At 69.1% G+C, this 50,527-nt stretch carries 49 protein-coding genes and 1 tRNA gene (1 of these 50 running past the window's edge); 20 read left to right on the forward strand and 30 right to left on the reverse strand.

Annotation, left to right across the window (positions count from 1 at the left end; genetic code table 11):
• On the reverse strand, nucleotides 1-668 hold the 5' portion of the coding sequence (locus ACFX59_RS11230; RefSeq protein WP_387432341.1) for an MATE family efflux transporter. It extends 727 nt beyond the left edge of the window; only the first 668 of its 1,395 coding nucleotides appear in the window; it begins with the start codon at nucleotides 666-668; the stop codon falls past the left edge of the window.
• Between the two features lie 135 nt (nucleotides 669-803).
• Here ACFX59_RS11230 and ACFX59_RS11235 point away from each other — a divergent pair.
• A tRNA-Leu gene (locus tag ACFX59_RS11235) sits at nucleotides 804-890 on the forward strand.
• Nucleotides 891-1,046: 156 nt separating this feature from the next.
• On the opposite strand, the gene ACFX59_RS11240 is transcribed toward ACFX59_RS11235, so the two are convergent.
• Nucleotides 1,047-1,637: a PilZ domain-containing protein gene (locus ACFX59_RS11240; protein WP_309700152.1), complete on the reverse strand. Its 591-nt coding sequence runs from the start codon at nucleotides 1,635-1,637 to the stop codon at nucleotides 1,047-1,049.
• Nucleotides 1,638-1,840: 203 nt separating this feature from the next.
• Here ACFX59_RS11240 and ACFX59_RS11245 point away from each other — a divergent pair, with 203 nt between their 5' ends.
• Nucleotides 1,841-4,051, forward strand: a complete 2,211-nt coding sequence (locus ACFX59_RS11245; RefSeq protein ID WP_387432342.1) for a transglycosylase domain-containing protein — start codon at nucleotides 1,841-1,843, stop codon at nucleotides 4,049-4,051.
• Here ACFX59_RS11245 and ACFX59_RS11250 read toward each other — a convergent pair.
• From ACFX59_RS11250 to ACFX59_RS11260, 3 genes are read right to left on the reverse strand one after another with little or no spacing between them, the layout of a single operon-like run.
• Nucleotides 4,027-4,695, reverse strand: a complete 669-nt coding sequence (locus ACFX59_RS11250) for a SprT family zinc-dependent metalloprotease (protein ID WP_309700147.1) — start codon at nucleotides 4,693-4,695, stop codon at nucleotides 4,027-4,029. The genes ACFX59_RS11245 and ACFX59_RS11250 overlap by 25 nt on opposite strands.
• Nucleotides 4,692-5,120, reverse strand: a complete 429-nt coding sequence (locus ACFX59_RS11255) for a YcgN family cysteine cluster protein (RefSeq protein ID WP_309691131.1) — start codon at nucleotides 5,118-5,120, stop codon at nucleotides 4,692-4,694. Before ACFX59_RS11255 ends, ACFX59_RS11250 begins: the two co-directional genes overlap by 4 nt.
• Complete coding sequence (locus ACFX59_RS11260; protein WP_387432344.1) at nucleotides 5,120-5,710, reverse strand: SCO family protein; 591 nt, start codon at nucleotides 5,708-5,710, stop codon at nucleotides 5,120-5,122. The genes ACFX59_RS11255 and ACFX59_RS11260 overlap by 1 nt, the downstream gene beginning before the upstream one ends.
• Before the next feature lie 69 nt (nucleotides 5,711-5,779).
• On the opposite strand from ACFX59_RS11260, the gene ACFX59_RS11265 reads away from it, so the two are divergent.
• Nucleotides 5,780-6,379, forward strand: coding sequence for an ankyrin repeat domain-containing protein (locus ACFX59_RS11265; RefSeq protein WP_307101643.1), 600 nt, complete (start codon nucleotides 5,780-5,782; stop codon nucleotides 6,377-6,379).
• A 51-nt stretch (nucleotides 6,380-6,430) separates the two neighbouring features.
• Here ACFX59_RS11265 and ACFX59_RS11270 read toward each other — a convergent pair whose 3' ends face one another.
• Entirely contained in the window at nucleotides 6,431-6,835 is a 405-nt protein-coding gene (locus ACFX59_RS11270) for a DUF1489 domain-containing protein (protein WP_309691140.1), read from the reverse strand.
• 175 nt (nucleotides 6,836-7,010) lie between these two features.
• On the opposite strand from ACFX59_RS11270, the gene ACFX59_RS11275 reads away from it, so the two are divergent.
• Nucleotides 7,011-9,158 carry a TonB-dependent siderophore receptor gene (locus tag ACFX59_RS11275; protein ID WP_387432347.1) on the forward strand — a complete coding sequence of 716 codons (2,148 nt, stop codon included), beginning with the start codon at nucleotides 7,011-7,013 and terminating at the stop codon, nucleotides 9,156-9,158.
• A gap of 233 nt (nucleotides 9,159-9,391) precedes the next feature.
• Here ACFX59_RS11275 and rplT read toward each other — a convergent pair whose 3' ends face one another.
• Nucleotides 9,392-9,757 carry a 50S ribosomal protein L20 gene (gene rplT / locus ACFX59_RS11280; RefSeq protein ID WP_307101652.1) on the reverse strand — a complete coding sequence of 122 codons (366 nt, stop codon included), beginning with the start codon at nucleotides 9,755-9,757 and terminating at the stop codon, nucleotides 9,392-9,394.
• A gap of 21 nt (nucleotides 9,758-9,778) precedes the next feature.
• Nucleotides 9,779-9,982, reverse strand: a complete 204-nt coding sequence (gene rpmI / locus ACFX59_RS11285) for a 50S ribosomal protein L35 (RefSeq protein WP_007406658.1) — start codon at nucleotides 9,980-9,982, stop codon at nucleotides 9,779-9,781.
• A 176-nt stretch (nucleotides 9,983-10,158) separates the two neighbouring features.
• On the opposite strand from rpmI, the gene ACFX59_RS11290 reads away from it, so the two are divergent.
• Nucleotides 10,159-12,276: an AsmA family protein gene (locus ACFX59_RS11290; RefSeq protein ID WP_387432349.1), complete on the forward strand. Its 2,118-nt coding sequence runs from the start codon at nucleotides 10,159-10,161 to the stop codon at nucleotides 12,274-12,276.
• 39 nt (nucleotides 12,277-12,315) lie between these two features.
• Here ACFX59_RS11290 and ACFX59_RS11295 read toward each other — a convergent pair whose 3' ends face one another.
• Nucleotides 12,316-13,137 (reverse strand): inositol monophosphatase family protein, encoded by an 822-nt coding sequence (locus ACFX59_RS11295; RefSeq protein WP_387432350.1) that lies wholly within the window; start codon nucleotides 13,135-13,137, stop codon nucleotides 12,316-12,318.
• Nucleotides 13,138-13,231: 94 nt separating this feature from the next.
• On the opposite strand from ACFX59_RS11295, the gene ACFX59_RS11300 reads away from it, so the two are divergent.
• Both ACFX59_RS11300 and ACFX59_RS11305 read left to right on the forward strand, forming a co-directional pair.
• A complete protein-coding gene (locus ACFX59_RS11300) occupies nucleotides 13,232-13,765 on the forward strand; it encodes a peroxiredoxin (protein ID WP_307101657.1) in 534 nt (177 codons plus the stop codon).
• Between the two features lie 144 nt (nucleotides 13,766-13,909).
• Nucleotides 13,910-14,935, forward strand: a complete 1,026-nt coding sequence (locus tag ACFX59_RS11305; RefSeq protein ID WP_387432352.1) for a diguanylate cyclase domain-containing protein — start codon at nucleotides 13,910-13,912, stop codon at nucleotides 14,933-14,935.
• A 392-nt stretch (nucleotides 14,936-15,327) separates the two neighbouring features.
• Here ACFX59_RS11305 and ACFX59_RS11310 read toward each other — a convergent pair whose 3' ends face one another.
• Together ACFX59_RS11310 and ACFX59_RS11315 are read right to left on the reverse strand one after the other, a co-directional pair.
• Nucleotides 15,328-15,948: a YbhB/YbcL family Raf kinase inhibitor-like protein gene (locus ACFX59_RS11310; RefSeq protein WP_387432353.1), complete on the reverse strand. Its 621-nt coding sequence runs from the start codon at nucleotides 15,946-15,948 to the stop codon at nucleotides 15,328-15,330.
• Between the two features lie 18 nt (nucleotides 15,949-15,966).
• A complete protein-coding gene (locus ACFX59_RS11315; protein WP_387432354.1) occupies nucleotides 15,967-16,989 on the reverse strand; it encodes a DUF1176 domain-containing protein in 1,023 nt (340 codons plus the stop codon).
• Between the two features lie 78 nt (nucleotides 16,990-17,067).
• Here ACFX59_RS11315 and ACFX59_RS11320 point away from each other — a divergent pair, with 78 nt between their 5' ends.
• Nucleotides 17,068-17,937, forward strand: coding sequence for a 3-hydroxybutyryl-CoA dehydrogenase (locus ACFX59_RS11320; RefSeq protein WP_387432356.1), 870 nt, complete (start codon nucleotides 17,068-17,070; stop codon nucleotides 17,935-17,937).
• 34 nt (nucleotides 17,938-17,971) lie between these two features.
• Here ACFX59_RS11320 and ACFX59_RS11325 read toward each other — a convergent pair whose 3' ends face one another.
• The 4 genes from ACFX59_RS11325 to mgtE all read right to left on the reverse strand — a co-directional run bounded on the left by ACFX59_RS11325 (nucleotide 17,972) and on the right by mgtE (nucleotide 22,643).
• Nucleotides 17,972-19,300, reverse strand: coding sequence for a carbohydrate porin (locus ACFX59_RS11325; RefSeq protein WP_387432357.1), 1,329 nt, complete (start codon nucleotides 19,298-19,300; stop codon nucleotides 17,972-17,974).
• Between the two features lie 26 nt (nucleotides 19,301-19,326).
• Nucleotides 19,327-19,473, reverse strand: coding sequence for a hypothetical protein (locus ACFX59_RS11330; RefSeq protein ID WP_307101670.1), 147 nt, complete (start codon nucleotides 19,471-19,473; stop codon nucleotides 19,327-19,329).
• Nucleotides 19,474-19,730: 257 nt separating this feature from the next.
• Nucleotides 19,731-20,990, reverse strand: coding sequence for a NupC/NupG family nucleoside CNT transporter (locus ACFX59_RS11335; protein ID WP_387432359.1), 1,260 nt, complete (start codon nucleotides 20,988-20,990; stop codon nucleotides 19,731-19,733).
• Between the two features lie 240 nt (nucleotides 20,991-21,230).
• A complete protein-coding gene (mgtE, locus tag ACFX59_RS11340; RefSeq protein WP_309698037.1) occupies nucleotides 21,231-22,643 on the reverse strand; it encodes a magnesium transporter in 1,413 nt (470 codons plus the stop codon).
• Between the two features lie 116 nt (nucleotides 22,644-22,759).
• Between mgtE and ACFX59_RS11345 the strand changes: the two genes are divergently transcribed.
• Nucleotides 22,760-23,215: a peptidylprolyl isomerase gene (locus ACFX59_RS11345; RefSeq protein WP_042488118.1), complete on the forward strand. Its 456-nt coding sequence runs from the start codon at nucleotides 22,760-22,762 to the stop codon at nucleotides 23,213-23,215.
• 216 nt (nucleotides 23,216-23,431) lie between these two features.
• Here the strand turns inward: ACFX59_RS11345 and ACFX59_RS11350 are convergent, their stop codons facing one another.
• Complete coding sequence (locus ACFX59_RS11350; RefSeq protein ID WP_387432360.1) at nucleotides 23,432-24,214, reverse strand: crotonase/enoyl-CoA hydratase family protein; 783 nt, start codon at nucleotides 24,212-24,214, stop codon at nucleotides 23,432-23,434.
• 42 nt (nucleotides 24,215-24,256) lie between these two features.
• Here ACFX59_RS11350 and ACFX59_RS11355 point away from each other — a divergent pair, with 42 nt between their 5' ends.
• Entirely contained in the window at nucleotides 24,257-24,688 is a 432-nt protein-coding gene (locus tag ACFX59_RS11355; RefSeq protein ID WP_387432362.1) for a PaaI family thioesterase, read from the forward strand.
• Entirely contained in the window at nucleotides 24,685-25,098 is a 414-nt protein-coding gene (locus ACFX59_RS11360) for a PaaI family thioesterase (RefSeq protein ID WP_387432363.1), read from the forward strand. Before ACFX59_RS11355 ends, ACFX59_RS11360 begins: the two co-directional genes overlap by 4 nt.
• On the opposite strand, the gene ACFX59_RS11365 is transcribed toward ACFX59_RS11360, so the two are convergent.
• From ACFX59_RS11365 to ACFX59_RS11395, 7 genes are all read right to left on the reverse strand, one after another.
• Entirely contained in the window at nucleotides 25,077-25,829 is a 753-nt protein-coding gene (locus ACFX59_RS11365) for a GDSL-type esterase/lipase family protein (RefSeq protein ID WP_387432365.1), read from the reverse strand. The two genes, ACFX59_RS11360 and ACFX59_RS11365, sit on opposite strands and share 22 nt — an antisense overlap.
• Complete coding sequence (locus ACFX59_RS11370) at nucleotides 25,826-29,272, reverse strand: LamG-like jellyroll fold domain-containing protein (protein WP_387432367.1); 3,447 nt, start codon at nucleotides 29,270-29,272, stop codon at nucleotides 25,826-25,828. Before ACFX59_RS11370 ends, ACFX59_RS11365 begins: the two co-directional genes overlap by 4 nt.
• 71 nt (nucleotides 29,273-29,343) lie before the next feature.
• Nucleotides 29,344-30,591, reverse strand: coding sequence for an adenosylmethionine--8-amino-7-oxononanoate transaminase (locus ACFX59_RS11375; RefSeq protein ID WP_387432368.1), 1,248 nt, complete (start codon nucleotides 30,589-30,591; stop codon nucleotides 29,344-29,346).
• On the reverse strand, nucleotides 30,588-31,208 hold the full coding sequence (gene bioD / locus ACFX59_RS11380) for a dethiobiotin synthase (protein WP_387432370.1): 621 nt from the start codon (nucleotides 31,206-31,208) through the stop codon (nucleotides 30,588-30,590). The genes ACFX59_RS11375 and bioD overlap by 4 nt, the downstream gene beginning before the upstream one ends.
• Nucleotides 31,205-32,314: an 8-amino-7-oxononanoate synthase gene (locus ACFX59_RS11385; protein ID WP_387432371.1), complete on the reverse strand. Its 1,110-nt coding sequence runs from the start codon at nucleotides 32,312-32,314 to the stop codon at nucleotides 31,205-31,207. Before ACFX59_RS11385 ends, bioD begins: the two co-directional genes overlap by 4 nt.
• 161 nt (nucleotides 32,315-32,475) lie before the next feature.
• Entirely contained in the window at nucleotides 32,476-33,204 is a 729-nt protein-coding gene (locus ACFX59_RS11390; protein ID WP_387432373.1) for a class I SAM-dependent methyltransferase, read from the reverse strand.
• 4 nt (nucleotides 33,205-33,208) lie between these two features.
• On the reverse strand, nucleotides 33,209-33,592 hold the full coding sequence (locus ACFX59_RS11395; RefSeq protein WP_387432398.1) for a GtrA family protein: 384 nt from the start codon (nucleotides 33,590-33,592) through the stop codon (nucleotides 33,209-33,211).
• 119 nt (nucleotides 33,593-33,711) lie between these two features.
• Here ACFX59_RS11395 and ACFX59_RS11400 point away from each other — a divergent pair, with 119 nt between their 5' ends.
• On the forward strand, nucleotides 33,712-35,481 hold the full coding sequence (locus ACFX59_RS11400) for an AcrB/AcrD/AcrF family protein (protein WP_387432375.1): 1,770 nt from the start codon (nucleotides 33,712-33,714) through the stop codon (nucleotides 35,479-35,481).
• A gap of 105 nt (nucleotides 35,482-35,586) precedes the next feature.
• Here the strand turns inward: ACFX59_RS11400 and ACFX59_RS11405 are convergent, their stop codons facing one another.
• Genes ACFX59_RS11405 through ACFX59_RS11420 form a run of 4 tightly spaced genes read right to left on the reverse strand, consistent with a single transcriptional unit; the run spans nucleotide 35,587 to nucleotide 37,703 of the window.
• Nucleotides 35,587-36,210, reverse strand: coding sequence for a MarC family protein (locus tag ACFX59_RS11405; RefSeq protein WP_307101691.1), 624 nt, complete (start codon nucleotides 36,208-36,210; stop codon nucleotides 35,587-35,589).
• A 4-nt stretch (nucleotides 36,211-36,214) separates the two neighbouring features.
• Nucleotides 36,215-37,093 carry a bifunctional methylenetetrahydrofolate dehydrogenase/methenyltetrahydrofolate cyclohydrolase FolD gene (gene folD, locus ACFX59_RS11410; protein ID WP_387432376.1) on the reverse strand — a complete coding sequence of 293 codons (879 nt, stop codon included), beginning with the start codon at nucleotides 37,091-37,093 and terminating at the stop codon, nucleotides 36,215-36,217.
• Entirely contained in the window at nucleotides 37,090-37,392 is a 303-nt protein-coding gene (locus tag ACFX59_RS11415) for a DUF167 family protein (RefSeq protein ID WP_309691228.1), read from the reverse strand. The genes folD and ACFX59_RS11415 overlap by 4 nt, the downstream gene beginning before the upstream one ends.
• On the reverse strand, nucleotides 37,392-37,703 hold the full coding sequence (locus ACFX59_RS11420; RefSeq protein WP_307101698.1) for a YggT family protein: 312 nt from the start codon (nucleotides 37,701-37,703) through the stop codon (nucleotides 37,392-37,394). Before ACFX59_RS11420 ends, ACFX59_RS11415 begins: the two co-directional genes overlap by 1 nt.
• A gap of 121 nt (nucleotides 37,704-37,824) precedes the next feature.
• Here ACFX59_RS11420 and ACFX59_RS11425 point away from each other — a divergent pair, with 121 nt between their 5' ends.
• Nucleotides 37,825-39,684 carry an AsmA family protein gene (locus ACFX59_RS11425; RefSeq protein WP_387432378.1) on the forward strand — a complete coding sequence of 620 codons (1,860 nt, stop codon included), beginning with the start codon at nucleotides 37,825-37,827 and terminating at the stop codon, nucleotides 39,682-39,684.
• 141 nt (nucleotides 39,685-39,825) lie between these two features.
• Here the strand turns inward: ACFX59_RS11425 and ACFX59_RS11430 are convergent, their stop codons facing one another.
• Complete coding sequence (locus ACFX59_RS11430) at nucleotides 39,826-40,803, reverse strand: NAD(P)H-dependent glycerol-3-phosphate dehydrogenase (protein ID WP_387432380.1); 978 nt, start codon at nucleotides 40,801-40,803, stop codon at nucleotides 39,826-39,828.
• Nucleotides 40,800-41,825 carry a tRNA (adenosine(37)-N6)-threonylcarbamoyltransferase complex transferase subunit TsaD gene (gene tsaD / locus ACFX59_RS11435; RefSeq protein ID WP_387432382.1) on the reverse strand — a complete coding sequence of 342 codons (1,026 nt, stop codon included), beginning with the start codon at nucleotides 41,823-41,825 and terminating at the stop codon, nucleotides 40,800-40,802. Before tsaD ends, ACFX59_RS11430 begins: the two co-directional genes overlap by 4 nt.
• 66 nt (nucleotides 41,826-41,891) lie before the next feature.
• Here tsaD and hemC point away from each other — a divergent pair, with 66 nt between their 5' ends.
• From hemC to ACFX59_RS11455, 4 genes are read left to right on the forward strand one after another with little or no spacing between them, the layout of a single operon-like run.
• Nucleotides 41,892-42,803, forward strand: a complete 912-nt coding sequence (hemC, locus tag ACFX59_RS11440; protein ID WP_387432384.1) for a hydroxymethylbilane synthase — start codon at nucleotides 41,892-41,894, stop codon at nucleotides 42,801-42,803.
• 4 nt (nucleotides 42,804-42,807) lie between these two features.
• Nucleotides 42,808-43,491: a uroporphyrinogen-III synthase gene (locus tag ACFX59_RS11445; RefSeq protein ID WP_387432386.1), complete on the forward strand. Its 684-nt coding sequence runs from the start codon at nucleotides 42,808-42,810 to the stop codon at nucleotides 43,489-43,491.
• Nucleotides 43,488-44,441 carry a hypothetical protein gene (locus ACFX59_RS11450; RefSeq protein WP_387432388.1) on the forward strand — a complete coding sequence of 318 codons (954 nt, stop codon included), beginning with the start codon at nucleotides 43,488-43,490 and terminating at the stop codon, nucleotides 44,439-44,441. The genes ACFX59_RS11445 and ACFX59_RS11450 overlap by 4 nt, the downstream gene beginning before the upstream one ends.
• Before the next feature lie 56 nt (nucleotides 44,442-44,497).
• Complete coding sequence (locus ACFX59_RS11455) at nucleotides 44,498-45,247, forward strand: hypothetical protein (RefSeq protein WP_387432389.1); 750 nt, start codon at nucleotides 44,498-44,500, stop codon at nucleotides 45,245-45,247.
• A 433-nt stretch (nucleotides 45,248-45,680) separates the two neighbouring features.
• On the opposite strand, the gene ACFX59_RS11460 is transcribed toward ACFX59_RS11455, so the two are convergent.
• The gene (locus tag ACFX59_RS11460; protein ID WP_307101716.1) at nucleotides 45,681-47,996 is read right to left on the reverse strand and encodes a DNA translocase FtsK; all 2,316 of its coding nucleotides are present in this window, start codon (nucleotides 47,994-47,996) and stop codon (nucleotides 45,681-45,683) included.
• A 125-nt stretch (nucleotides 47,997-48,121) separates the two neighbouring features.
• Here ACFX59_RS11460 and ACFX59_RS11465 point away from each other — a divergent pair, with 125 nt between their 5' ends.
• Genes ACFX59_RS11465 through ACFX59_RS11475 form a run of 3 tightly spaced genes read left to right on the forward strand, consistent with a single transcriptional unit; the run spans nucleotide 48,122 to nucleotide 50,315 of the window.
• Nucleotides 48,122-49,336, forward strand: a complete 1,215-nt coding sequence (locus ACFX59_RS11465; RefSeq protein ID WP_307101718.1) for a UbiH/UbiF/VisC/COQ6 family ubiquinone biosynthesis hydroxylase — start codon at nucleotides 48,122-48,124, stop codon at nucleotides 49,334-49,336.
• Nucleotides 49,337-49,354: 18 nt separating this feature from the next.
• Complete coding sequence (locus ACFX59_RS11470; protein WP_387432391.1) at nucleotides 49,355-49,768, forward strand: VOC family protein; 414 nt, start codon at nucleotides 49,355-49,357, stop codon at nucleotides 49,766-49,768.
• Nucleotides 49,752-50,315, forward strand: coding sequence for an MAPEG family protein (locus ACFX59_RS11475; protein ID WP_387432392.1), 564 nt, complete (start codon nucleotides 49,752-49,754; stop codon nucleotides 50,313-50,315). The genes ACFX59_RS11470 and ACFX59_RS11475 overlap by 17 nt, the downstream gene beginning before the upstream one ends.
• Nucleotides 50,316-50,527 lie beyond the last annotated feature (212 nt).

Consider the following 50,527-nt stretch of genomic DNA (forward strand, 5'->3'; position numbering starts at 1 on the left):
AGCGTCACCGCGCTTGCGACCATCGCGACCGCTCCCAATGCCGAGGCGATCACGGTGGCCAGCGCCGCCCCGACCGCCCCCAGCGCGGGCAGTCCCATCTCACCACCTGCCAGCCCCCAGGCGAGCAGCGCGTTGATCGGCAGGATCGACAGATTGACCATCGTCACCCGGCGCGGACGGCTGATCCCCTCCAGAAAGAAGCTGGCGGCGATCAGCACCATCTGGAACGGATAGCCCAGCGCCATCACCGTCACGACCCGCGCGCCGGGCACGACCAGCCCCGGCGCCACGCCGATCCCGCGCAGCAGCGCCGCACCGCCCAGCCCCAGGATCAGCATCGCCGCGACGCCCAGCACGACACCCAGCACCAGCCCGTCTCGCAGCGCCTGCCCGGTGGCGGGCAGGTCCCCCGCGCCATCCGCCCGCGACGCACGCACCAGCACGCCCGACAGCCAGGCCAGCCCGGTGACGATCGCGACATAGGTCAGCGACCGGCTGGCCGAAAGCGCCGCCACCTCATGCTCGCCGACCCGGCCGACGACGATCACGTCGGTGACGTGCAGGATCGTCCAGTTCAGGCTGGTCAGCATCACCGGCCAGGCCAGCGCCAGCAGGCGACGCACCTCGTCACGGTCGAGGATCGGGGCGCGGCGGGGGAAAAGCGTCATGGCCCCTCCCCTATTCGCGATGAATGACGCGCGATAGCGCCGCATCCCGCCAAAAAGGCCATTGCGCAGTCCCCGGCGCTTTGCTAGGGGCACCCGCCTACCAGCCCTCCGGCTTGCCGGTGGTGACTATCGAGTGCGGTCGTGGCGGAATTGGTAGACGCGCAACGTTGAGGTCGTTGTGGCCGAAAGGCCGTGGAAGTTCGAGTCTTCTCGACCGCACCAGATTTTCCCAGGCGTCCCGATCGGTCGACGCCCTCCCCCCATCCGAAAGCCCCCAGGGTCGATCGCCATTTAGCGATGCCTTTCCTCCCCTCGCAGAGGGGAGAGGGGAAGAAGAAGCAATACCGAATGTCGATCGGCCCGAAGGCCCGACGCGGCTCAGCGCCGCGCGACGATCGCCGCGAGCGTGTCGATGGGCAACGGCGAGACGAAGCGGAAGCCGAAGCGGCCGTCCTTCACCCAGCAGATCGTGCCGAAGATCGGCGTGCCCATCGGCCGCAGGATGATCTGCCCCGCCAGACCCGGCTGGACCGGATGCGCGGCGGCCAGCTTGGCACCCCCCGCCGACACATCGACCATCTCGGCGGCGAACTTGCGGTCGCCCAACCGGACATCGGCGGCCAGCGTCACCGGAAAGCGCGGCGGGCGCGGGATCGTGCCGTCGGCATTCTCGGTCGAGAAAATCTGCTCATAGGGCTGGGGCGAATCGAACTGGACGCCCGCCTTCTTGCCGCGCACCCAGCGGACCGTGCCGCGCGCCGGGGCCAGCCCGCGCACCTCGACACAGATCGAGTCGCCGACCTGCGGCGGATCGACGAACCGCGCCATCAGGCCATGGGCGGAGATATTATGGACCAGGCACACGCCGGGCACGTCGCCGCACAGCTTGCCCAGGAGGAGGACGGCCGAATGCCGCTTGCCCACCCGCCGTTCGGCGGTCGCGCCCTGCTGCTGCTCGACCTGTTCCATCGTCGTCCTTTCCGCCACCTTCTCCCCCGAGGATGGCATCCCGCCCTACTACCGGAACCGGTATAAAAAATTAAGAGCGGCATTTCAGGCCGAACCGCTTCGGCGCGGCGCCTTTGGCCGAGGCGTTCAGCGGCGCGCAAGCCGCCATCGGGCATCGGCGGCTTGTGGTCATGTTCAAAGCCCTGTAATTCGCGATCCGTCCCATGCCTCGCGCGTCGTCTTCCCGGTCCCCCCGGCCCCGCTCGTCCAAGCCCCGCTCTCCCTGGCGGCGCCGGATCGTCGTAACCCTGCAGATCCTGATCGGCCTGGCCGTGCTGGCGGTCGGCGCGCTGGCAATCGCGGTGTTCGTCGCCAAGTCGCAACTGCCCAGCTTCGACGAACTGAAATCCTCGCCCAACGGCCAGATGATCCGCGTCCATGCCGCCGACGGCACGGTGATCGTGTCGCTCGGGCCGAGCTATGGCGAATGGTTGCCCTATGACCGGATTCCCGAGGTCATGCGCGACGCGACGATCGCGGTCGAGGATCGCCGTTTCCGCCAGCATCCCGGCGTCGATCCGATCGGTATCGCCCGCTCGGTCGAGGTCCGGCTGGAAAAGGGACGCTGGAAACAGGGCGGCTCGACCATCACCCAGCAGATCACGCGCACCATCTTCCTGAACAACCAGAAGAAGTTCGGTCGCAAGTTCCGCGAGGCGATCCTGGCGCTGGCGATGGAGCTGAAATTCTCGAAGGACCAGATCCTCGAGCTGTATCTGAACAAGGTCTATTATGGCGGCGGCGCCTATGGCATCGACGCGGCCAGCCGGAAATTCTTCGGGCATGGCGCGGACCATCTAAGCCTGTCCGAAGCGGCGGTGATCGCCGGGCTGGTCAAGGCGCCCTCCAACTATTCGCCGACCGCCGATGCCGCCGCCGCAGTCGGCCGCGCGGGCGTGGTGATCGACCAGATGAAGCGCAACGGCTTCATCACCGCCGACCAGGCGGCGAATGCCGACCCGCAGACGCTGAAGCTGGCGCCCGAGCCCAGGCAGAATTCGGTCCGCTACTTCACCGACTGGGCGCTGCCCCAGCTCGACCTGCTGATCGACGAGCAGACCGCGCCGCTCGACGTGTGGACCACGCTCGACCTCAACATGCAGCGGGCGGCCGACGCGGCGATCCGCGCCAATGCGCCCGAGGGGACGCAAGGCGCGCTGGTCAGCCTGGACCGCGACGGCGCGGTGCGCGCGATGGTGGGGGGCAAGGATTATGTCTCCACCAACTATAACCGCGCGGTGACGGCGGTCCGCCAGCCGGGTTCGGCGTTCAAGCTGTTCGTCTATCTCGCCGCGCTGGAGGCGGGTCACAAGCCCGAGGACCAGGTGGTCGACGAACCGGTCACCATCGACGGCTGGTCCCCGCGCAACGATTCGCGCCGCAATTCGGGCAGCGTCAGCCTGCGCACCGCCTTTGCCTATTCGCTCAACACCGTCGCGGCGAAGCTGGGCCAGGAAGTGGGCTTCCAGACGGTCGCCGACATGGCGCGCCGCTTCGGCATCACCACCCCGGTCAACACCCACCCCTCGATGGTGCTCGGCACTTCAGAAGTGCGGGTAATCGACATGACCAGCGCCTTTGCCAGCATCGCGAACAAGGGGGTGAAGGTGACGCCCTATGGCATCACCAAGGTCGTGGCCAATGGCCAGACCATCTATACCCATGAGGTCGATCGCAGCCATGTGCTGGTCGCCCCCTATATCGCCGCCGAGATGACCGACCTGCTCCAGACCACGGTCAACACCGGCACCGGCCGCGCCGCGCAGATCGGGCGGCCGGTCGCGGGCAAGACGGGCACGACGACCAGCCTGAAGGACGGCTGGTTCCTGGGCTTCTCCAGCGGGATCACCACCGGCGTGTGGATGGGCCGCGACAATGCCAAGCCGGTGGCGGGCCTGCATGGCGGCGCCGCGCCCGCCAAGGCCTTTGCCGACTATATGAAGGTCGCGGTCGCCGACCGCCCGATCGAGCAGTTCGACACCCAGGTCACGCTGCCCGAATGGCAGCTGGAGCCCGACGAGGAGAGCTATTTCGGCCAGCCCGACAATGGCACGGCCGGGGTCGATGCCGACGGCAATCCGCTGCCCGCCCCCGTTCCGGGCGAGACGCAGCCGGGTGACGAGACGATGGAGATCCCCACCCGTCGCGATCCCGCCACGCCGCCGCAGCCGCTCCAGCAACCCGTGCCCGGCACGACCACGCCACAGGCGCCCGCACCGGTGGTGCCGCAGCAGCGGCTGGATCAGGCGTGGATCGACCGGGTGACCGGACGGGGCGGCGCAGGCGCAGCGCGCGATCCCCGCGCCGCCGCCCCCCCGCCGCGTCCGTCAGCGCGCGACCGTCAGGACCGTCAGGACGACCGGCCGTACCAGTGAAGCCCCGCGCCATGCTGCCGCAACCAGGCGGTGGCGGGCGCGGGATCGGCCCCCAGCAGCTCGGCGACCAGCGCGTGGAAGGCGGGGGCGTGGTTCATATGGACCCGGTGCGCGACCTCATGCGCCACCGTCGCGCGGCGGACAAAGGCCGGGGCCAGGATCAACCGCCAGCTATAGCGGATCGCCCCCGACGAGGCGCAGCTCCCCCAGCGCGCCTTGGGATCGGCGACGCTGACCCGCGATACCGCGACGCCCGCGGTCCGCGCGATCTCCGCCGTCTCGCGCGACAGGGTTTCCAACGCCTGCCGCTTCAGCCAGGTCTCGACCCGGCGGTTCAGCGTCTCGATCGGGCCGGAGGCGGACAGGCGATCATGCTCGCACTGGATCACCCGGCGGCTGCCAGGCTCCCAGACCAATGTCAGCACCGTGTCGCCGAACGGGATCAGCGCGCCGGGGACGAAGGGGCGCGGTTCGGGCAGGCGCGCGCGCTGGTCGGCGATCCAGTCCTTCTTCTCCTCGGCCCAGGCCAGCGCGGTCTTCAGCGGCGCACGCTTGGGCACCACCAGCCGTGCGGTGCCGGTGGCGGGATCGACGCTCAGCCGGATGCGCTTGGCAGTCGGGTGACGCACCACCTCGTCGATCACAATTCCCGCTCCACGATATGATTCTCGAAATCGCCCGCATCGTCCTCGCTGATCGTCCAGCCGCGGACCGATTGCCCGGCGCGGTGCACCGCCTCGCGGTCGCCGCAGACCAGATAATGCCATTCGGGCAGCGCCTCGCCCGCCGCGCGCAGGCGATAGGCGCAGGTCGAGGGCAGCCAGTCGATCGAGCGGACATTGCCCATGGTCAGCCGCACGCACTCGCTGACGAAGGCGCGGCGGTGGCGATAGTTGGAGCATTGCCCGCTGCGCCGGTCGAGCAGGCGGCAGGCGACGTTGGTCGGCACCAGCTCGCCCGTCTCCTCGTCCTCCAGCTTGTGGATGCAGCATTTGCCGCACCCGTCGCACAGCGCCTCCCATTGGGCGCGGTCAAGGCTTTCGATCGGCTTTTCCCAGAAACGCTCCATCAGCGCACCCACTGGTCGAGCGTCGCGGCCACCGCCTGCGGCCCCTGGTCCGACGGCAGCAGCGCCATCGGCTTGCCGTCGGGGTCCATCAGATAGGCCTGGTTGCTATGGTTGACGAGATAGCCGCCGCCCGGCGATGGCGCGCCCTTCTGCGCCCAGACGGCATAGGCCTTGCGCGCCGCATCGACCTGCGCCGGGGTGCCGGTCAGCCCGACGAAGCGCGGGTGGAAGGTCGTGGCGAAGCGGCCGACGATGGCGGGCGTGTCGCGCTCGGGATCGACCGTGACGAAGATCGGCACGATCTTCGCGGCCTTGGCGGGCGCACTCGCCTCCAGCGCCTTCAACCCCGCGCCGATCGCCTGCATGTCGGTCGGGCAGATGTCGGGGCAGAAGGTATAGCCGAAATAGACGATGCGGTAGCGCCCGGCAAAGTCGCGATCGGTGACGGTCTTGCCGGTGGCATCGACCAGCCGGAACGGGCCGCCGATCTTCGCTCCCGCCAGCGGGGGTTGCGCCTGGGGATCGGACGCGCCGCACCCGGCCAGCGCGACCGCCAGCGGAACCAGCAGGGACAGATATAATCGGGTCATGACGCCGACAGCCTTGCTGTGATAAATCGCCGGTTGCAAGCCATGCTCCATTGCTCAGGATCGATCCCCATGTCCCTTCGCCCCCTGCTCGCCGCCGCGCTTCTGGGCGCCATCGCCACGCCGGTCGCGGCGCAGATGATGCAGTCGGAAAGCTACAAGTTTCTCCAGGCGGTGCGCGAGGCCAAGGGCAATGACGTCACCAACATGCTCGACCGTCCGGGCGCCAGCATCATCAACACCCGCGACGTGACCAGCGGCGAGGGCGCGCTGCACATCGTCATCAAGCGCGGCGACGAGACGTATCTGCGCTTCCTGCTGCAAAAGGGTGCCGATCCGAACCTGCGCGACGGGCGCGGCAACACGCCGCTGCTGCTGGCGGTGGCGGGAGGACAGCCCGAGATGATCCGCATCCTGACCGCGGCCAAGGCCAATCCCAACCTGCCCAATGCGGCGGGCGAGACCCCGCTGATCCGCGCGGTGCAGCGCCACGACATGGCGATGGTGCGCGAGCTGATGAATGCGGGCGCCGATCCCGACCAGCCCGACAATATCGCCGGCCTGTCGGCGCGCGACTATGCGACGCAGGACAGCCGCAACGTCGCGATCGCCAAGCTGTTCGCCGAAACCCCCAAAAAGGCGCGCGCGGCGGTGGCCGGGCCGAAACTTTAAGCACTGGGCACGTATCCTCCCCCGCAAGGGGAGGAAGATCATGAGCGACCCCTAGATCAGCCCCAGCTCGACCAGCTTGCCGACCAGCACCGGCGGCATCGTCTCGATCCCCGTCGCGGCCCCGCTCAGGTCGGGCGGGGCATCCCCCGCCTCCAGATAGCGCCAGCCCTGATGCGCGCGGCGCGGTAGCGCCTGGACCAGCACCAGCGCGGGGTCGATATGGATGGCGCAGCGTCCGCCCTCGGCCTCGCCGAACGACAGGATCGGCGAGCGCGCGACCAGCTGGTGCTTCAGGATCCAGAACAGCGAGCCCTGCCCCGCCACCTCCTCGTGCCGCTTGGGCAGATAGCGGGTGGTGAGGAAGACCGGCCCGTCCTGCGCCCGCATCGCCAGTCGTTCGGCCAGGTGATCGATACTGGCCGCCCCGAACGCGACCTTGGTCAGATGAAGCGCCATGTCGGGGGCCCATGTGGGGGCGCGCGGGCGGCATGGCTAGGGCGGAGAGCCTCGAATTGCGCCGCGTCGTCGATGGGCGAAGTCGCTGATCGCAAAAGCCTTTCCTGCTTTCGATACTGACTTGCAATAACAGACCGCCACTCCTAGGACGCGCCGCATCACAGGGAGTCCCCGAATGCCGTTCTTGATGACGCTGGTCGCCAATGCCGCCGCCATGGCCGCCCCCTTGCCGTCCACCGTGCCGGTGGCGACCGATCCCCAGACCGCGCGCGACGATATCGTGGTCACCGGCCAGCGGACCGAGGGCTCCGACGACTATACGATCGGGGGCCAGACGACCGCGACGCGCATCCCGCTGACGCTGCGCGAGACGCCGCAGTCGGTGAGCATCGTCACCCGCCAGCAGATCCAGGACTTCCAGCTCAACGACGTCAACCAGCTGCTGACGACGGTGCCGGGCATCAACGTCCAGGCGAACGAGACCGACCGCGTCTATTATTCGGCGCGCGGCTTCGACATCCAGACCTTCCAGATCGACGGGATCGGCATTCCCTTCGCCTTCGGAATCCAGACCGGGTCGATCGACACCGCCATTTACGATCATATCGAGGTGGTGCGCGGCGCGCCCGGCCTGTTGTCGCCGACGGGCAATCCTTCGGCCGTCATCAACTTCGTCCGCAAGCGCCCGACCAAGGATCTTCAGGCGAGCGCCAGCGCGCAATATGGCTCGTTCAACAGCCTGCGCCTGGATGCGGATGTCAGCACGCCGCTGACGAGGGATGGCCATGTCCGCGCCCGCGTCGTGGGTGTCCTTTCCGATGCCGACAGCTATCTCGACCGCTACAGCCTGCGCCGCTGGACCGGGTATGGCGTGGTCGAGGCCGATCTGGGCCCCGACACGGTGCTGAGCGGCGGCTATGGCCATCAGGATCACCAGAGCCACGGCGCGATGTGGGGCGCACTGCCGCTGACCTATACCGACGGCACGCGTATCGACATGCCGCGATCGACCAATGTCGCACCCGAATGGGCAGGCTGGAACGTGATCGACCGGCAGATCTTTGGCGACCTGACCCATCATTTCGGCAATGACTGGGTCGCGCGGATCAGCGCGGTGCGCCGCGCGACCAGCGAGGCGGACGAGCTGTTCTACGTCTATGACAATCCGGTGCGCGGCGCGACCAACGGCATCGCCCCCGATCCCACCAAGCCCGGCCAGTTCCTGGGTATTAAAAGCTATCCCGGCGCCTTCCGCGCGCAGACGCGCAACCTGACCATGGAGGCCTATGCCACCGGTCCCTTCTCGCTGTTCGGGCGCGAGCATCAGCTGATGTTCGGCGTCAACCGCAGCGCGCAGGATTACAAGCAGCAATCCTCTTACGACTATTCGCAGGTCGGCCTGACCCTGCCCTTCCCGGACCTGTTCCAGGGGACCTTCCCCAAGGTCAATTTCCCGACCACCTTCTCGACCGACTATGCATCGAGCCAGAATACCCAGACCCGGCGCGAAACCGCCTATGGCCTGGTCCGCTTCAGCCTGGCCGATCCGTTGAAGCTGATGCTGGGCGGCAACGTCACCCATGCGCGCAGCGTCGGCTTTTCCTACGGCGTCGACACCAATTTCGACAATACGCGCTTCTCGCCGTTTGCGGGCGTCACCTATGACCTGAACCGCGCGCTCAGCCTCTATGCCAGCTATACGACGATCTTCAATCCGCAGGACGCGATCGGCCAGGACGGGCGCATCCTGGCCCCCATCAGCGGCAAGAATATCGAGGCGGGGATCAAGGGCGACTGGTTCGGCGGACGGCTGAACGCCAGCGCCGCGATCTTCCGCGTCCATCAGAACAACACGGCCGAGAGCATCGGCTTCTTCAACGGCCGCACCCTCTATCGCGGGGTGAACGCCCGGTCGGAGGGGATCGAGCTGGAGATCGGCGGACGCCTGGCCGAAGGGATGCAGGTCACCGGCGGCTATACGCTGATGCGGATCGAGGATCAGAAGGGCGACCCCGCGCGGCTGTTCGTGCCGCGCAACACCGGGCGCCTGAACATCGTCTATGCCCCGCCCGCCCTGCCCGCGCTGAAGCTGGGTGCGTCGGCCCAGTATCAGAGCGTGATCTATACCCAGACCCGCTCGGTGCGACAGGACGGCTATGCGCTGGTCGACCTGATGGCGAAATACGACATTACGCCGCGCGTCGCGGTGTCGGCCAATCTGCGCAACCTGACCAACGCGAAGTATCTGACCGCGCTGACCTTCGACGGCGGCTATTATGGCGCGCCGCGCTCGATCCTGGGGACGATCACGGTCCGGTATTGAAGACGCCCCATTCCTCCCCTGCAAGGGGAGGTGGCAGGCCGAAGGCCTGACGGAGGGGTGTCCCGGTCGGCGAGGATCAGCGTCCTCACCACGGGTGACACCCCTCCACCACCGCTTCGCGGCGGTCCCCCTCCCCTTGCAGGGGAGGAATAGAACAGCCCAAAGGAAAAGGGCGCCGGTGGAACCCACCGACGCCCTTTCCTGATTTCCGGCGCTAGTCCGTCAGTCGCGAATTACGCGGCCTGCGGCAGAGCGGCCTTCGCCTGCGCGACGATCGCCGCAAAGGCTTCGCCCTCGTGCATCGCGATGTCGGCCAGGACCTTCCGGTCCAGTTCGACGCCCGCCAGCTTCAGGCCGTGCATGAACTGCGAATAGGTCAGGCCCTCGGCCCGGACACCGGCGTTGATACGCTGGATCCACAGACCACGGAAGGTCCGCTTCTTGACCTTGCGGTCGCGATACGCATATTGACCGGCCTTTTCGACGGCCTGGCGCGCGATGCGGATGGTGTTCTTGCGACGGCCATAATAGCCCTTCGCCTGATCCAAAATCCGCTTATGCTTCGCCTTGGTGGTCGTGCCCCGCTTGACGCGTGCCATATCTCTCTATCCTTCCAGAAATCAGTTCAGGCCGTAAGGCGCCCAGGCCTTCACGGTCTTGGTGTCGGCATCGGACAGGACCGAGGTGCCGCGGTTCTGGCGGATATACTTGCCGTTATGGCTGATCAGGCGGTGGCGCTTGCCGGCGACGCCGTGCTTGAGCTTGCCGGTCGCGGTGAGCTTGAAGCGCTTCTTGACGCCGCTCTTGGTCTTGAGCTTGGGCATTTTGGTCCTTTCGCTGTGAGCAAGGCAGAAACGGCCGCGGCAGCCCTGATGGCCGGGCCGTTCGTGACACCTCGCTCGGGAAGCGGGCCGCTTAGACGAACCGGGCGCGGATTGCAACCGAAGAGGGCGGACCGCCGCAAAGGAACAAGCGCCTCGCTCGGGCGATTGGGGATGCCATGGATCAGGCGCCAGCGGCCGACACCTCCGCCAGCCCGACCGCCGCCCGTACGGGCTGGCGGCGATGGGCGTTGCGCGTCGCGATCGGGCTGCTGCTCGCCATCGCCGCGATCTGGCTGGTGCTGTTCGTCACCAAGGGGCGATTCCTGCGCCACCCCTTCGAATCGATCGCGGGCAGGCTGACCCACCGGACGGTGACGGTGGGCGGCGATTTCCAGCTCTATTTCGCGCCATGGCGGATCAAGTTCGTCGCCGAGCGGATCGCCATCTCCAACCCCGGCTGGGCCAGCCGCCCCTATCTGTTCACCGCCGACCGGATCGATTCGCGGATCGCGCCGCTGTCGCTGTTGTTCGGCAAGCGGCGCTTCACCTGGCTGGCGCTGACCAACGGCGCGGTCGATCTGGAATGGACGCCCGACCACCGCACGAACAGCTGGACCTTCAGCGAGAAGAAGGGCGGCAAGCCGCTGCAGTTTCCGCGTATCGACACGGCCGAGATCAACGGCACGACGCTGCGCTATCGCGATCCCCGGATGCGCGTGACCGCCGACCTGGCGCTGGAGGATTTCCGGTCGCAGGATGCCCGGATCGGCAAGGCGGTCGGGCTGCGCGGCAAGGGCGTGATCCGCGCGACGCCCTTCACCCTGACCGCGCAGTTGCTGTCGCCCGACGCCACCGCCAATCGGGGCAGGAACGAACTGATCGCGCGGATGCGCGCGGCGGGCAATGTGGTCGATGTCGCGGGCACCCTGCCCTCGATCGCCGATATCGAGGATGTGCCGCTGCGCACCCGCGCGCGGGGCAAGGACCTGTCGACGCTGCTCGACGTCATCGGCGTCGTCATCCCGCGCACCCGCACCTATGACCTGCGCGCGCAGCTGGTGAAGGACGGCGACGTCTATCGCTTCACCCGCATGAAGGGGACGTTCGGCGACAGCGACCTGACGGGGACGCTGACCGTCACTCATGGCGAGCGGCTGCATCTCGATTCGCAGCTGACCACCGGCAAGCTCGACATCGTCGATGCCGCCCCCTTTATCGGCTATAACCCCGACATCGTCGCGACCAGGGGCGCGCAGGCCGCCGCCGCCGCGACCGGGGCGGGGGCGCAAAGGCTGTTGCCCGATGCCGCGCTGCCGGTGGCGACGATGCAGCGGTTCGACGCCGACCTGAAATGGACGATCCGTACCGTCCGCTCGCGCCGCGTGCCCATCTCCGATGTCGACCTGACGCTGGCGCTGGATCGCGGCAAGCTGACCCTGTCGCCGCTCCGCTTCGCGATGGCGCGCGGCGACGTCGCGTCCGACCTGCTGTTCGACACGCGCCAGCGGCCCAGCCTCGTGCGCTACGACATACGCCTGTCGCCGACGCCGCTCGGGCGGCTGCTGGCGGGATGGGGCGTGGCGGAGGCGGGGACGACCGGCACGGTCAAGGGCCGCATCCAGCTCCAGGGGCGCGGCGACACCATCCATGATTCGCTGGCCAGCGCGAACGGGCGGATGGCCTTCATCCTGCCCGCCGGCTCGCTATGGACCCGCAACGCGCAGCTGGCCGAGCTGGACCTCGGCACCTTCGTCCAGAAGATGTTCGAGGATCGCCTGAAGGAGCCGGTGCGGATCAATTGCGGGCTGATCGCCTTCACCGTGCGCGGCGGGATCGCGGCGGCGGACCCGATCCTGATCGACACGTCCAAGAACGTCATCGTCGGGCGCGGCGGCTTCAGCTTCCGCAACGAGGCCATCGACATGGCGATCCGCGCCGATGCCAAGAAGTTCAGCCTGTTTTCGGGCCAGTCCCCGGTCGGCCTGACCGGCAGCTTCGCCAGCCCCGGTATCGATCCGATCAGCGGCAACCTGCTGGCGCGCGCCGGGGCCGGGCTGGGCCTGGCGGTGGTGGCGACGCCGCTGGCGGGGGTGCTGGCCTTTGTCGATGTCGGCGATGCCAAGGCGGCGGCCTGCGGCCCGGTCCTGTCGGGCGCCCGTGCCAGTGCGCAGCGGACCACCAAAGGACAGCCGCGCCAGGATGTCGGCAACGGCACCACCGCCAAGTCGAAGGACGGCCGCCAGAGCGAAGGTGAGGCCAAGAGCCAGCGCAAGAAGTTCCTGGGGATCTTCTAAGCCGTGCCGACCCAGCGCGATTCGATGACTGGCCTGCGATCAGTGATCGTGATGGTCATGCCCGTGCGGCACGTTGCGCAGCGCCTCCAGCACCTCTTCGGTCCGCGCCGGATCGCCGATCGCCAGCACATGCCCCGCGCTGTCGGCGGTCAGCGGATCGCCGTTCCAGTCGCACATCCGGCCCCCGGCCCCCTCGACCACCGGCACCAGCGCCGCGAAGTCGTGGAGCTTCAGGCCCGATTCGCACACAATGTCGACATGGCCGCTGGCGAGCAGACCGTAATTATAGCAGTCCCCGCCATAGACCGGCCCCTGGCGCGGGCTGTCGCCGCTGATCGCCGTCACCAGCGCCATGAAATGCGGCACGTCGTCATCGTCGAACAGATGCGGGCTGGTCGTCGCGATCGTCGCGCCCTCCAGCGCCGGACAGCGGCGCGTCCGCGCGGGCTGGCCGTTGAACAGCGTCGGGCGGCCCATCACGCCCAGCCAGCGTTCCTTCGCGATCGGCTGGTCGATGATGCCCAGCACCGGCCAGCCATTGTCGACCAGCGCGATCAGCGTGCCGAAGATCGGCCGCCCCACGGTGAAGCTGCGCGTGCCGTCGATCGGGTCGAGCACCCATTGCCGCCCGGTGACACCGTCCTTGACCCCATATTCCTCGCCGTGAATCCCGTCGCCCGAGCGTTCGGCCTCCAGGATGCGGCGCATCGCCGCCTCGGCCTCGCGGTCGGCGAGCGTGACGGGGGAGCGATCCTCCTTGATCTCCAGCCCCATCTCGCGGCGAAAATAGGGTCGGATGGCGGCGCCGGCGGCGTCGGCCAGCTTCAACGCCAGATCGATATCGGCTGTATGAACGGACATGATGCAACCGATAGGATAGCGACGCACGATCAGCAATGGACGGCATCCCGGCGACAGGATAGGCGTTAACCATATTACCGGAAGGATTGGGGTGATGAAGGCAGTCTTGGGCGTTCTTCTTGCAATGGCGGCGTTTCCCGCCGCCGCGGCCTTGCGTCCCGGCGCCACCGCCCCCGATTTCACGACGCGCGGCGCGGTCGCGGGCAAGGTCTTCACGCTCAAGCTGAAGGATCAGCTGCGCCACGGCCCGGTCGTTTTGTATTTCTTCCCCGCTGCCTTCACCAGCGGATGCAGTGCCGAGGCGCGCGCCTTTGCCGAGAAGATCGACGCCTTCCGCGCGGCGGGGGCGCGGGTGATCGGCATGTCGGCCGATCCGGTGGACAAGCTCGCCGCCTTTTCCAAGGCCGAATGCGCGGGCAAGTTCCCGGTCGCCAGCGCGGGGCCCGCGATCGTCAAGGGCTATGACGTGGCGCTCGGCCGCCAGATGGAAGGCCGCGATATCACCTCGCGCACCAGCTATGTGATCGGTCGCGACGGGCGCATCCTGTTCGTCCATGACGACATGAACCCCGCCGAACATGTCGCCACGACGCTGGCGGCGGTCCGCGGTCTGGCGGCCAAGCGCTAAGGCACCGGACATGACAGGGGGCATGCCAGCAAGGTGCAGGGCGATGACGGCACAGGGGTGCGCCGTCGATCGCCGTCTCGCGATGACGGGGAACGGGTCATACGCGGAACGGACATGCGACAGGTCGGGAGGGGGCGGATGTCAATGAGCACCGACCTCTATCGACGGATCGGCCGGTTTCTCGACGATCATCGCCTGTCCCCCGATCCCTCGCATTATGCGTTCGTCCACGCCATCCTGACCGATCCGAACGGCGGCCTGGCGCGCGCCGCCGCGTCGCTGATCGATGGTGGCGTGCGGCTGCACCAGGACGATATCGTCCGGCTGGGGGGAGGCACTCCGGCGACCCGTCCGGAACCGGTCGAGGCGAAGGTCGAGGCCCCTCCTGTGCGCGATCATGCGGTGCCCACGGTCGACAGCCAGTCCGATTCGCTGGCCGCGCAGACTCAGGGCCATGTCGAGACATTCCTGGCCATCCTCCGCTCGGTCCAGGCCGACGCCACGGCCTTCGGCGCCGACCTGGCCCGCAGCGCCGCGAAGATGGACCGTGCCGAAGCGATCGGACTGTCGGCGCTGGCCGCGCTGACCGGCGAGATGCTGGAGCGGATCCACGCCAGCGAACGGCGGCTGCAACAGGCCACCGCCGAGGCGGACGCGCTGCGCGAAAAGCTGGCGGAGGCGCGGGCGACCGCCCGGCGCGATCCGCTGACCGGGCTGGCGAACCGGCTGGCGTTCAACGAGTCGCTCGGCCAGTGTTTCGAAGCGGTCGATCCCTGCCATCTGGCGCTGTGCGATATCGACCGGTTCAAGCGGATCAACGACGAACATGGCCATGCGGTGGGCGATCGGGTGCTGACCGCGATCGGCCAGATCCTGGCCGAGGAAGGGCAGGGCCATCTGGTGTGCCGCCATGGCGGTGAGGAATTCGCCATCCTGATGTCGGGCATTTCCAAGCGGGACGCCACCGCCCTGGTCGAACGCGCCCGGCAGGCGGTGCGCGAGCGGCGGCTGCGCGTTCGCGAAACCGACCAGTCGATCGGCCAGATCACCATCTCGGCGGGGATCACGACCTTCCGTCCGGAGGATACGCAGGAGACGCTGTTCGCGCGCGCCGACGAGCTTTTGTACCGGGCCAAGAATGATGGCCGCGATCTGGCCTATGCGGATTGACGGATTGCGCCATCCCGTGGCGGATTTTCCGGTATCGGCTTGGCGCAATTTGCCAGATTTTCTCGGGTCGAATAATTAAACGTTGAATATCAACGCTTTATAAAACTGGCACGCTCTCTGCAAAGCTCCCGGCGTCGGTCGCCAAAGGGTTGGCGACCCGATCCAAAAGGGAGTTCCACCATGTTCCAGACCATCCAGGCCCGCCAGTTCCTCGTCTCCTGCATCGGCGCGCTGCTGTTCGCCGGACTGGCCATCACCTCGGCTACGCCGATCCTGCCGATCGCCTGAGGCGTGACGCGCGATCGCGTCGGGATCGACGCCGCCGCTCCTGTCATCCTCGTCCTGCGGCCGGGCCGTCGCCTGTCGACGCCCGGCCGCCCGCTCTTCCCCGATCAGGCGGGCGCGACCGCCCCGACTGGCCCCACCGGCGCCTCCTCCTCGCGCGAATAGGTGCCGGTCAGCACCCCGGCGGCCAGCACCTGCCCCGCCATCGCCTCGATCATCGCGCTGCGTCCGGGACTCTGCCCGCCGATATCGACCGCCGAGTCGAGCGCGAACAGCTGAAAGACATAGCGATGCTCGCCATGACCGCGCGGCGGGTCGGGCGGCAGCCAACCTTCGCCCAGATAGGAATTGCGCCCGACATCGCCCTGTCCGGGTGAGCCCGCGCCGTCCGCGACGATCGCGCCCTCGGCCAGATCGCCCGCCCGGGGCGGCAGGTTCCAGACGATCGCATGGACCAGTGGCTGCGGCGTCGGTGCGTCGGCATCCTCGACCAGCAGCGCCAGCCGCGCGGTCCCCTCGGGCGGGTCGCCCCAGACCAAAGGCGGCGACACGCCCGCGCCATCGGCGGTGAAACGCTCGGGCAGCCGCGCCTGGTCGGCAAAGGCCGGGCTGCTCAGCGCCAGGCTGGCGGGCGGGGCCAGTTCGGGGCGGACGACCGCGACCGACTCGACCCCGGCGCGCCACCCGCTCATCGCCTTGCCCAGCCAGGCGGGCAGATGTTCCAGCATGATCCTGTCTCCCTCGGCCTATCGCGCGGACACGGGACGCGCCCGCCAGACGTGCAGCGTGTCGATCGCGCCGCGACATTCGGTCATGCTCGCCGCCTCGATCAGCCGGAATCGGGTGCCGTCCCAGCCGAAGCTCTGGCGATCGCCGCAATCGCCCAGCCCCCGGCCCTTGCCCCAGCTCGACAGGCGGCCAGCGGGCGACCATTGGGTGTTGACCAGCGTCACCGCGCCGCCCGGTTGCGGTTCGTCGGCAAAGGGAAAGGCATAGTCGAACCGCGCGGGCGCCAGCCGCCCGTCGCGCCAGATCAGCGGCTTGACCAGATAATTATACGCCCCCGCCCCGCAGGACAGCAGGACCAGAGTCGCGCGTCCGTCCAGCCGATAGGATTCGGCGCTGACCGGGCTGCCCAGGCTGTTCAGGCAGTCGAGCCGCCGCCGCATGTCGTTGATCGCGGCCGAGGGAATGGCGGGCGCGTCGCCCGGCGGCGGCGTCACCACCCGCACCAGGGGCAGTTCGGGCGGCTTGCCGCGATAGCGCGTCGCCCCCCGTGCAACGAAGGCGGCGGTGGTGCCCGCCCGTCGCTGCCGATCGTCCATATAGCGCAGCGTGGCGGCCACGCCGTTCAGCGAGACGGGCTTGGCACCGGGCGTCAGGATCGCGGCCCGCCGCCCCCGGACCAGCGCCGCGACCAGCCTGTCGGCCGCCGCCCCGCTGACCCGACCCCGCGCTTCGCGGGCCAGCGGAACGGTGGCGACGGGGCGGCCATCGACCCGAATCGTGGCGACCCGCGCCTTGCCCGTCATGTCGGCCAGCTCGACCGCGACCATGCCGTCGGCGGCGCGCCGGATCAGCAATCCGGCATCCTGCAACATGCCGTCCTGCGGCGACAGCGACGCCGCCTCGCACCCGCCGCCATTGTCGCAGGCGACGATCCAGTCGCGAAACAGCTTCGGCTTGGCCGGGACCGGCGTGTCCGGCGCGGCAGCGGCCACAGGCATGGCAAGCGCCAGGAAAGCCGTGAAGGCAGCGGTGCGAATCATGGGCGTATCAACCCCTTTGCTGGCGGTGACGTTCCGAAACGGATAGGGCAACGGTCAAAGAACAAGGAGAGCAGAGCGATGAAGTCAGTGGGCGTGATCGGTGCCGGTCAGATGGGTGCGGGCATCGCGCAAGTGTCGGCGGCGGCGGGCCATGCGGTCAAGCTGGCCGATGTGTCGGCGGAACGGGCCGAGGCGGGCAAGGCGGGAATCGCCAAGGCGCTCGACCGGCTGGTCGCGAAGGAAAAGATCACCCGCGCCGATGCCGATGCGCTGCTCTCCCGCATCGTGCCGGTCGGCGACCTGTCCGCCATGGCGGATTGCGAGCTGGTGATCGAGGCCGCGACCGAGCGCGAGGCCATCAAGCGCGCGATCTTCGAGGAGGTCGGCAAGGTGATGTCCGACACCGCGATCCTGGCGACCAACACCTCCTCCATCCCGATCACCCGGCTGGCGCAGGCCGCGCCCGATGCGAGCCGCTTCGTCGGCGTCCATTTCTTCAATCCCGTGCCCGTCATGGGGCTGATCGAGCTGATCCGCGGCCTCGCCACCTCGGACGAGACGGTCGCCCGGGTCGAGGCCTTCGCCCAGGCGCTGGGCAAGCGCGTCGTCCATGCCAATGACGCGCCGGGCTTCATCGTCAACCGCGTGCTGATGCCGATGATCAACGAGGCGATCTTCGCGCTGGGCGAGGGCGTGGCGACGATCCCGGACATCGACGCGGCGTGCCAGCTGGGGCTCAACCACCCGATGGGGCCGCTGACGCTGGCGGATTTCGTCGGGCTCGACACCTGCCTGGAGATCACCCGCGTGCTGTTCGAAGGGACGGGCGACCCCAAATTCCGCCCCGCCCCGCTGCTGATCAAATATGTCGAGGCGGGTTGGTATGGCCGCAAGACCAAGCGGGGCTTCTACGACTATTCGGGTGCGGAGCCCGTACCGACGCGGTAATCCCCCGATCCTCCCCATCGGAGATGGGGAGGATTTAGAATGCGCCGTGGACGCGGAGCGCAAAGACCTCCGCAGGTCCGCGATCGCGGTTATTGCCGGGGTTGCCGACATATTGCGCATCCAGCGTCACCGCGAGCGCGCGGGTCAGCGCCACGTCGTAATAGGCCTCGGCGATCTCCTCGGCGCCCGCATTGGGCAGTCGCCCGTCGCCGACCAGCACGCCCAGGCCGCCCGCCGCCAGATAGCGGCGATGCTCGGCCGAAATGCCGTTGGCGACCAGCGCCAGCCCGACCCGGTCCTGCGCCCGGCCCCAGCCCTTGCCGTTCAGCGCCGCGCCGATCTGCGCCGTCCGGTCGATATCGGTGAAGTCATAAGGCTCGATCGACCCGTCGCTGACCCCGATCCGCGCGAACAGGCCCAGCGTGTCGGTCAGCGCCTGGTCCATGTTCATATAGCCGCCGATCCGCGTCAGCCGCCGCCGGGTAAAGGACGGATCGACCGCCTTGCCGGTCGCGGCGGCATAGGCCAGCGCCTCGTCGAAGCGACTGAAATTGCCCCGGTTGCGGAAGAGGCCGAACCGCACCGATCCCGGCCGCCCGGCCACCCGGTGGCGATGCTCGACCTCGGCATCCAGCTGATACTGGCCGAATCCATGCTCCAGCCGCTCGCCATTGGGGATGGTCGACAAGTTGAACAGCCCGGTCCGCAACGTCCAGTCGCTGCGATAGAGTTCCGCGGCGATGCCGGTCGTATAGCCCCAGGCATCGGCGGCATAATCGAAACTGCCGGTATCGACGACCGACCAGTTGAGGAAATCGCCGCGCGGGTCGTGCGCATAGGGGTTGGTGTCGAACACGTCGCCGACGCCGAACTTGCCGATGGTCAGCACGACCCGGTCGACGCTCCGCGATCCGCCGAGTTGGTTGGCGACCCCCGCCACCGCCTCGCGCGCGCTCCCCAACCCCAGGGTCTGGCGGAAAAAGGCGCGTTGCAGCCGGAAATAGGGCTCGGCCTTGCCGACCTTATAAGCCTCCGCGCTGGGAAAGCCCGCGACGCCCAGCGTGTCGGACAGGCCGAAGCCCTGGTCGATCTCGGGATTTACCCAGATCTCACCGCCGCCCCAGGGCCGCGCGCCGAGATAGGCGGTGACGTCGGCGGTTTCCTTCAGCTGGTGCGGGGTCAGGCTGTTCGTCCCGGCATAGGGCGAAGCGAAACCGCCCACGCCCTGCGCGACGAGGGTCGCCTGGCCGTGGATGGCGAAATCCTGCGGCGTGTCGGTCGGCGGGGCAAGGTCCTGCGCGGCGGCGGCGCGCGCGAACAGCAACAGGCCGCACAGCGCGGCCCGCGAAACGATACGGGTCATCGGGGTTGTCCTTGAAAGCGGGGCGGTCAGGCCGAGGGGCGGGTCCGGCGGATCGCCTGGGGACGGCTGGACGCCACGGCGCGGAGCAACCGCGCGCGCTCAAGGGGAACGCTGGCCATAACGGTGGCGAGCGACTGGGCGCGGACATGCGCGCGGAACATCATGCGGGTCATGACAGACCTCCTTCGGGTTCGTGTGGTCGAGCCCGGCGGAAGGTCGGCGAGGAACGGCGTTAGCGGGCCGACATCGTCGACCCCGTCAGGCCCGTCAGACGGTCGGCAAGAACGTGGACGCCGAAGCGTCTACTGTCCTCGTCGCCGGACAAGGGACTAGATCGGGGCATTGTGATCCTGTGCAGTGAGTCGGCCACGAGCGCGACCGACCGGGCGCCCATAGCGCGCCCACCTGCAGGATCAACCCCGAAAGCGCCCTACCCGATCAGGAGGCCCGCCAGCGCGGCCGACATCAGGTTGGCGAGGCTCCCCGCGATCAGCGCGCGGATGCCCAGCCGCGCGATGGTCGGGCGTTGGTTCGGCGCCAGGCTGCCCGTCACCGCCATCTGGATCGCGATCGAGGAGAAATTGGCAAAGCCGCACAGCGCGAAGGTGACGACCGCGACGGTGCGCGGCGACAGCTGCGCCGCCTGCTTGCCCAGGTCGATATAGGCGACGAACTCGTTGAGCACGATCTTCTCGCCGAACAGGCCGCCCGCGATCCCCGCTTCCTTCCACGGCACGTTGAGCAGCGCCATGATCGGCTGGAAGACATAACCGAGCAGCGCCTGGAAGCTGAGCCCCGGTATCCCGACCAGATTGCCCAGCCCGCCCAGCAACCCGTTCGCCAGCGCGACCAGCGCGACGAAGGCCAGCACCATCGCGCCGACCGCCACCGCCAGCTTCACGCCGGTCTGCGCGCCTTGCGCGGCCGCCATGATGATGTTGGCGGGCTTTTCCTCGTCATGCGTCGCCTCGGCGAGCGAGATCCTCTCGTCCTCGATCACATCGCCCAGCGGCAGCTGGCCGGCGGGCGGTTCGGGCCGGTCGGGCATGATGATCTTGGCCATCAGGATGCCGCCGGGCGCCGCCATGAAGCTGGCCGCGAGCAGATATTCGATCGAGATGCCCATCGAGGCATAGGCCGCCAGGATCGTGCCCGCCACGCCCGCCATGCCGCTGGTCATCACGGTGAACAGCTGTGCGGGGGTGAGGCTGGCCAGATAGGGCCGGATGACGAGCGGCGATTCGGACTGGCCGACGAAGACATTGGCGGCCGCGCAGAGCGATTCGACCTTCGACACGCCGATTACCTTTTCGATCGCGCCGCCCAGCCAGCGCACGACCAGCTGCATGATCCCCAGATAATAGAGGATCGAGACAAGCGCGGCGAAGAAGATGATGACCGGCAGCGCCTGAATCGCGAAATTGCGGCCCAGCGGATCGGAGGCGAGCGCGCCGAACAGGAACTTCGTCCCCTCATTGGCATAGCCGAGCAGCCCGGCGACCCCGGCGGACAACGTCTGCAGGACCTTCTTGCCCCAGGGGACATAGAGGACGAGCACCGCGATCCCCGCCTGCAGCGCAAAGGCCGCGCCGACGACGCGCAGGCGGATGGCGCGACGATCGGTGGACAGGGCGACCGCGATCGCCAGGATGACAAGGATACCGGCGATACCGATGGCAAAACGATTCATGCGCGCTGCTTAACTATCCGCGTTGACGGGTGGTGACACGACGCGGCCCCCCGGCTGCGCGGGGGTGCATCATAAGCATGGTCCGGGGCGACCGCCATAGTTTTGATCGGAGGAGGTAATTCCTCCCCTATAAGAGGAGGTGGCAGGGCGAAGCCCTGACGGAGGGGTGTCGGCCTATCGATAGCGGGGACACCCCTCCGACGCGCTGCGCGCGCTACCTCCCCTTGCGGGGAAGGAATGTCACCCCGTCAGCCCAGCGGCGGTCGCCAGGCCCAGAAAGGCCAGGAACCCGATCGAATCGGTGGTCATCGTCACGAACACCGACGACGCCACCGCCGGGTCGGCGTCGAACCGGTCGAGCGTCACCGGCACCAGCACGCCCGCCAGCCCCGCGACCAGGATATTGGTCATCATCGCCGCCGCGATCACCATGCCCAGTGCCGGATTGGCGAAGACCAGGCTGACCCCCACCCCGATCACCGCCGCGACGGTCACGCCGTTCATCATCGCCACGCGAATCTCGCGCAGGATCGCGCGGGTCGTGTTGGAGCGGGTCAGCTGGTTGGTCGCCAACGCGCGCACCGTCACCGCCAGCGTCTGCGTCCCCGCATTGCCGCCGACCCCCGCGACGATCGGCATCAGCGTCGCCAGCGCCACCATCCGCGCGATCGTCCCCTCGAACGCGGCGATCACCGAGGAGGCGACCATCGCGGTGACGAGGTTGGCGATCAGCCAGCGGACGCGGCTCTTGTAGCTGTCGAGGATCGGCTCGTTGATGTCGCCCTCGCCCGCGCCCGACAGGCGCAGCACGTCCTCGCCCGCTTCCTGCTGGATGATGTGGACGATGTCGTCGACGGTGATCATGCCGACCAGCCGCCCGCTGCCATCGACCACGGCGGCCGAGATCAGCGCATATTTCTGGAAGCGCAGCGCGACCTCTTCCTGGTCCATGTCGACCGGGATCAGCGTCTGTTCGCGCTTCATCACGTCGCCGATCGCGATCCCGCCCGGCGCCCGCAGGATCCAGGACAGCTGGCACGTCCCGATCGGGCGATGGCCGGGATCGACGACGAAGATTTCCCAGAAATCGGTGGTCAGTTCCTCGTCGCCGCGCAGGAACTCGATGGTTTCGGCCACCGTCCAATGTTCGGGCACCGCGATCAGCTCGCGCTGCATCAGGCGGCCGGCGGACTCCTCGGGGAAGGACAGCGCCTCCTCGATCGCGGCGCGGTCGTCGGGGTCGAGCGCGCGCAGCACCGCGCGCTGCTCGTCCTCGTCCATGTCCTCGATGATCGCCACCGCGTCGTCGGTGTCGAGTTCGGAGGCGATGTCGGCGACTTCATGCGGTTCGAGCGCCTGGATCAGCTGCTCGCGCACATAGTCGTTCATCTCGGCGAAGACGTCGCCGTTCAGCAGGTCGGCGACCGCGCGCGCCAGGCTGACCCGCTCCTCGTCGTCGACCAGCTCGAACAGGTCGGCGATATCAGCGGGGTGGAGCGGCTCGACGAGCGCCCGCGCGCCCTCGTCGTCGCCGTCCTTCAGCGCGTCGAGCACGGCGGTGACATATTCGGGCTTCAGCCGGTCGTCCTCGTCCAGCTGGGTTTCCGGCAACGGGGTCTCGGTTTCGAGGTCGGGGAGTTCGGTGTCGCTGATCTCGGCCTCCCTCGATGGAACATGAACGCGGCGTCATGCCTCTATCGCGCGGTGCCCGCATTTGCCAGCGGGCACAGGAATGCCTACCTGCGGCACATCAACCAAGGAAGACCCTTATGGCCGAGACTTTTTCCAAGCTGACCCTGACGCTCGAGAGCGGCGATGTCGTCATCACGCTGCGCCCCGACCTGGCGCCCGAGCATGTCGCGCGCATCGGCGGGCTCGCCAATGAAGGTTTCTACGACGGCGTCGTGTTCCACCGCGTGATCCCCGGCTTCATGGCGCAGGGCGGCGACCCCACCGGCACCGGCATGTCGGGTTCGGACAAGCCCAATTTGAAGCAGGAGTTCAACGCCGAGCCGCATGTGCGCGGCACCTGCTCGATGGCGCGGACCAACGACCCGAACTCGGCCAATTCGCAGTTCTTCATCTGCTTCGACGACGCGCGCTTCCTCGACCGCCAGTACACCGTCTGGGGCCAGGTCGAGAGCGGCATGGAGCATGTCGACGCGCTCCCCAAGGGCGAGCCGCCCCGCAATCCGGGCAAGATCATCAAGGCGACCGCGGAGTAATTTTCGCGAGCGCTGAGAAAGGGGGGAGTCTCGAAAGGGGCTCCCCCTTTTTTGTTTGGTCCCACGGTCGCCCCAAGCACGCCCCTCCCGCAAGCGGGAGGGGATGGGGGAGGGCATGGGGTCTCACAGAGGAGAACCCTTGCGGCCCTTGCCCCTCCCCAACCCCTCCCCCTGCCGGGAGAGGGGCTATCGTTGCGGGAGAGGGAGCGGCCCCTCTCAACCGTCCCGGAAAACCGGCCGCCGCCGCGCCATATTTGCCGCAACCGCCTCGCGGTGGTTCGCACCCCGCATCAGCGCCACCTGCTCGGCGCTCTCCATCGCCAGCATCTCCTCCGGCGCGCATCCCATCGCCCCGAACAGCCGTTTCGCACTCCGCACCGCATCGGGGCTGCGCTCGGCGATTCGGCGAGCGAGCGCCAGCGCCTCGGCCCTCGGGTCCTCGACCAGCCGGGTCACGAGCCCCGCCGCCTGCGCCTCGGCCGCGTCGAACTCGCGCGCGGTATAGACCCATTCGCGCAGCACATCCTCGCGCACGCCGCGCCATAGCGCAAAGCCGCCCATGTCGGGCACGATCCCCCAATGCACCTCGCGAATCGCAAAGCGCGTCGCGGGATGCGCCAGCCGGATGTCGGCGCCCGCCATGATCTGCGTCCCCCCGCCGAACGCCACGCCGTGCACCGCCGCGATCACCGGCACGGGCAAGGTGCGCCAGCCCCACGCCACCTGCTGCACCCGATTGGCCGGGCCATGGCTGCGCGCCGACAGGTCCAGCCCGGCCAGATCGCCCCCCGCCATCGCCGCCATGTCGAGCCCCGAGCAGAAACCCTCCCCCTCGCCCGACAGCACCACCGCGCGTACATCGGTCCGCGCCGCCAGCGTGTCGACCGCCCCGGCCAGCGCATCGAACATCGCGCGGTCGATCGCGTTCAGCTTTTCGCCGCGCGCCAGCCGGACATCGGCGACGCCCTCCGCCACCGCGATCGTCACCCGGTCGTTCATCCCACTCTCCTTTTGCGCATCGTTGATGTAGAGCATCGGCCCATGGGGTTCGATATTGAACGCTTCACGGCGATGGGCGGCTTTGGCGGCCATGGACGGCATCTGGGGATGCAGTACCGGACGCATGGGGACGACTGGGCGGAGCTGGCTTTGCCCTATGGCGCGCGGCTGATCGGCGATCCGGCCAGCGGGGTCATCGCCTCGGGCCCGATCGTCGCGATGATGGACATGGCGACCAGCCTGTCGGTCTGGCTGAAGCGCGGCGCGTTCGAGGCGCATGTGACGGTCGACCTGCGCGTCGACTATCTGCGCCCCGCCGTGCCGGAGCGGACGGTGATCGGGCGCGGCGAATGCTATCGCATCACCTACAGCATCGCCTTTGTCCGGGGCATCGCGCATGACGGCGATCCCGACGATCCGGTGGCGCATGTCGCGGGCACCTTCATGCGGCTGAACGCGGGGGTCGAGGCATGACCCCGCCGCGCACCGCGATCGGCACCCAGATGGTGCTGCCGCCCTATGCCGAGTGGCTGGGCTGTTCGATCGAATGGGTCGAAGAGGTGCCGCAGCTGGTGATGCCGTTCGGCGACCATGTGATGGGCTGGCCGGGGCTGCTTCAGGGCGGCGCGATCGCGGGGCTGCTGGAGGTGGCGGGGATCGCCGCGCTGACCCATCGGCTGGCCTCGGAGGGGGCGGCGCGGATCAAGCCGGTGACGGTGACGACCGACTATCTGCGCACGGGCCGCGACCACCCCACCCGCGCGGTCGGCACCATCCTGCGCCTGGGCCAGCGGATCGCCAATGTCGAGGCGACCGCTTGGCAGGAGGATCGCGACCGGCCGATCGCGACCGCACGGCTGAACTACCGCATCCTACGCGACTGAGGCTTGGCCAACGCCCGCCGGATCGCGGCATCGGCGACCGGGGCCATCGCGGCATAGCCCGCCGCATTGGGATGCACCCCGTCGCTGCCATAAGCGGGGTTCAGCGCGTCGCCGACATGCAGCACCGACCAGTAATCGGCATAGGTCGCGCCGATGCGCGCGGCATAGTCCTTCAGCCACTGATTCATCGCGGCGATGCGGGGGGCCGGGTTCACGCCCGGCTTCCACTCGAAATGATCGGCGGGCGGGATCGAGGCCAGGATCACCCGGATGCCATGCGCCTGCGCCAGTTCGACCATCGACATGATATTGCCCTGCACCTGCGCATCGGTCGTCGGGCCGGTATTGCCCGCAATGTCGTTGGTGCCCGCCATGATCTGCACGACCGCAGGCTTCAGGTCGATCACGTCCTGCCGAAAGCGCAGCAGCATCTGCGAGGTGGTCTGCCCGCTGATCCCGCGCCCGATCCGGCCGGGGGTGAAGAAGCCGGGCGCGCGATCGACCCAGTTCTGGGTGATCGAATCGCCCATGAAGACGATGCGCGGACGGCCCGGCACCGGCGCCGCGAGCTTCGCATTGTCCTCGCGGTAGCGCGCGAGATAGCCGAAGTCGTTGTGCAGCCGCTCCTCCCATTCGCGCGCCCAGCGCTGGCCATCGGTCTCCTTCACCTGTGCGACGGCGGGCGCGGCCAGGGTCAGCGCGAGCAGCGCGGCCAAGGTGAGGCGGCTCACGGACGTAGGTCCGCGCCGGTGGCGGTGACGTTCCAGCCGCGCAGCGTGACGCTGGGCCTGTCCGCCTTGGCGGTGGGGTAGCGGACTTCGATCACGCGGCTTTCTCCCGGCAACAGGGTGACGTAATTGTCGCTGAAATAGGCGGGCAGGACCTGCGTCCCGTCGGCATTCATCACGGTCAGCTTGGTCTCGATCGCAGGGACCGTGCCGCTGTTGGTCAGGGTGACGTTGGCGATCGTCTCCTCCCCCTGCCCCTGCAACGCCGTGCTGGCCGTGACGGTCGCCGCCCCCATCGTCGTCAGCGCGCGATAGCCCGCATCGTCCTGCGCCTGCCAATAGCTGTTGGTCGACAGCAACTGTCCGCCCGCATCGCTCGCCTCCAGCCGGACGAGCACCGGCCCGCGCTTCATCGCCGAGGCCAGGTCGAGGGTCAGGACCGGCGTCACCCCCTCGGCATTGGCGGCGATCTTCGTCTCCTGGTCCGATTCAACCCGGCCATCCAGCCCGACGACCCGCGCGCGCACCTGCACGCCCTTCAGCGCGTCGCGGGTGTTGTTGACCAGCACGACGCGGTGGTCGGGCAGGTTCATCTGGACATGGATCGGCTCTGCGGCCTTCTTCACGCCGTAGAAGGCGGCATGGGTGTCATAGTCGGACGAGAAGATCTGCCAGGCCGAGGACGGCCAGGCGGGTTGCGTCATCCACAGCATCCGGCCCGAATTCTCAGTCCAGAGCCCCGCATTCATCCCCTCGAAGATGGCGCGATAGGATTCATATTCCATCATCTGCGCCTTGCGCTCGAAATCCTCGAGCCCGGTGGCGGGGCCGAAGCGCCGTTCGAGCGCGGCGGTGAAGCTCTTGACCGCGCCGTTCCCGGTCTGGTGCCAGTCGTGATAGGCCCAGACATCGCCGATCGGCCAGCGATCCGCCTCGGCCGGAATGGCGCGCTTCCACGCCTCCAGCGTCGGCAGAGAGGGGGTGCCGACCTCGACCGAAAAGCCCTTGGCGAGCGTGGTGAAATAGTCGGCGGGCGGCCGCCAGTCATAGGGGCCCGACCCTTGCAGGTTCACCGCGTTGGACGAAGGCATATAGAGCCGCGTCCCGTCCTCGGCGCGCAGCAGCGTGTCCAGCCCGGTATTGAGGATGGGCTGCGGCACCCCCTCGTTCCGGCCGAACCAGGCGACGATCGAGGGATGGTTGCGATAGCGGCGCACCACGTCCGCCGCATTGGCGAGGAACAACTGCGGGTCCTCGGCCTCCATATTGTAATCCTGGGTCGACTCCCAGAAATCGGACAGGACCATCAGGCCATATTCGTCGGCCAGGTCGAAGAAGCTGTCCTCGGTATTCTGCCCCACCCAGTTGCGGATGATATTGAGATGCGCGTCGCGGTGGAGGCGGAAAAAGGGCTCCAGATGCGCACGGTCGATGCGCTTCCTATAGTCGTCCATGCCGATATTGCCGCCGCGCGCCGCGATCCGCACGCCATTGACCCGCAGGACGAGATAGGGGGCGAGGCGCGGATCGTCCTGCACCTTGGCGACCGCCGCCGACTGGGACGCGCCGGGGGTGAAGCTCATCGCCCAGCCATTGGCGGTCTTGCGGATGCCCGCATGGCTGGTGTCGACCACCCGCTGGCCTCCCCGCACCCGGTTGAGGTCCAGCGTCACCCGCTCCAGATCGCCGTCATCGTCGAACAGCGACAGGTCATAGGTCACCTGCCGCATCCCGAAGCGCAGGCCCTTGCTGTCCGACAGCGCGCCGTCGACCGCTGCGGTCAGCGCCAGATCGTGCAGCGCGGGGTCGCCGTAACCATTGGGCCACCACAGGCGCGGATTCCTGACCGACAGTTGCGGGAATTCGGACGGCGACAGGACGGCGCGGATCGTCTGGCCCGGCGCGACCGTCACCGGCTTTTCGACCACCACGTCATCGAACACCGCGCGGACGGTCGCCGTCACCGGCGCCTGGCCGTTATTGGTGACGGGGACCGCGATCTCGACATCGGCGACCGAATTGTCGGGCTTGGGCAAGGTCGTGACCACCTGCGGGTCGCCGATCACCGCCGGGCCGGTCGCGGCCAGCGTCACCCCCTGCCACAGCCCGGTATTGCGGTCGCGGACGCTCGGGATCCAGTCCCAGCCCTCGGTCGCGACGAAGGTCGGGCCGTCCATCATCTGGACGCCGCCATTCTCGCCCACGCCCGCCGTCATCGATTCCTCATGCGCGATGCCGGGATGCGGCGGCGGCGAGACGCGCACCGCAATGGCGTTGCGCCCGGCGGCCAGCGTCACGGGGAAGCGGCCCCGGATGAACGCGCCCTTCATCGTGCCTGCCATCCGGCCGTTGACCCAGACCTCGGCCGAATAGTTCACGCCGTTGAAGGTCAGCCACATCTGCCGCCCGGCGGCCTCTGGAGGCGTGTCGAACTCGGTGCGATACCAGTAATCCTGGCGCGCCAGCGTCTCGGGGATCGCCAGATTGTTCAGCCCCACCGCCGGATCGGGATAGACGCCGCGATCGACCAGGGTGGTCAGGACCGTGCCCGGCACGGTCGCGACATACCATTTGTCGGCGTCGAAATTGCCCTGCGACAGGTCCGCGCCGCCGGGGCCGACCTTGGCCGCCTCGATCAGTCGCCAGCCATTGACCGCCCATTGCCCGGTCGCGGTGGAGACCAGCGCCGCCGCCTTCGGCTCGGGCTTCGCCGTGCCGCTGGTCGGGATCGGCGCCTTAGACTGGGGCAGGGTCCAGGCATCCTGCGGTGCGGTCTGGCCCTGCATCTGGCGGGTCTGAAAGGGCCAACTCGGGCTGCCGGTCTGGAGTGCCAGCTTCGCCGGGTCGGGCGCACGCCGCGCGGCGACGCGGATGGCCAGCGGATCGACCGCCTCGCGCACCATGCGGAAGTCGATGATCCGGCCCGCGAAGATCGGCTGATAGCTGCGCGGGGCCAGGGTCGCGACACCCGTAACGGGCTCCAGCGACAGGCCGCGCTGCACCACCTGCCGCCCGTTCACGAACAGCCGGACGACCTTGCCGTCATAGCTGGCGGCGATATGCGTCCATTTGTTGCGGTCGGCATCGCCGCCGCCCTGCACCACCCCCGCCTCGGTGACGAGCGCGGGCTGGCCGTCGACCAGCGCCAGATAGCGGCGGGGGCCCCGGGTCGGATCGCCGAAGCCGCCGATCAGCATCGTCGTGCCCTTGCCCGCGACGCTGCGCGGCTGGACCCAGGCGGACAGCGTCCAGGTGGCGGCGGCCACCGGCGTCGTCTCGATCGCGCGGGCGTAGGAATCGCCCCCCGGCGGCAGGTCCGCATTGATCGGGCCCAATGGCTGGGCGGGGGGAGACGCGGGGGCCGTCTGCGCAGATACGCCCAGGCTCCAGCATAGCGCCGTCATCGATGCCAGAGCCCCTATCGCCCTTGCCGCCGCCACGCTCATGCCTGCTCCCTTTTGAATTGCCGCCGGATAAAGCAAATGAAAAGCCGTAAAGTCAAAGGCTCCGGCGTTGCTCAACCCCCGAAGCGCGCAATCGCCGCATCGATGCCGTTCCAAACCTGTGCAAGCTGTTCCGGGGTAATCGAATAAGGCGGCATCACATAGATGGTGTTGCCCATCGGCCGGACGAGCAGATCGGCCTCGCGGAAATGCGCGAGCAGCCGGGGGGCCAGGTCGGAAAGATAGTCCTGCCCCGCGCCCAGCTCGAACGCGGCGATGGTGCCGAGCTGGCGGGGGCTATGGACCGCCACCCGGTCCGCGATCCCCGCCAGATGGCGGCCTTGCGCCGCCGCCAGTGCGTCGATGTGGTCCTGCACCGGCTCCTCGCGCCAGATCGCCAGATTGGCCGCCGCCGCCGCGCAGGCGATGGGGTTGGCGGTATAGCTGGACGAATGGAAGAACTGCTTCGACCGATCGCTTTCCGACCAGTGCGCCTGGAAGATCGGCTCGGTCGCCAGCGTCACCGCCAAGGGCACCGCGCCGCCGGTCAGCCCCTTGGACAGGCACAATATGTCGGGCACCACCCCCGCCTGGTCACAGGCGAACAGCGTGCCGGTACGACCCCATCCGGTCATCACCTCGTCGGCGATGAACAGCACGCCATGGGCCGCGCAAATCTCGCGCATCGCGGCCAGCGTCTGGGGTGTGTAGAACAACATGCCGCCCGCCCCCAGCACCAGCGGCTCGACGATGAACGCCGCCGCGCCCGCCCGGCACTCCGCCTCCAGCGCGTCGAGCGTCGCCTGCACATCGCTGGGAAAGGGAATGGTGCCGACATCGAAGAGCAGCGGCGCATAGGCGCGGTTATAGACCCCCCGCGCGCCGACCGACATCGCGCCGATCGTGTCGCCATGATAGCTGTGTTCGAGGACCAGGATACGATGGCGCGGCTCGCCCCGGTTGAGCCAGTAACCCAGCGCCATCTTCAGCGCGACCTCGACCGCCGTGGACCCGGAGTCGGAGAAGAACACCCGCGTCAGTTCGGGCGGGGTGATCCGCACCAGCTCGGCGGCGACCGTCTCGGCGGGGTCATGGGTCCAGCCCGCGAAGATGATCTGGTCCAGCTTGCCAGCCTGTTCGGCGATGGCGGCGCTGATGCGCGGGTGGTTGTGGCCGTGCGTCGTCACCCACCAGCTGGAAATGGCGTCGATCACCTGCCGCCCATCGACCGTGGTCAGCACCGCGCCGGAGGCGGTGGCGACCATCGGAATCGGCTCGCCCAGCCCATGCTGGGTAAAGGGGTGCCAGACCGGCGAGGTCATCGGAAATCCGCGACGTCGTAATTGGCGGCAAAGGCCTCTGCCAGCGTCTCGCGGGTCAGCTCGGCAAGCCGCGGCAGGCGGCCGAGCCGCTTCACCCCGCCGATCGCAGCGATGGTCGCCTCGCTATCCTCGACGCCGTCGCCGACAAAGGCGATCCCCAGGATCGACACGCCGCGCGACCGCAGCGCCTCGATCGACAACAGGCTGTGGTTGATCGTCCCCAGCCCTGTCCGCGCGACCAGCACCACCGGGCGGCCCCAATGCGCGAATAGGTCGGCGAACAGCAGCTGCCGCGTGACGGGCACCAGCACGCCCCCCGCCCCCTCGGCGACCAAGGGCCCGTCGACCTGTGGCAGGGCGAGGCGGTCCATCGCGATTTCCACCCCGTCGATCTCGGCGGCGCGGTGCGGCGAGCAGGGGGTCTTCAGCCGATAGGCGGACGGCAGGACCGGACGGCCGCTGAGCCGTGCCACCGTCTCGGCATCGCCATGCCCCTCCTCGTCGGTGCCCGCCTGGACGGGTTTCCAATAGCTCGCCCCCAGCGCAGCCGTCAGCGCGGCGGAGAAGACGGTCTTGCCGATCTCGGTATCGGTGCCGGTGACGATGACGGTGCTCATGCCAGAACCTCCTGCAATGCCTGGTCGAGGGCGAGGATGTCCGCCGCCTCGACATTGAGGGTGATCGACAGCCGCAACCGCGCCGCGCCCACCGGCACGGTCGGCGGGCGGATGCCGCGAATGTCAAAGCCGCGCGCCTGCAATGCGTGCGCCGCGCGCATCGTCCGGCCATTGTCGCCCAGGATCAGCGGCATGATCGGCGTGCCGCGTGCGGAGGCGCCGTGCCTTGCCAGATGCTCGCCCGCCAGCGCGATCCGCGCGTGGAGCGCCGCCCGCCGCTCGGGCTCGTCGGCCAGGATGCGGAGCGCCTCGCGCACCCCGCGCGCCATCAGCGGCGAGGGCGCGGTGGAGAAGATGAACCCCCGCCCGCGATTGACCAGATAATCGCGCAGGATGGCGGGCCCGGCGACCAGCGCCCCCTCGCAGCCCATCGCCTTGCCACAGGTATGCAGCGTCACCACCCGCTCGCCCGGCGACGAAAGCCCCTGCCCCCGGTCGCCGAAGACGCCGGTGGCATGCGCCTCGTCCACCACCAGCATCGCGTCGTGCCGCTCGGCGACCGCCATCAGGTCGGCGAGCGAGGCGGTGTCGCCGTCCATGCTGTAGAGGCTTTCGACCGCGATCCAGGGCGTGCCCTTGCCACCCTGCGCGCGCCAGGTCCGGATCGCCTGCTCGAACGCGCCCGCGTCGTTATGCGCCGCCGCCACCGAGGTCGCGCGCGACAGCGTCATCCCCTCATGCATGCTGGCATGGACCAGCGCATCATGGACGATCAGGTCGCCGCGCTGCGGCAGCGTCGCCATGATCGCGACATTGGCGGTATAGCCCGAGGAGAAATAGAGGCTCGCCTCCGCCCCGAAAAAGGCGGCGGCTTCGGTTTCCAGCGCCTCATGCTCGGGATGGTTGCCGCGCAGCAGCCGCGAGCCACCCGAGCCGACGGGCACGCCCTGCTCGATCGCCCGCGCCATCGCGGCGGCGAGGCGGGGGTTGTTTGCGAGGCCCAGATAATCGTTGGAGGCGAAGTCCTTGCCCGCCATCGGGGCCAGCACCCGCAATCGGTCCCGCGCGGCCAACCGGGCCAGATCGGCGCGATGAAAGTCCAGCATGAGGGCTTCCCTAGAGCGGGATGCCGGAGAGCGGAACCGGAATTTGCGAGAGATTCCCTTGGCCTTCGACTTCGCTCAGGCTGAACGGAGGTTGGGTAACTGCCTGGGTACTGAACCCCGTTCAGCCTGAGCGAAGTCGAAGGCTACGCCCCAACCAGCCGTCAAACAGGCTCCGCCAAAGTCACGATCGAAACCCCCGGCGTCATCGGCGCACGGCCGACCAGATGCCGCTCCAGCCGGAAGATCGCCTCGAACGCCTTGTTGAGCGGCGCGGGCGGGGGCGAGTCGTCGCTGTCGTCGCGGCCCGTCAGCCGCCCGGCGATGCGCGCGGCCGCCGCCAGCGGGAAGAGCAGCGAGTTGAAATAGGTCAGCTTGCGGGGGCGCAGCCCCGCCTTCTCGATCGCCGAGACGAGCGTCCCCTTGGAATAGCGGCGATGGTGATGATTCACCACGTCATGCGCCGACCACATCCATTGATGCGCGGGCACCGCGATCAGGATCTTGCCGCCCGGCTTCAGGCAGGACTTCATCGCAGCGAGCGCGGCGACATCGTCCTCAATATGCTCGACCACGTCGAGCACCGCGATCAGGTCATAGGCGCCCCGCTCGATCCCCGGCAGGTCGGGCAGCGGCGCGGCCTGGACCGGCTTGCCGAGTCGCTCCGACGCGATCTCCCGCGCGGCGGGATCGATCTCGATCGCGTCGACCGTGCCGAAACCGGCCAGCATCGGCAGATTGTGCCCGGTGCCGCAGCCGATCTCCAGGATGCGCGCCTCGCCCGGCAGCTTGCCATAGCGGGTCAGATAATCGGCCAGGATGTCGCGGCGCGCGCGATACCACCAATGGGTGGAATCATGCGCGGCCATGCGGTCGTAAACGATACGGTCCATGAACTTATCCGAAGACCCATTGGCGGTTGAGCGCGAAGGTCGCGATCGGTGTGATCGTGACCACCGGGATCAGCGCGACCCAGGGTTGTTGATGCAGAAGCCCGGTGGCGATCCACGTAAAGAGCGCATTCAGCACAAGTCCAAAGCCTTGTACCACCAGGAATTTCAGATGCTGCCGCCCGCTGGAGTCGCGGGTGCCGTGCCCGCGAAAGCTCCACGCGCTGTGCAGGAAGAAGCCGAAGATCACCGCGACCAGAAAGGCGGGCGGCACCGCCAGCACCGCCTTGTCATGCGGCAGGACCCAGGACGTCAGCGGCAGATAGACCGCCGAATAGACGACCGTCGACAGCCCGCCCGCAATGCCGAAGCGGATCAGCTGGCCCAGCATCCCGCTGTCCCGCCACCGCCCGATCCGCTGCTGAAGAGTTGCCACGCCGCCGTCTTGCCCTTTACGTCGCCCGCGATAGAGCGGAGCCCGAAGTCCTGCGCCTTAGGCCGCAGGCGGTTATGAGGGAAGCGTCTTTGGAACGTCTGAAGGGCGAGATCGACCGCAACTGGCGGCAATGGGTCATGGTCGCCTGGGTCGCGATCGCCGCCTGGTACGTCTATGACCGCTGGGGCCAGATTCGCTGGTGGTCGCTGGGCGACACCGACGACAATATGCGGCTGATGCAGGTGCGCGCCTGGATGGCGGGGCAGGGCTGGTACGATCTGCGCCAGTATCGGATGAACCCGCCGGTCGGGTTCGACATCCATTGGAGCCGGATCGTCGACCTGCCGATCGCGGGGCTGATCCTGTTCTTCCGCCTGTTCACCACCCCCGCCTGGGCCGAGCGGCTGGCCTGCGGGATCGCGCCGACCATCCCCCTGTCGATCGCGATGCTGGGGATCGCGGCGACGATGCGCCGCCTGATCGCGCCCTATGCCTGGCCGCTGGGGATCGCGCTGCTCTATTGCGCGGGCTCGACCCAGCTGATGTTCATGCCGATGCGCATCGACCATCACGGATGGCAGCTGGCGATGCTGGCGGTCACGGTCGCCGGGCTGTGCGATCCGCAGGCGCGGCGCGGCGGCGCGCTGGTCGGCCTGGCCAGCGCGGTGTCGCTGTCGATCGGGCTGGAGATGCTGCCCTATGCCGCGATGGCAGGGGCGATCCTGACGCTGCGCTGGGTCTGGGACCGGGACGAGGCGTCGCGGCTGGCGGTCTATGCGCTGACGCTCGGCGGGGGGAGCGCGGCGGGGTTCGCCGCCTTTGCCTCCAACGCCAATTACGCGATGCGCTGCGACGCGCTGACCCCGGTCTGGCTGTCGGTGACGGTGGTGGCGGGGGCGCTGTTGTTCCTGCTGGCGCGGATCAATCCCGAGTCGCGCGCCGCGCGGCTGGGCCTTGCCGTGCTGGCGGGCGCGGTGATCGCGGGCGGCTTCGCCTGGCGCTTTCCGCAATGCCTGACCCGGCCCGAACAGGTCAGCCCCGAGTTGCAGCGCAACTGGCTGAACAATGTCCGCGAGGCCAAGCCGATCTACAAGCATCCGCTGCGCATCGCGCTGCCCATGGTCATCATGCCGATCATCGGGATGATCGGGGCGATCGTCGCGGCGGTGCGGCGGCGTACGATCGGGTGGACCGCGATCGCGTTGTTCACCACCTTCGCCTGTGCGATGCTGTTGTGGCAGGCGCGCGCGGCCCCGGCGGCGCAGATGCTGGCGGTGCCGGGGGTCGCGGCGCTGCTCTGGATCATCCTGCCCTGGATCAACCGCCTGCCCTCGCCGCTGCTGCGCGTGCCGGTGATGGTCGCGGCGATCCTGGTGCCGAGCGGCATCGCCACCGCGCTGATCTTCAACCATTTGCCGGTCGGGCAGGCCAATGCCTATGCCGCGCGGGTCAACCGCGCGACGGGGCAGTGCGTGCGCACCTCGGTGCTGGCGCGGCTCAACGCCTATCCGGCGGCGACGGTCTTCAGCTTCGTCGATCTGGGGCCGCGGCTGATCGTGACCACCCATCACGACGCGATCGCGGGGCCCTATCACCGCAACGGCGACGCGATCCTGGACGTGCAGCACGCCTTTCAGGGCGGCGAGGCGCAGGCGCGCGCGATCATGAAGCGGCATGGCGCGACGCTGTTGCTGCTATGCCCCGACATGTCCGAGTCGACCAACTACCGCGCGCGGGCGCCAGGGGGCTTTTACGACCGGATGGCGCATGGCTGGGTGCCGGGCTGGCTGACCCCGCTGCCGCTGCCCAAGGGGTCGCCGTTGCGGCTGTACCGGATCAACTGATCCGCTTGCGGGGCGGTGGCAGGCCGTCGGGCCTGACGGAAGGGGGCGACCTCATGGGACACGCCCCCTCCATGGTTCCCCTCCCCTGGCCGGGGAGGAATGGGATCACTTCAGGCTGGCGGTGACCCCGTCGATCACGAACTGCACCGCCAGCGCGGCGAGCAGCACGCCCAGAACGCGGGTGATGACCGCCTCGATCTTGGCGCCCAGCAGCCGCATCAGCGGGCCCGCCGCCAGCAAGGCGACCAGCGTCAGGAGCAGGATCGTCACCATCGCGCCCAGCACGACCAGCGACGCCTCCAGCCCCTGGTTGCGGCTCATCAGCAGCATGACGGTCGCGATCGACCCCGGCCCTGCGATCATCGGCATCGCCATGGGGAAGATCGACACATCCTCCGCCTCGTGCGGATCGTCGGCGACCTTGGCCGCGCGGTCCTCGCGCCGCTGCGTGCGCTTCTCGAACACCATCTCCAGCGCGATCAGGAACAGCATGATGCCGCCCGCGATGCGGAAGGCGGGCATCTCGATGCCGAGCCCGTGGAGCAGCGCCTCGCCGAACAGCGCGAAGACGAACAGGATGACCGAGGCGACCATGACCGCGCGGATCGCCATCGCGCGACGGTGCTGCGGCGTCGCCCCCGCCGACAGGCCCGCATAGATCGGCGCGCAGCCCGGCGGATCGATCACCACGAAGAAGGTGATCAGCGACGAGATGAAAAGTTCGAGCACCGGCTCAGAGCGCCGTCTGGTCGATCGCGACGCCCTCGCGCCGTCCCGCCGAGACCAGCGTGTTGCGCAGCAGAACCGCGATCGTCATCGGCCCGACGCCGCCCGGCACCGGGGTGATCGCGCCCGCGCGCGCGGCGGCGGCGTCATATTCGACATCGCCGACCAGGCCCGTCTCGGTCCGGTTGATGCCGACGTCGATGACGCTCGCGCCGGGCTTGATCCACTCGCCCTTGACCAGACCCGGCACGCCCACCGCCGCCACGACGATATCGGCGCGGCCGACCATTTCGGGCAGATTGCGGGTGCGGCTGTGCGCGACCGTCACGGTGCAGCTTTCGCCCAGCAAAAGCTGCGCCATCGGCTTGCCGACGATGTTCGAGCGGCCGACGACCACCGCGTCCATCCCCGACAGGCTGGGGTGGATGCTCTTGAGCAGCATCAGGCAGCCGAGCGGGGTGCAGGGCACGAAGCCCTCGACACCCGTCGCCAGCCGCCCGGCATTGACCGGGTGGAAGCCGTCGACATCCTTGTCGGGATCGATCGCCTGGATCACCGCCTGCGCGTCGATCTGGCCGGGCAGCGGCAGCTGGACGAGGATGCCGTCGACGGTCGGGTCCTGATTGAGCTGTTCGACCAGCGTCAGCAGGGTCGCCTGATCGGTATCGGCGGGCAGGCGATGCTCGAAGCTCTCCATCCCCGCCTCGCGCGTCGCCTTGCCCTTGGACCGGACATAGACGCTGGAGGCCGGGTCCTCGCCAACAAGGACGACGGCCAGCCCCGGCGCGCGGCCGGTGGCGTCGCGGAAGGTCGCGACCTGGGTGGCAATACGGGTGCGGAGGCCGGCGGCGAACGCCTTGCCGTCGATGATCGTGGCGCTGGTCATGGCGCACCGCCATAAAGCGCCTCGGCCAGACGCGCCAGTGCGTCCGGGTCCCCGGCGATGTGAAGGCGCTTCAATCGCGCCGTCTCGCCCGCGACGATCGTCACCGCGCGCTTGGCCACGCCGAAATGCTTGGCGACCAGCGGGACCAGCGCCGCATTGGCCGCGCCGTCGACCGGGGGTGCGGACAGCCGCGCGGCGAAATGGGCGTCGGTGCCGCTGGTCAGCGCGTCACGCCCGCCGCGCGGGGTGACGCGCACCGCGATGCGGATACCGTCGTCGCAGGGCGACCAGGCGGGCATCAGCCGACGACGACCGCGCCCCCGTACATCTGTTGCGCGATCGCGGCGTTCAGAATCTTGTCGAGGATGACCACCGCCAGCAGCACGACCATCGGCGACAGGTCGAGCGCGCCGAAATCGGGCAGGATGCGCCGGATCGGACGATAGAGCGGATCGGTCATCTTCTGGAGTGCATACCAGACCGAACGGATGAAATCGTTCGAGGTGTTGATGACGTTGAAGGCGATCAGCCAGGACAGGATCGCCTGAACGATGATCACCCACCAGACGACGTTGAGGAGAATCTGCAAGATCTGAAGGATGAGGACCAACGGAGGGAGCTCCCGATTACAATGGCCCCATATCTAGGGCGGGCGGGGCGTCGGGGCAATCATCGCGCCGTCCGGTCCTGACGCAGGTGGAACGAACCGCCGGTCTGCGCGTCCCGTCGTCATGATTCAGGTGAAGAATCGCCCGGAGGGGCGGCGGCGCTGGGTGAGGATCGCGGTGGGGGTGCTGGTCGCGCTGCCGCTGGTGCTGGCCCTGGTCCTGGCGGTCTTTCCCTGGGGCGTGCTGCGCGGGGCGGTGACGCGCGAGGCGACCGAGCGATTCGGGCGGCCGGTGACGATCGGTTCGGTCCACCGGGTCGACGCGATCGGCTTTCACCCCGTCATCGCGGTCGAGGATCTGCGCATCCCGCAGGCCGACTGGGCGGGCCGCGGCGATTTCGTCCGCCTGTCGCGCGCCGAAATCCGTTTCTCGGTCTGGCCGCTGCTGACAGGCCGCTTCAAACCCGAGGATATTCGCGTCTCGGGACTGCGGCTGGCGCTGGTCCGCGACAAGCAGGGCCGGACCAACTGGTCCCGCCCCGGCGAGCCGGAAGAGGGGGGCAGCTCCACCGATCTCCAAGGGCTGACCATCACCGACGGCGTGGTCGGATATCGCGACGCCAAGCAGGACCGGACCGCCACGCTGCGCATCGCCGCCGATCCCGACAAGGGCGTGCGGGCCGAGGGCGACGGCACGGTGCGCGGCGCACCGATCCGCATCGCCTTTACCGGCGCGGCGGTGAAACCGGGGCGCTGGCCCTTCCAGGCGACGATCAGCGGCGCCCAATTGTCGATGAAGGCGACCGGCACGATGGCCCGGCCGCTCGACACCGATGCGATGACGCTCGACCTGACGGCCAGGGCCGACGATCTGAAGCGGATCGACGCGGTGATCGAGGCGGGGCTGTTCCAGACCGGCGCCGTCGAACTGGCCGCGCATGTCGAACACCAACGCCCGCGCTGGACGATCACCGACCTGAAGGGGCGGATCGGACGCTCCGACCTGAGCGGCCGGCTGACCGTCGACAAGCGGCAGGGGCGCACCATCCTGGACGGCGACGTCACCGCGCGACAGCTGGATTTCGACGACCTGTCCTCGCCCGAGGGGCTGGCCGAGGCCGCGGCGCTCGAACGGCGGATTGGGCCGCGCCTGATGCCCAACACCCGGATCGACATCGGCAAGATCGACACGACCGACGGCACCATCGCCTTCCGCGTCGGCCGGGTGGTCAGCGCCAAGGGAGCCTCGCCGATCACCGGATTCACCGGGCGGATGGCGATGGACCATCAGCGGCTGACCATCGACCGGATTCGCATGACCCTGCGCCAAGGGGTAGTGACCGGCCGCGCGGTGATCGACCAGCGCGGCGGGCGCAAGGTGCCGCAACTGACGCTGGACCTGCGGCTGAGCGGGGCAAGTGTCCTGTCGCTGTCGGGCCAGACCGAGATCACCGGACAGGTCGCGGCGCGGGCGAAACTGGCGGGTGCGGGCGAGACGGTGCGGGCCGCCATCGGCCGGTCGAGCGGGCGGATCGGGCTGGTGGTGGCGAACGGCTCGCTGCCCGATCGCTATGCGGCGGCGCTGGGGTTCGATGCCGGGGCGGCGCTGATGGCGGGATCGTCGGAACGGGCCAATCTGCGCTGCCTGATCGTCGGGGTGGACATGCGGAACGGCACCGGCCGCGCCGATCCGTTGATCGTCGACACCTCGCGCAGCCGGCTGGACGGGACGGGCACCGTCACCTTCCCCGACGAGCGGTTGGCGCTGCGGCTGACCGGCGCACCCAAACAGGGCGGGGTGCTGCGCCTGGCGGGGGCCGCGACGGTGACGGGCACGCTGGAGAAACCCGACCTCGTCATCCCGAAGGAGGTGAAGTCGGTCGGCAACATCTTCAAGTCGATCGGCCGCGCGATCACCGGCGATTCGGGGCCCAAGGCACAGAATGCTGCATGCGGGGCGCTGGCGCGGCAGGTGTTGCGGTAATTTCGCCTCCCCTATCCGCTCCTCCCGCACTCCGTTCGGCCTGAGCGCAGTCGAAGGCCACGCCATCATGCCAGCCACGGGGTTTCCTGGCGGCGGATTCCCTTGGCCTTCGACTTCGCTCAGGCTGAACGGAGCTTGGGATCAGTGCCCCTCGGCCTTGAGCGGCCGGGCCAGCAGCATGCCGATGATGTCCTTCACCGCCGCCCCCTCCAGCAACCGGCACACCGCCGCGCAGACCGGCATGTCGACTCCCGCCTCCATCGCCGCCTGGCGCAGCACGGGGGCGGTGAAGGCGCCTTCCGCCACGGTCCGCCGGTCGGCCAGCAGGTCCGCCGCCGAGCGCCCCTGCCCCAGCCCGACCCCCAGCGAGAAATTGCGCGACGCGGTCGACGAACAGGTCAGCACCAGATCACCCAGGCCCGACAGCCCGGCCAGCGTCTCGGCACGTCCGCCGCGCGCCAGCCCGAACCGCGTCATCTCGGCAAAGCCGCGCGCGATCAGTGCGGCGCGCGCATTCTGGCCCAGCCCCGCGCCCTCCACCACGCCGCAGCCGATGGCGAGGACGTTCTTGATCGCGCCGCCGATCTCCGCCCCCGTCACGTCGTCGGTGGCATAGGGTCGGAAATGCGGCGCGGCGATGCGCGCGGGCAGACGTTCGCGCAGCGCGGGCTCTTCGCAGGCCAGCGTCACCGCGGTCGGCAGCCCCGCCGCCACCTCATGCGCGAAGGTCGGCCCCGACAGCACCGCGATCGGCGCGTCGGGATGGAGCGCGCGGGCGACCTCGCCGACCAACCGCCGCGTCCCCGCCTCGATCCCCTTGGAGCACAGGACCAGCGGCGTCGCGCCGACCGGCATCGTCGCCAGCACCGCGCCCACCGCCTGGGCGGGCGTGACGACGAGCAGCGCATCCATATCGGCCATGGCGGCCGGATCGCTGACCGCCTCGATGCTCGGCGCCAAGGCGATGTTCGGCAGATAGAGTGGGTTGGCATGGGTGGTGTTGATCGCCTCGGCCACCGCCGGGTCGCGCGCCCAGATCCGCACCGGCCGGTCGCCATAGGCGGCGACCTGCGCCAGCGCGGTGCCCCAGGCCCCCGCCCCGATCACCCCGATCCTCATGCCTTCACCCCCGCGCCGCGCACCGCCTCGGCCGCCGGATCGAGCGGCCAGCGCGCCCGCGCCGGCGTGTCGAGCGGATCGGTCAGCCCTTCGCGGAACCGCTCGACCCCCGCCCAGGCGATCATCGCGGCATTGTCGGTGCACAGCCATAGCGGCGGCGCGACGAAGCGCAGGCCATGCTCGGCGGCGAGCGACTCGAGTGCGCCCCGGATCACCCCGTTCGCCGCGACCCCGCCCGCGACCACCAGCGCGGTGACGGGGGGCACTTCGCCCAGCGCGCGGCGCGTGCGGTCGAGCAGGCAATCGACCACCGCCTGCTGGAAGGATGCGGCGATATCCTCCGGCCGATGATGCCCGACCGCGCGCGCGACCGCGCTCTTGAGGCCCGCAAAGGAGAAATGCGGCTCGGCCGCGCCCTTCAGCGGACGGGGCAGCGGCACCGCATAAGGATCGCCCTCGCGCGCCGCCGCCTCGACGCGCGGACCGCCGGGATAGCCGAGACCCAGCAGCTTGGCGGTCTTGTCGAACGCCTCGCCCGCCGCGTCGTCGATCGTCGTCGCCATCCGGCGATAGCGCCCGACGCCCTCGACCAGCAGCAGCTGGCAATGCCCGCCCGACACCAGCAGCAACAGATAGGGATAGGCCAGCTCGCGGTCGGACAGGCGCGGCGACAGGGCATGGCCCTCCAGATGGTTGACCGCGATCAGCGGCTTGCCCGCCGCATGCGCCAGCGCCTTGCCGGTGACGAGGCCGACCATCACCCCGCCGATCAGCCCGGGTCCGGCGGTCGCGGCGATGGCGTCGACATCGGCCAGGGTCACGCCCGCATCGGCGAAGGCGGCGGCGACCAGCGGCTCCATCGCCTCGACATGTGCGCGCGCGGCGATTTCGGGGACGACGCCGCCGAACGGGGCATGCGCCGCCTCCTGCCCCAGCAGACGATGCGCCAGCACGCGCCCGTCATCGGTGACGAGTGCGGCGGCCGTCTCGTCGCACGAGGATTCCAGTCCCAGGATCAGCATGGCCCACCCCATACCCCCTCGCATCCTTATTGTCGAAGGGGGGCGTATTGCGGCAAAGGCCAGACCATGGTTCGTTTTCGGCTCGGTACGCGCGGTTCGCCGCTGGCCCTCACCCAGGCGCGGATGGTGCGCGCCGCGCTGGCGGAGGCGCAAGGGTGGGACGAGGACGCGGTCGAGATCGTGCCGATCAAGACCACCGGCGACCGGGTGCAGGACCGCGCGCTGGCCGAGATCGGCGGCAAGGCGCTGTGGACCAAGGAACTGGACCGCGCGCTGTTCGATGGCGAGATCGATGCCTCGGTCCATTCGATGAAGGATGTCGAGACGGTCCGCCCCGACTGGCTGCATATCGCCGCGATGCTGCCCCGCGCGGACGTCCGCGACCGGCTGATCGGCGCGGAGACGATCGCGAGCCTGCGTCCCGGCGCGGTCATCGGCACCAGCAGCCCGCGCCGCCGCGCGCAGCTGTTGTCGCACCGGCCCGACCTGACCATCACCCTGCTGCGCGGCAATGTCGATACGCGGCTTGCCAAGGTGGCCAGCGGCGAGATGGACGCCACCCTGCTCGCCGCCGCCGGGCTCGACCGGCTGGGGCGCGATGTCGGCCACGCCGTGCCCACCGACCAGATGCTCCCCGCCCCCTCGCAAGGCGCGGTCGGGATCGAGACGCGCGCCGACGATGCCGCTGCCACCATGTTGATCGGGTCGATCGACCATGCCGAGACCCATGCCTGCGTCATGGCCGAACGCGCGCTGCTCGCTGCGCTTCAGGCCGATTGCCACAGCCCGGTCGCGGCGCTCGCCTCGCTGTCGGGGGAAATGCTGACCCTGCGCGCGGAACTGCTGGCCGAGGACGGCTCGGCGCGGGTGAGCGGCTGGGTCGAAGGCGGGCTGGACGAGGCGCTGGGCGCGCGGCTGGCGACCGATCTGCTCGACCGCGCGCCGCCCGAGGTGCGCCGCCTGTTCGCGGGCGGCTGAGGCGATGACGGTCGTCGTGGTCCGGCCGGAGCCCGGCAATGCCGCGACGATCGCCGAACTGCGCGCCCAGGGGCTGACGGCGCGCGCGCTCCCCTTCTTCGCGGCGCAGGCACTCGCCTGGACGCCGCCCGCGCCGGACGATGTGGGGGCGCTGCTCTTCACCAGCGCGCAGGCGGTGCGGCTGGCCGGACCGGGGCTGGCCGCGTTCAAGGACAAGCCCGTCGTCGCGGTCGGCCCCGCCACCGCCGAGGCGGCGCGTGCGGCGGGCCTGACGGTGGCGCTGACCGGCGAGCGCGATGCCGCCGCCGTGGTCGCACAGGCGCGCGCGGCGGGGCTGGACCGGCTGCTCCATCTGGCGGGGCGCGACCGGGTGGAGACGGGGGCGATGGTCCGCACCGTCTATGCCGCCGAGCCGGTGGCGGTCGACCGGGACGCGGTCCGCGCGCTGGCGGGGACGGTCGTGCTGCTCCATTCGGCGCGCGCGGCGGCGCGGCTGGCCATGCTGGTCGACGACGCGGGGGTTTCGCGCGGGGCGGTGGCGATCGTCGCGATCAGCGCGAAGACGGCGGCGGCGGCGGGCGAGGGCTGGGCGGCCAGCCGGATCGTCGCCGCCCCGCGCGACGCCGCGATGGTCGCCGCCGCGCGGGCGTTGACCCGGACCGCCGCCACGGGGATAAGCGGGGCATGAACGAATTCGCGCCTTCCGACCGACCGCCGTCGCGCGGGCCCCGTACGGGCGCGACCATCGCGCTGGTCCTGCTCGCCTTTGCCGCCGGGTTGCTGCTGATGGCCTATGCGATGCGCCACCTGAGCTGGTTCGGCGGCACCACCGCCACCGCACCGCACGCCACCGCCGCCAAGTCCGGCACCGCGACCGATACCGCCGCCACCGAGGCGGCGCATGCCGCCGCCGATCCGGTCGCGCTCGCCACCCGCGAGGCCGCGCTGGCCGCGCAACTCGCCACGCTGGAGGCGCGCGCCGCCGCGATCGCGACCGACTCGACGGCGGCGGGCACCCAAGCCGCCCGCGCCGAATCGATCCTGGTCGCCGCCGCCGCACGGCGCGCGATCGATCGGGGGCAGCCGCTGGGCTATCTGGAGGAACAGCTCCGCATCCGCTTCGGGGGCAGCGAGCCGCGCGCCGTGTCCGCGCTCATCATGGCCTCGCACCAGCCGGTGACGCTGGAGACGCTGCGCCAGGGGCTGGACACGCTGGGCCCCGACCTGATCGTCAACACCAGCAATGGTTGGTGGGAAGGGCTTCGGCAGGAGCTGGGTCGGCTGATCGTGATTCGCGAGGCGACGGCGCCCTCGACCAATCCCACCGAGCGGCTGGCGCGCGCGCAGAGGCTGCTCGACGGCGGACAGGTCGAGGCCGCGCGGGCCGAGGTGACCCGGCTGCCCGGCGCCGCCACCGCCCAGACCTGGCAGCGCGCCGCGCGCCGCTATGTGCTGGCCCGCCATGCGCTCGACCTGATCGAGAATGCCGCGCTGGTCGCCTCGATCGCCACGCCGTCGCCGATCATTACCAGCCCGGTGACGGTGCCCGGCCCGGCGGCCGCGACGGGCAATCCCCCGCCCGCCGCCGAGGACACGCCCCCGCCGACCACCTCTGCGCCGACCACGCCGTCCATCTGAACGGAGCCCGATCGCGGCCGACGCGTTGGTCCGGGTCCACGCTCCGGAGATATGCGATGATCCGCTCCCCCTATTGGATCGCCCTTGGCATCGCCCTGCCGCTGGCGGGGTGCGGCGATGGCGGTGAGGCGGGGAGCATGCGCAACAGCGCCGCGACCCAGGCTCCCGCGCCGACCGCCAGCCCGGCGGGCACGCCCCGCACCCTGCCCGCCCCGATCAAGACCGCCGCCGAGCCGGACCGGATCCTGGCCTGCTCGGCCGAGCGGGGTCGCGCCGCCGACCGGCTGGTGAGGATCTGCACCTCGGTCAGCCCTGCCACCCATCCGCCGTGCAACGTGGCGAATAGCTGCGCGATGATCGAGGACGAGATCGCCCGCAGCTGCGCGCTGCTGGGCGACGATGCCGCGACCACGCCGGGCTGTTCGGTCGCCCCCAAGAGCGACGCGGCGGCAGCGGCGGTCGTGCGGCGTTACTATGCGGCGATCAACGCGCACGACTATGCCACCGCCTGGACCCAATGGGGTCCCGATGGCCGTCCGGGCCAGCGCTTCGCCGATTTCCAGAAGGGCTTCGCCCGGACCCGCGCGACCAGCGTGACGATCGGGCAGGTGCCGCCCAGCGAAGGGGCGGCGGGATCGGTCTATGCGACCATTCCCGTCACCGTCGATGCGCAGCTGACCGATGGGCGGCAACAGCGTTTCGCGGGGCAATATGTGGTGCGACGGGTCAACGACGTGCCGGGCGCAAGCGCGGACCAGCTGCGCTGGCATATCGATTCGGCGATGTTGAAGCCGGTCGCGCCGTAAGCCCATCCTTCCGTCCAGCCCGAGCGTCGTCGAAGGCTTGGGGAATCCGTCATGGCGAACGGCGGGGGCGCCCTTCGACTTTGCTCCGTGCGAATGGAGGCTGGGGTAATTGCCCGCCCCACCCCTGAAAGAGAGGGGTCGCGTGGATTCAGCGCAACGTCATTGCCCCCCTAGGGCCGGTCGACATTCAGTGCTGCCTTTCCTCCCCTCGCCCCTCGCAGAGGGGAGAGGGTTGCGCAGACTTGGCCTTTGCAAAAGCAAAGGCTTAGTCGGAGCTGGGTGAGGGGTGGGCGCTCGCTCCGCGAGCGCGCGAGCCTTTAGGCTCGCTCAACCCCTCACCCAAGCTGCGCTAGCCAGCACGCTGGCAAGCTCCGCTAACCCTCTCCCCTGTCCAGGGGAGAGGGGAAGAAGCAATTCTGAATGGCGATCGCCCCTAGATCGGATGCCCCTCGGTATCGCGCAGCACTTCGCGGCGGCCGACATGATCCGGCCGGCCGACGATGCCGTCGGTCTCCATCCGCTCGATCAGCCGCGCCGCCGAGTTGTAGCCGATGCGCAACTGCCGCTGGAGCCAGGAGGTCGAGGCCTTCTGGCTCTCGCACACCAGCTGGATCGCGGCGCGATATTGCTGGTCCTCGGCCGAATCCTCGCCCGTGGGTGCACCGTCCAGCGCGAAGCTCTCCGCCGGCTCCTCGGTGACCGAGGAGATATAGTCGGGCTGGCCCTGCGCGCGCCAATGGTCCGCGACCCGGTGCACCTCGTCGTCCGAGACGAAGGGGCCGTGGACGCGCACGATGCCCTTGCCGCCGGGCATGTAGAGCATGTCGCCGCGCCCCAGCAGCTGCTCGGCGCCCTGCTCGCCCAGGATGGTGCGCGAGTCGATCTTGGAGGTGACGTGGAAGCTGATCCGGGTCGGCAGGTTCGCCTTGATGACGCCGGTGATGACGTCGACCGACGGCCGCTGCGTCGCCATGATCAGGTGGATGCCCGCCGCGCGCGCCTTTTGCGCCAGTCGCTGGATCAGGAATTCGACTTCCTTGCCCGCCGTCATCATCAGGTCGGCCAGCTCGTCGACGATCACCACGATCTGCGGCAGCGGTTCGTATTCGAGCTTTTCTTCCTCATAGACCGGCTGGCCGGTCTCGGGGTGATAGCCGGTCTGGACCTTGCGGCCCAGCGGCTGGCCCTTGGCCTTGGCCGCGCGCACCTTGTCGTTGAAGCTGGCCAGGCTGCGCACGCCGACCGAGGACATTTGCCGATAGCGGTCCTCCATCGTCTCGACCGCCCATTTCAGCGCGCGGACCGCCTTGGCCGGATCGGTGACGACCGGGGACAGCAGATGCGGAATGTCGTCATACATCGACAGTTCGAGCATCTTGGGATCGATCATGATCATCCGGCACTGCTCGGGCGTCAGGCGGTAGAGCAGCGACAGGATCATGCCGTTGAGGCCGACCGACTTGCCCGAACCCGTCGTACCCGCGACCAGCAGGTGGGGCATCGGCGCGAGGTCGGCGACGACCGAGTCGCCCGCGATATTCTTGCCCAGGATGATGGGAAGCTGCGCGGCCTGGTCGGCGAAGCTCTGCGACGCGACCAGTTCGTGCAGCGACACCATCTCGCGCTTGGCATTGGGCAGTTCGATACCGATGACGTTGCGTCCCGGAATCACCGCGACGCGCGCCGAGATGGCCGACATGTTGCGTGCGATGTCATCGGCCAGTGCGATGACGCGATTGGCCTTGATGCCGGGCGCGGGCTCCAGTTCGTACATGGTGACGACCGGGCCGGGGCGCACCTCGACGATCGAGCCCTGGACGCGGAAATCGTCGAGGACGTTTTCCAGCAACCGCGCATTGCGCTCCAGCGCCGCCTTGTCGATCGTCCCCGCCGGAGAGGGCGGCGCGGGGGTCAGCAGGTCGAGGCCGGGCAACTGATAGGGCGCGTCGCGATCCGCCGCCGCCTTGGGCCGCGCGGGCGCAGGCGCGACCTGCCGGTCGGCGATGACGGGGGCGGGACGATCCTCGCGCACCGGCACCGCCTTGCGCGCCAGGGTCAGCGGCTCCTCTTCGTCCTCCTCGTCGTCATAGAGCGCCGCGTCCTCATCGTCCCAGGCCACGCCCTCGCCATCCTCGCTCAAGGCGCGACGGCGGCGCAGGCGCGCCAGCCCGCGCTCGGCGATGTCGAGTTCCAGGCTGCGTCCCCAGATCAGCGCGCCGCCGACGCCCAGCGCCAGCCCGATCGCCGCCGATCCCCAGGTGACGACCGCCGCCTGTCCACTGAACGCCAGCGCCCAGCGCACCAGGTTCGCCACCGACAGGCCGATCACCCCGCCCCATCCGGCGGGCAGCGCCAGCACCGCCGAGTCGGAGACGAAGGACAGCGCGCACGCCATCATCGCGGTGCCGATCACCGCCTGGCGCAGCATCCGCACCCAGCGCCCCGCCGGGCGGTCGCGCCACAGCCGGGTCGCGACGATCGGCCCGACCGGCAGGATCAGCGCGACGGCGGGCCCGAACAGGGTCAGCGCGATATCGGCGATCCACGCGCCGGGCAGCCCCATCCAGTTGGCGGGGGCCGCGCCCGACGCGGTGTTGAGCGCGGGATCGCTGGCGCGGTAGCTGGCCAGCGCCAGCACCAGCATCAGCGTGACGGCGAACAGCGCGATCGCGGCGACCAGCGCGCCGCTGCGCACCGCGCCCGCCTTCACCGTCTCGCGCCATAAAACCGGCTGCGCGCGGCTGGCCATGGGATGTGATCCTTCAGGAATGTCCGAAAATGCGGGAAAATTCATCGCCCCTGACGGTTCCTACGTCAAGGCGCGGGACGGTCTGCACATTGTTTGCCGCCGCATGAAGGTCTAGGAGCATGGGCATGGATAGCGACGTCATCATCCTCGGCGGCGGCCTGGTCGGCGCGACTCTGGGTGTCGGTCTGGCCGCGCATGGCCTGTCTTCGATCATCGTCGATCCGGCCGATCCGGCGGTCGTGCTGGCCCCCGGTTTCGACGGGCGCGCCTCGGCGGTCGCCTCGGCCAGCTGGCGGATGCTCGATGCGATCGGGATCGGCGCGAAGCTGGCGGGCAAGGGTTGCGAGATACGGCACATCCGGGTCAGCGACGGGCTGGAGCCGGGCGCGCTCGACTTCATCCCCGATGCCGATGACGGCGCGCTGGGCACGATGTTCGAGAATAAGCTGCTCCGCCGCGCGATCCACGAGGCCGCCAACGAAGCCGAACGGGTCGACCTGCGGATGCAGACCCGCGCGGTGTCGGTCGAGCGTGGCCCGGCGGGCGTCACCGCGATTCTCAGCGACGGCACCACCGTCCGCGCGCCGCTGCTGGTCGCCGCCGAGGGTCGCCAGTCGCCGACGCGCGAGGCGGCGGGGATCAAGGTCGCGCGCTGGTCCTATGACCACAAGGCGATCATCAGCGCCTTCCACCATGAGGTGGCGCACGAGAATATCGCGTTCGAGATCTTCTATCCCAGCGGCCCGTTCGCGCTGCTGCCCCTGCCCGATGACGAGATCGGGCATCGCTCGGCGATCGTCTGGTCGGTGCCGGGGCGCGACGGCGACGCGATGCTGAAGCTGTCCGACCGCGCCTTCCTCGCCGAAGCGGAGAAGAGCATGGGCGGATTCCTCGGCAAGCTCAGCCATGCGTCCCCGCGTTCGGCCTATCCGCTGGGCTTCCACCGCGCCGCGACGATGACCGGCGAGCGGCTGGTGCTGGTCGGCGACTCGGCGCATGGCATCCACCCGATTGCGGGCCAGGGCGTGAATCTGGGCTATCGCGACGTCGCCGCGCTGGTCGAGGTGCTGGTCGAGGGCAAGCGGACCGGCATGGATCTGGGCGATGCGGCGCTGCTTCAGCGTTATCAGCAGTGGCGCGGGCTCGACACGCTGATGGTGTCGGTGGCGACCGACAGCTTCAACCGCATCTTCGGCGTGCCCGGCAAGACCGCCAGCGCGGTCCGGCGGCTGGGCATCACCGCGATCAACCATATCCCGCCGCTCAAGAACCGCTTCATGGCCGAGGCGCGTGGCGAGACCGGGCAGCTTCCCCGATTGCTGCAAGGCGTGATGGTGTAACCGATCGGGAGCGATTCGATGCGGCACGAGATCATTCCCTGCCTCCGGTACGAGGATGCCCCGCGCGCCATCGAATTTCTCTGCATCGCCTTCGGCTTCGTGCGGCAGACGGTCTTTGCCGATCCCGACGATCCGACGATCATCCATCATGCCCAACTGGTGTGGCAGGACCGCATGGTGATGGTGGCGAGCGCACTGTTCACGCCCCATGCCGCCGTGGCGGGATCGAAGACGCCGACCCAGGCGGGCGGGGTGACGATGGACCTGTATCTGGTCGTCGCCGATGTCGATGCCCATGCCGAGCGGGCACGCGCCGCCGGTGCGACGATCATCGCCGAGCCCGAGAACAAGCCTTATGGCGGCCGCGGCTATGCCGTGCGGGACCCGGAAGGCCATGCCTGGAGTTTCGGCAGCTATGATCCCTGGGCCTGATTATCCCACCCGACCCGTCCGCCATCCGATCCGCGACCGCCGCCAGACCGGCGTAGCCCGTGGCATGGCCGCCGCGTTGGCGGTCGTGCTGCTGACCTTGCTGGTCAGTTGGAGCCTGGGCCATCCCCTGTCCGCGACCGACCGGGTGCTGCGCGCGGTGGCGGCTTCGACGGTCGCGGCACTGTGGCTGGCGGCGGCGATCGGCCATGTCGCGGCGCTGCGCTTCGAATCGCCCGCCGATATCGACGGCGCGGCGAGCGGCAGTCCCGATTCGCCGCGAGTAGAGGTGGCCAATGCGGTGCTGCGCAACACGCTGGAACAGGTGGTGCTGGCGATCCCGGCCTATTTGGCGCTCGCCTGGGTGGTCGAGGGATCGGGGGCGATGGTGCCGATGCTGGCGGCGTTGTTCTCGGTCGGGCGAACGCTGTTCTGGGCGAATTACGCGCGGGGTGCGGCGGCACGGGCGTTTGGATTTGCGCTCACCTTTTATTCGAGCGTGGCGGCGCTGGTCATCGTGCTGGTGGCGTTGATGGGCAGACTCATCTGACCAGCCCCACCCTCCGTTCAGCCTGAGCGAAGTCGAAGGCCACGCCCCGCCTTATCCGTCCATCAGCGCCTTACCGTGCGCTTCGACTTCGTTCAGCGCGAACGGGGAGTTGGGGTAGATCGACATTCAGGATTGCTTCTTCCCCTCTCCCCTGGACAGGGGAGAGGGTTAGCGAAGCTTGCCAGCCTGCTGGCTAGCGCAGCTTGGGTGAG

Source organism: Sphingomonas sp. NCPPB 2930, from assembly GCF_042867205.1.
Classification (GTDB): Bacteria; Pseudomonadota; Alphaproteobacteria; order Sphingomonadales; family Sphingomonadaceae; genus Sphingomonas.

Excerpts from the sequence above, each read along its gene's own strand:
- ACFX59_RS11475 (WP_387432392.1), top strand. The coding sequence starts at position 49,752 with ATGATCCCTGGGCCTGATTATCCCACCCGACCCGTCCGCCATCCGATC.
- ACFX59_RS11260 (WP_387432344.1), bottom strand. The coding sequence starts at position 5,710 with ATGACCCGATTATATCTGTCCCTGCTGGTTCCGCTGGCGGTCGCGCTG.
- ACFX59_RS11400 (WP_387432375.1), top strand. The coding sequence starts at position 33,712 with ATGAGGGAAGCGTCTTTGGAACGTCTGAAGGGCGAGATCGACCGCAAC.
- ACFX59_RS11255 (WP_309691131.1), bottom strand. The coding sequence starts at position 5,120 with ATGGAGCGTTTCTGGGAAAAGCCGATCGAAAGCCTTGACCGCGCCCAA.
- ACFX59_RS11295 (WP_387432350.1), bottom strand. The coding sequence starts at position 13,137 with ATGTCCGTTCATACAGCCGATATCGATCTGGCGTTGAAGCTGGCCGAC.
- ACFX59_RS11330 (WP_307101670.1), bottom strand. The coding sequence starts at position 19,473 with ATGACCCGCATGATGTTCCGCGCGCATGTCCGCGCCCAGTCGCTCGCC.
- ACFX59_RS11370 (WP_387432367.1), bottom strand. The coding sequence starts at position 29,272 with ATGAGCGTGGCGGCGGCAAGGGCGATAGGGGCTCTGGCATCGATGACG.
- ACFX59_RS11390 (WP_387432373.1), bottom strand. The coding sequence starts at position 33,204 with ATGGACCGTATCGTTTACGACCGCATGGCCGCGCATGATTCCACCCAT.
- ACFX59_RS11445 (WP_387432386.1), top strand. The coding sequence starts at position 42,808 with ATGACGGTCGTCGTGGTCCGGCCGGAGCCCGGCAATGCCGCGACGATC.
- ACFX59_RS11320 (WP_387432356.1), top strand. The coding sequence starts at position 17,068 with ATGAAGTCAGTGGGCGTGATCGGTGCCGGTCAGATGGGTGCGGGCATC.
- ACFX59_RS11415 (WP_309691228.1), bottom strand. The coding sequence starts at position 37,392 with ATGCCCGCCTGGTCGCCCTGCGACGACGGTATCCGCATCGCGGTGCGC.
- ACFX59_RS11470 (WP_387432391.1), top strand. The coding sequence starts at position 49,355 with ATGCGGCACGAGATCATTCCCTGCCTCCGGTACGAGGATGCCCCGCGC.
- ACFX59_RS11375 (WP_387432368.1), bottom strand. The coding sequence starts at position 30,591 with ATGACCTCGCCGGTCTGGCACCCCTTTACCCAGCATGGGCTGGGCGAG.
- ACFX59_RS11270 (WP_309691140.1), bottom strand. The coding sequence starts at position 6,835 with ATGGCGCTTCATCTGACCAAGGTCGCGTTCGGGGCGGCCAGTATCGAT.
- ACFX59_RS11355 (WP_387432362.1), top strand. The coding sequence starts at position 24,257 with ATGGGGTTCGATATTGAACGCTTCACGGCGATGGGCGGCTTTGGCGGC.
- folD (WP_387432376.1), bottom strand. The coding sequence starts at position 37,093 with ATGACCAGCGCCACGATCATCGACGGCAAGGCGTTCGCCGCCGGCCTC.
- ACFX59_RS11265 (WP_307101643.1), top strand. The coding sequence starts at position 5,780 with ATGTCCCTTCGCCCCCTGCTCGCCGCCGCGCTTCTGGGCGCCATCGCC.
- ACFX59_RS11395 (WP_387432398.1), bottom strand. The coding sequence starts at position 33,592 with ATGCTGGGCCAGCTGATCCGCTTCGGCATTGCGGGCGGGCTGTCGACG.
- ACFX59_RS11290 (WP_387432349.1), top strand. The coding sequence starts at position 10,159 with ATGGATCAGGCGCCAGCGGCCGACACCTCCGCCAGCCCGACCGCCGCC.
- ACFX59_RS11460 (WP_307101716.1), bottom strand. The coding sequence starts at position 47,996 with ATGGCCAGCCGCGCGCAGCCGGTTTTATGGCGCGAGACGGTGAAGGCG.
- ACFX59_RS11310 (WP_387432353.1), bottom strand. The coding sequence starts at position 15,948 with ATGCTGGAACATCTGCCCGCCTGGCTGGGCAAGGCGATGAGCGGGTGG.
- ACFX59_RS11385 (WP_387432371.1), bottom strand. The coding sequence starts at position 32,314 with ATGCTGGACTTTCATCGCGCCGATCTGGCCCGGTTGGCCGCGCGGGAC.
- ACFX59_RS11325 (WP_387432357.1), bottom strand. The coding sequence starts at position 19,300 with ATGACCCGTATCGTTTCGCGGGCCGCGCTGTGCGGCCTGTTGCTGTTC.
- ACFX59_RS11275 (WP_387432347.1), top strand. The coding sequence starts at position 7,011 with ATGCCGTTCTTGATGACGCTGGTCGCCAATGCCGCCGCCATGGCCGCC.
- ACFX59_RS11345 (WP_042488118.1), top strand. The coding sequence starts at position 22,760 with ATGGCCGAGACTTTTTCCAAGCTGACCCTGACGCTCGAGAGCGGCGAT.
- bioD (WP_387432370.1), bottom strand. The coding sequence starts at position 31,208 with ATGAGCACCGTCATCGTCACCGGCACCGATACCGAGATCGGCAAGACC.
- ACFX59_RS11305 (WP_387432352.1), top strand. The coding sequence starts at position 13,910 with ATGAGCACCGACCTCTATCGACGGATCGGCCGGTTTCTCGACGATCAT.
- rplT (WP_307101652.1), bottom strand. The coding sequence starts at position 9,757 with ATGGCACGCGTCAAGCGGGGCACGACCACCAAGGCGAAGCATAAGCGG.
- ACFX59_RS11360 (WP_387432363.1), top strand. The coding sequence starts at position 24,685 with ATGACCCCGCCGCGCACCGCGATCGGCACCCAGATGGTGCTGCCGCCC.
- tsaD (WP_387432382.1), bottom strand. The coding sequence starts at position 41,825 with ATGCTGATCCTGGGACTGGAATCCTCGTGCGACGAGACGGCCGCCGCA.
- ACFX59_RS11450 (WP_387432388.1), top strand. The coding sequence starts at position 43,488 with ATGAACGAATTCGCGCCTTCCGACCGACCGCCGTCGCGCGGGCCCCGT.
- hemC (WP_387432384.1), top strand. The coding sequence starts at position 41,892 with ATGGTTCGTTTTCGGCTCGGTACGCGCGGTTCGCCGCTGGCCCTCACC.
- ACFX59_RS11350 (WP_387432360.1), bottom strand. The coding sequence starts at position 24,214 with ATGAACGACCGGGTGACGATCGCGGTGGCGGAGGGCGTCGCCGATGTC.
- ACFX59_RS11335 (WP_387432359.1), bottom strand. The coding sequence starts at position 20,990 with ATGAATCGTTTTGCCATCGGTATCGCCGGTATCCTTGTCATCCTGGCG.
- rpmI (WP_007406658.1), bottom strand. The coding sequence starts at position 9,982 with ATGCCCAAGCTCAAGACCAAGAGCGGCGTCAAGAAGCGCTTCAAGCTC.
- ACFX59_RS11430 (WP_387432380.1), bottom strand. The coding sequence starts at position 40,803 with ATGAGGATCGGGGTGATCGGGGCGGGGGCCTGGGGCACCGCGCTGGCG.
- ACFX59_RS11300 (WP_307101657.1), top strand. The coding sequence starts at position 13,232 with ATGAAGGCAGTCTTGGGCGTTCTTCTTGCAATGGCGGCGTTTCCCGCC.
- ACFX59_RS11315 (WP_387432354.1), bottom strand. The coding sequence starts at position 16,989 with ATGATTCGCACCGCTGCCTTCACGGCTTTCCTGGCGCTTGCCATGCCT.
- ACFX59_RS11465 (WP_307101718.1), top strand. The coding sequence starts at position 48,122 with ATGGATAGCGACGTCATCATCCTCGGCGGCGGCCTGGTCGGCGCGACT.
- ACFX59_RS11455 (WP_387432389.1), top strand. The coding sequence starts at position 44,498 with ATGATCCGCTCCCCCTATTGGATCGCCCTTGGCATCGCCCTGCCGCTG.
- ACFX59_RS11245 (WP_387432342.1), top strand. The coding sequence starts at position 1,841 with ATGCCTCGCGCGTCGTCTTCCCGGTCCCCCCGGCCCCGCTCGTCCAAG.
- ACFX59_RS11240 (WP_309700152.1), bottom strand. The coding sequence starts at position 1,637 with ATGGAACAGGTCGAGCAGCAGCAGGGCGCGACCGCCGAACGGCGGGTG.
- ACFX59_RS11425 (WP_387432378.1), top strand. The coding sequence starts at position 37,825 with ATGATTCAGGTGAAGAATCGCCCGGAGGGGCGGCGGCGCTGGGTGAGG.